Consider the following 56,739-nt stretch of genomic DNA (forward strand, 5'->3'; position numbering starts at 1 on the left):
ATTTCTGCATTCTATATTGTAAAGAATATAAACCTTAACTCAAGTTCGCAGAAAGTAATTTCTTTCATTTCAGATAAGTCGTTGGCAATATATGGTGTCCATGCAATTATTTTGGAGTATGTAAAATTTAAAAAACTTTATTTCTTTGACTCTCAGTTTGCTAATCTTATCGTTACTTTTGTAATTGTAATTATTTCTAGCACTGTTACCGCAACAATAATAAGAACTCTTGATAAGAGAAGATATGTTAGCTAGAAATAACTAGAATTATGATTTTTATGCTTAATTTCAACAAACATAAAAACCTTTGCTGGCGAGCTTGATCTGAGCTAACATAAACACTACTGTATATACATACAGTTTTGTGTTGGGGGTTCATCATGGGGTTTCCGTCGCCAGCTGCAGACTACGTTGAAGAGCGCATATCACTCGATAAGCGTCTTATCGCTCATCCATCAGCTACGTACATGATGGTAGCCGGCACGACATATCTGCGCGCCGGGATCATGAAGGGCGCTATGCTTATCGTCGACTCGTCGCTGACGCCGAAGGATGGTTCTCTGCTTGTCTGTGCTGTTGATGGTGAGTTCAGGATTATGCGCTACAGGACGCTACCGCATCCCTGCCTGGAAAACCCAGAAAATGGAAGGAGGGAGCCGTTACCGATGAAAGACGATGTGTCGGATACATCGCGGCCGGTGTTTGGGGTGATCACGTACATCATCAACGACGCGCGGTCTGGTGAGTTTGATGATTGTCCGGTGATGTTATGGGGCATATATGGGGCAAAAATTTAGCGCAAAACAACTCAAACACACAGAAGGTGATGATTCGTCTTGCGCTAACACTTTGCTTTTTACCTGCTTACTTTCTACATACTCATGCTTTCATTTTTTGCACCTTTAAATTATGGACTTTCAGCTTTACTCGCTGGGGGCTGCCCTGGTCTTTCACGAGATCTTCTTCCCGGAACAGTCAGCCGCGATGGCGCTGATCCTCGCGATGGGGACCTACGGCGCAGGCTATATCGCACGCATTGTCGGCGCCTTTATCTTTGGCAGAATGGGCGACAGCATTGGTCGTAAGAAGGTGCTGTTTATCACCATCACCATGATGGGGATCTGCACCACGCTGATTGGCGTCCTGCCGACCTACGCGCAGATCGGGATTTTTGCTCCCGTTCTGCTGGTAACGCTGCGTATCATCCAGGGCCTGGGGGCCGGGGCGGAGATTTCCGGGGCCGGGACCATGCTGGCGGAGTACGCGCCGAAAGGGAAACGCGGCATTATCTCCTCGCTGGTGGCGATGGGCACTAACTGCGGGACGCTGAGCGCCACGGCGATCTGGGCAGTGATGTTCTTAGCCCTCGACCGTGAAGAGCTGATTGCCTGGGGCTGGCGCGTGCCGTTCCTCGCCAGCGTCGTGGTGATGATTTTCGCCATCTGGCTGCGAATGAACCTGAAAGAGAGCCCGGTCTTTGAGAAAGTGAACGATGCCCAAACCGTACAGCCGGACACCTCGCTGGGTTCAATGGTGAAAAGTAAATCCTTCTGGCTTGCGACCGGGCTGCGTTTCGGTCAGGCGGGCAACTCGGGGCTGATCCAGACGTTCCTCGCCGGGTATCTGGTCCAGACGCTGCTGTTCGATAAAGCCATCCCGACCGATGCGCTGATGGTAAGCTCCATTCTCGGGTTTATCTCCATTCCGCTGCTGGGCTGGCTTTCCGATAAAGTAGGGCGCCGTCTGCCGTACATTATCCTCAATGTCTCCGCCATTCTTCTCGCCTACCCGATGCTGTCGATCATCGTCGATAAGAGCTATGCGCCGGGGACAATCATGCTCTCTATCATCGTTATCCATAACTTCGCCGTGCTGGGGCTGTTTGCGCTGGAAAATATCACCATGGCGGAGATGTTTGGCTCGCGAAATCGCTTTACCCGCATGGCTATCTCGAAAGAGGCGGGCGGTCTGGTGGCGGTGGGCTTTGGTCCGGTGCTGGCGGGGATCTTCTGCAACATGACCGGCTCCTGGTGGCCGATTGTCGCCATGCTGGTGGCCTATTCCGTGATTGGGCTGGTCTCGGCGATCCTGATGCCGGAAGTGCGCGACCGTGATTTGAGCGCGGCGCACGACGCAGCGGAATCCGCGCCAGAAGAGAGCGTGGGTTACGGCGCGTTCTCCTCGCGGCGCTAGTGGTTCATAACTTACGTGGCCTGTCACACAACTCTGACTTTATGTCACACCACATGAGCAAAAGTTAATATAAATCAAAATCTCAAACGGCAGTATCAGTATGGTTGATGGCAGTTATTTTTTTACCCCGGCTGCCATTCTAGTTGGTGTAGTCAGCAGGCGCCGCCGCTTCAGAGGAGCGGCAGCGGTCCACGACTTTCTAATTAACGAGTCTTAATCATGGAAAACACCTTATTACAGGCCAACGCGACGCTGCCTCAGTACGATCGCGACAGCCTTCAACCACGCATTGTTCATCTGGGTTTTGGCGCCTTTCACCGGGCGCACCAGGCGGTGTACGCCGACATTCTCGCCGCCGGGCACGGCAGCGACTGGGGCTACTGTGAGGTTAACCTGATTGGCGGCGAGCAGCAGATTGCCGATCTGAAGGCGCAGGATAACCTCTACACCGTGGCGGAGATGTCTGCCGACGCATGGACATCCCGCGTGGTTGGCGTGGTTAAAAAAGCGCTGCATGCGCAGGTTGACGGGCTGGAAAGCGTGCTGGCGGCGATGTGCGAACCGCAGGTGGCGATTGTCTCGCTGACCATCACCGAGAAAGGGTACTGCCATTCACCGGCGACCGGACAACTGATGCTCGATCACCCGTTTATCGTCGCCGACCTGCAAAACCCGCACCAGCCGAAATCCGCGCCGGGCGTGGTGGTGGAAGCGCTGGCGCGTCGCAAAGCGGCGGGTCTGCCCGCGTTTAGCGTGATGTCCTGCGACAACATGCCGGAGAACGGACACGTGATGCGCAATGTGACCTGCGCGTACGCCCGGGCCGTAGACGGCGAGCTGGCGGACTGGATCGAGGCTAACGTCACCTTCCCGTCAACCATGGTGGATCGTATCGTGCCGGCGGTCACGCCCGATACGCTGGATAAAATTGAGCAGCTGACCGGCGTGCGTGACCCGGCGGCAGTCGCCTGTGAACCGTTTCGCCAGTGGGTGATCGAAGATAACTTTGTGGCAGGACGTCCAGAGTGGGAAAAGGCCGGAGCCGAGCTGGTGTCAGACGTGATCCCGTTTGAAGAGATGAAGCTGCGCATGCTCAACGGCAGCCACTCGTTCCTGGCGTACCTGGGCTATCTGGCCGGCTACCCGCATATCAACGACTGTATGGAAGACGAGAACTACCTCCTCGCCGCGCACGCGCTGATGCTTAACGAGCAGGCGCCCACGCTGAAAGTGAAGGGCGTTGATTTAGGCCGCTATGCCGATCTCCTGATTGCCCGCTACAGCAACCCGGCCCTGCGCCATCGGACATGGCAAATCGCGATGGACGGCAGCCAGAAGCTCCCGCAGCGTATGCTGGACTCCGTGCGCTGGCACCTGGTGCACCAGACGCCTTTCCCGCTGCTGGCGCTGGGGGTGGCTGGCTGGATGCGTTATGTCGGCGGCATTGACGAGCAGGGTAACGCCATCGACGTGAGCGATCCGCAGCTGGCGGTTATTCAGGCGGCGGTGAACGAAAGTGCGGAAGGCGAAAGCCGGGTCAATGCGCTGCTCGGCATTGAGGCCATCTTTGGTAACGAGTTACCGCAGGAGCCGCGCTTTGTGGCTGCGGTGATGGCCGCGTACCGGTCGTTGCTGCAACAGGGCGCGAAAGCGACCGTCGCGCAGTACGCGTCTCAACGGTAGTTCAGCACATGCCGCCGTGCGCGGCGGCATGGCTGCGCACAGCTTAGTGCATCCCCAGGCGAATCAGCTCAATCGGTTCGAACTTACCTTCGCATCCTTCCACTTCAACCGTTTTGCTGCGGCGCACCTGCGCGGCATCCAGCCCGTCGCTGTGGATCGCTTTAATCACGCCAGTTTTGCCCGTGCCGCTAATCATGACGCGGCTGCCGGTGGTGATTGCATTGCGGTTACGGTCGTATGTCATCATGGTATTTTCTCCTCTCTAACCTGTTCGTTACGGCGCTATTTCGGGTTATGCCGTTCACGGGGCATATAAATACGCCTGTCCGCGCTTCATGTTTTTGTTTTTGATCAAACTCACACTTTTTTCTTTATTTCGTCGGGCGCTGACGGTTCAGGACGGTAATTTACAAAGTGGACCGTTATTTTCATTAATTGATAGTTTCGACAGGGAAGCGTTGAGGGTTGGTTTATATTCCTGATGTCATCCTGTGTGCAGGAAATAACCCTTTCATCGGAATAAGGAGTCAGGCTTATGTATAAGAACATTTTGATGCCTGTAGACGTGTTTGAAATGGATTTGAGCGACAAAGCGGTTCGCCACGCGGCAAGCCTTGCGAAGGCTGAGGGCGCGTCGATTACCCTGGTCAATATTCTGCCTGCCAGCAGCCGGTCTCTGCTGCGCGGTTTCAACGCCGATATAAAAAAGTTTGAAGAGTATATGACCGCAGAATCCGGGAAGAAAATGAACGAGTTAAAAAGACTGTTCGATATTGCCCCTGAGAATATTCACAGCATGGTGCGTTTTGGCAACGTCCGGGATGAAATTATCAAGCTGAGCAAGGAGGGGAAATATGATGCGATTGTCATCGGGTCGAAAAATCCGAGCATCTCCACGCATCTGCTGGGTTCAAATGCGGAATCTATTCTGCGCTACGCCACGATCCCGGTGTTAGTCGTTCGCTAATCACCTCGCCGCACCCGAAAGGGGCGGCGCATATTACTCTTCGCTAAACCACTCGCTATTTTCCTGACGAATAAGCTGCACGGATTCGCTAATTTCCTGCAGATGTAGCGTCATCGCTTTTTCCACACCGTCCGGGTCGCGTTTTTCCAGCGCGCTGAAAATATCATGATGCTGTCGGAGCAGCATTTCCGGCGGGGAGACGTGATCGAGGCTCATATAGCGCACGCGGTCAATGGTGGCCTTGATGTTCTCGATGGTGTCCCAGGCCAGCTGACAATCCGCGATCTGCGCCAGCTTCTGGTGGAATTCATCATCAAGCTGGAAGAAATCATTGAGCTGCTTACGGTCAATCGCAATACGCTGCTGGTGCAGGTTCTGCTCCAGCTGGTAACACTGGTTGTCGTTGATAAGCGTTGCGGCACGGCGCGCCACCGCGCATTCAATGGCCTGGCGAACGAAACAGCCGTTGCGTACCTGAGAGAGTGAAATTTTGTTCACGTAGCTGCCGCGCTGCGGGCGGATCTGAATCAGTCCGTTTTCAGCAAGCTTAATAAACGCTTCACGTACCGGCTGACGGGAAACGTCAAAACGCACGGACACCTCTTTTTCAGAAAGCGGCGTTCCCGGTGGGATCAGGCAATGGACAATATCACGTCGCAAAATGCGATAGATTTGCTGGTTAACGGGCTGGGTGGGATTGAGTTGCGATTCAGCGGCCATGAGTTGTCATTTCTCAGAGAGTTAGCCTGAACATACTACCATTCTTTTATAACCCGAAACAGACCCGGCCCGCAGGCCGGGAAGGGCAGAGTTAGCCACGATGGACGCTAAGTCCGGCAAAACTCTGGCTGACGGGCATCATTTCCACGGTATTGATGTTGACGTGTTTTGGCAGCGTCGCCACCCACCAGACCGTTTCGGTCACATCTTCCGGCGTCAGCGCGTTCGCATTTTCGTAGGTTTTGCCCGCTTTCGCGTCATCGCCTTTGAAACGCACGTTGGAAAACTCGGTGCCGCCCACCAGGCCCGGCTCGATATCGGTAACGCGAATGGCGGTGCCGTGCAGATCGGTACGCAGGTTAAGGCTGAACTGGCGCACAAACGCCTTCGTTGCGCCATAGACGTTGCCGCCCGCGTAAGGCCAGCTTCCTGCGGTGGAGCCGATGTTGATAATGTGGCCGCGGTTGCGCTCGACCATGCCCGGCAGCACCGCGCGGGTCATATAGACCAGCCCTTTGTTGTTGGTGTCGATCATGTTTTCCCAGTCTTCCACGCTGGCTTTGTGGGCGGGCTCCATGCCCAGCGCCAGACCGGCATTGTTAACCAGCACGTCGATGGCGCGCCACTCGGCGGGCAGGTTGGCAATCATCTCTTCAATGGCCGCGCGGTTACGCACGTCCAGCTGCGCGGTCAGGATGCTGTCGCCTGATTCGTCCTTCAGCTCCTGCAGGCGCTCCTGACGACGGCCCGTGGCAATAACCTTGTGCCCGTTGGCGACGAAGCGACGCGTGATGCTTTCACCAAAACCTGCCGTTGCCCCGGTAACTAAAATAATCATCTCACTGTTCCTCAACGCTTTTTGTGTTGTACTAACATAGCACGGCCGCAGAGGGTGCGTTAAGGCAACATTTGTATGACGGCGTTGCAGGGGATGGCGGCCTGACCTACTCTGGGAGGATACCCGTACTCAGGAGCGAAAGATGACGGCCACGAATCCCTTTTTTGACATCAGCCTGCTGCCTTACCAGGCCCCCCATTTTGATGAAATCAACGATAGCCACTATCGCCCGGCCTTCGATGAAGCGCTTCGCCAGAAGCGGGCGGACGTAGACGCCATTGTGTCCCAAACCGCTGCGCCGGACTTCACCAACACCGTGCTGGCGCTGGAGAAAAGCGGCGCTTTGCTCTCGCGCGTCAGCAGCGTGTTCTTCGCTATGACCTCCGCACACACCAATGCGTATCTGCAGGAGCTTGAGGAGCAGTTCTCCACCGAGCTTGCCGCGCTGGCAAACGACATCTGGCTGAATGACACCCTTTTCGCCCGCGCGGAGAGCGTCTGGCAGGACCGTGCCGCGCTGGACGCCGAATCCCGTCGGCTGGTCGAGGAGACGTATCAGCAGTTTATTCTGGCCGGCGCGCGTCTGAATGAAAAGGAAAAAGCCGAGCTGAAGGCGCTGAATACCGAGGCGGCGACCCTGACCAGCCAGTTTAATCAGCGTCTGCTGGCTGCCGATAAGACGGGCGGGCTGGTGGTGGATTACGCGCACCAGCTTGATGGGCTCAGCGCCAGCGAGATCGCCGACGCGGCGCAGGCTGCCGCGGAGCGAGGGTTAAACGACCGCTGGCTGATCCCGCTTCTGAACACGACTCAGCAGCCCGCGCTTTCCGCGCTGCGCAATCGTCAGACCCGCGAAAACCTGTTCAACGCAGGCTGGACGCGCACCCAGAAAGGGGATGAAAACGACACTCGCGAGCTGATCCTCCGCCTTACGGCGCTGCGCGCCCGGCAGGCCAGCCTGCTGGGCTTTGACGATTACGCCAGCTGGAGTATCGCCGACCAGATGGCGAAAACTCCGGACGCCGCGCTGGAATTTATGCGCGGCATTGTGCCCGCCGCCCGCGCCCGGGCAGAGCGCGAGCAGGACGATATTCAGAAAGTGATTGATGACGAGCAGGGCGGTTTCACCGCGCAGGCCTGGGACTGGGCCTTTTATGCCGAGCGCGTGCGTCAGGCAAAATATGCCCTCGATGAATCGCAAATCAAACCCTATTTTGCGCTCAATACCGTATTGCACGATGGCGTATTCTGGGCCGCAAGCCAGCTGTTTGGCATCCGCTTTGTGGAGCGCTTCGATATTCCGGTGTATCACCCGGACGTCCGCGTCTGGGAAATTTTCGACCACACCGGTGAGGGCATGGCGCTGTTTTACGGCGACTTTTTTGCCCGCGATTCCAAGCAGGGCGGGGCCTGGATGGGGAATTTCGTCGAGCAATCCTTCGAGCTTGCCGCCCGTCCGGTGATCTACAACGTCTGTAATTACCAAAAACCGGCTAACGGCGGCGTCGCGCTTCTCTCCTGGGATGACGTGATCACCCTGTTCCACGAGTTTGGCCATACGCTGCACGGTCTGTTTGCCAGCCAGCGTTTCGCCACGCTCTCCGGGACCAATACGCCGCGCGATTTCGTTGAATTCCCGTCGCAGATCAACGAACACTGGGCCAGCCATCCGCAGGTGTTTACCCACTACGCCCGCCATTACGAAACCGGTGAACCGATGCCGGACGCGCTGCGGGAAAGCATGCTCAACGCGACCCATTTCAACAAGGGTTATGACATGACGGAGCTGCTGGCTGCCGCGCTGCTGGACATGAACTGGCACGGGATTAGCGAAGCCGTTTCGAGCGTAGACGCGTTTGAAGCGGCAGCACTGAAAAAAGAGGGGCTGGATCTGCCCGCCGTACCGCCGCGCTATCGCAGCAGCTATTTTGCCCATATTTTCGGCGGCGGCTACGCGGCGGGATATTACGCCTACCTGTGGACGCAAATGCTGGCGGACGATGGCTATCAGTGGTTTGTCGAACAGGGCGGTCTGACTCGTGAAAACGGACAAAAATTCCGCGAGGCGATTTTGTCCCGTGGTAACAGCACGGATCTGGCTGAACTTTATCGGCAGTGGCGCGGGCATGATCCGAAGATTGAACCGATGCTGGAAAATCGCGGGTTGAGCGAATAGAGCCAGTCTCGTCAGAAAAAAGAACCGGGCTTTACGCCCGGTTTTTTTATAGGCTCCAACGTGCTTGTAACGTGTTCTGCAAAAACAGTTTTAATATGTTTTCTTTATAAATAAAACAGGTGAGATTAAAACTTACTTCGAACAGTATATTTAATTGGCCAAGATTAGGCTTTAAATGAATTAATGGTTAATAGTTTGTTCTGGATTGTAAAAATAAAAACCTTTAGCTTCGGATTTTTAGCTATAAATTTTTGTTATTTTGTGCCGATAAATGAAAGTGGCATAAAAATCGACGCAGTAGCAGTTAAGAAGGCGAAAGATGACCCTACCTCTGAACAATCCGAGCTTCACGGATACCGAGCCTTCTAAAGGCCTGATAAATAAAACCTTTACTTATATTGTAACGTTGTTGATAAGTATTTTTATTGCGGCAATAATTTCCCTGCTAATAATAAAAGATAATGTAAATGAAATCAGCGACAAGCACGATGAATTTTTGTTAAGGAAAGCCCTGGAGACCCGCCAGGAGAGCATGCAAAGTCATTTGAAAGACAATGCCGAGTGGGGAGATGCCTACAAACATCTTCATCTGAACAATGACGTTCACTGGGCATGGGATAAGCAGAACCTGGGTAAGTCCCTGTATGACAACTTTGGCTACGAAGGGGTGTTTGTTCTCTCTCCGGAAGGGAGCACGCGATACAGCGTGGTTGACGGGAAGCTGAAGCTTCAGGAGCTGGAGCGCTGGTTAGACAAATCAACCAAAGACCGTTTACTCCATGAGTTGAGTATAAAAAAGGGAGTGCCGGTTTCTGTGCTAGCGCTTATCGATTCCGTGCCGGCCATTGTTTCTGCGCAATGGATAACGACGGGCGATGATGCGAGCGTGCAAACCATGCCCGGAAAACCGTCGACAATGGTGTTTATAGACAAGTTAACGGCTAAAAAACTCCTCACGATTGGGCAGGATGACGGCATCCAGAACGTTCGTACTTCACCTGATACAGCCACTTCTCAAATAAAGAATCAGACGGAATTTACCTTAAGCACCCAAAATGGGGATGTGCAAATTATCTGGGACGGTGAAAATCCCGGCCAGGCGTTAATAATTTATTTTTTGCCATTGCTCATTCTTTCCGTCGTTCTGACGGTATCGATGACGGTGATATTAATGCGCCATATTATGCACAAGGCGAGAATGCTTGACGAAAATACGTTTCTCCTTGAGCAGGCGCGGTTGAATCTTATTACGAGTGAAAAACGATTCCGGGACGTCAGTGAAACAACCAGCGACTGGTTCTGGGAAACAGATTTATCGTTAAGGATAACGTGGCTATCGGGTCGTTTCTCTACAATAACGGGATATGAAAATAGCAAATGGATAGGCCGCAGGTTGGATGAACTCTTTCCGGCGACAGGCGAATTATCACATGACTGCGCCGGGCAGCGGGATTTAACCGAACGCTTTGAATTTAAAAACTGTCCTTATACTCACGCGCAAAAAAACACGTCATATTGCACGCTTCTGGCAAAGTTTTCTGCTCAGCCTGATGGAACGGTGGTGTTGCGAGGCGCGGCAACCGACGTCTCTCAGGAAGTTGAAGCAACAAAACGCGTGGAGTTCCTGTCACGCCATGATGAATTAACCGGTCTGCCGAACCGGTATCATATTAAGGAATTTCTGGCTGGCCAGTTGGCGAAAGAAGACCTCAACCGTTATCCGTTTGCCATGATTTGCCTTGATTTAGACAAGTTTAAACCCGTCAATGATATTTTCGGGCACTCCACCGGCGATGCCCTGCTTGGCGAGGTCGCTTCACGTCTTAAAAATTGCGTGCGTCGAGGTGATTTTGTCGCACGGCAGGGAGGGGATGAATTTATGCTTCTCCTCGGCAACACCAGCCAGCAAGACCAGATTGAGGAGGTGTGTCGTCGTATCGTGCAAGAACTTAACCGTCCTTTCGCCATTGAGGGCAATGATGTGGCGATAGGCGTAAGCATGGGCATTGCGCTGGCTCCCCGGGATAGCAGCAGCGCAAACGATCTTCTACGCTACGCGGATATTGCGCTGTATCAGGCGAAACAATCCGGCAGAAACCGATGGGTCTATTATCGCCCGGATATGTCGGAAAAGTTGACTGAACGCAGGAAACTGGAATTAGAACTCAAGACCGCGATTCGCGAAGAACAGCTCTACCTGGTTTACCAGCCGCGTTATAACCTCCGGTATTCTAAAATTGAGGCCGTCGAAGCGCTGGTACGCTGGCAGCACCCGGCTCGGGGGACCATAATGCCCGATCAGTTTATCCCGCTGGCAGAAGAAACCGGGCTGATTATTAGCCTGAGTAACTGGGTCATACGCAAAGCCTGTACGGAGACGAAAGACAAATTGCCGGGATTATCGGTCTCCGTTAATATTTCTGCTATCGAATTCCAGGCAAGCGATCTTGCCGAAAGAATAAAAGAGATCCTTCACGAAACGGGGCTTGGATCCAACCGGCTGGAAATTGAAGTCACTGAAAACGTTACGCTTTCCGACCCAGAAAAAACCTTGCAGACCATGAAGTCTCTCAAAAGAATGGGCGTCCGCATTCTGATTGACGATTTTGGTACCGGCTATGCCTCACTGAGCTATCTGCGGAAGTTTCAGTTTGACGGGCTTAAGCTCGACAAGAGCTTTATTTTTACCCTCGGTGACTCGCCGCAGAACCAGTCAGTCGTGGAGAAAATTATCGACCTGGGGAAAGCCTATTCCATGGCGGTAACCGCAGAAGGGGTGGAGACCGTCGAACAGCTGTCTTTTCTGAAAAAAAATAAATGTGATGAAGTTCAGGGCTACCTGCTTGGAAAACCGGCCGCCATTGCGGACTTAAATTTAAACGCCAACAGAGTAAATCTCTAAATCGCGTTTTCACTCAGGAAAGCGTAAATGAAAAACCGGGCTTCTCGCCCGGTTTTTGTTATCCGCTCTCCGTTCGTATCCACGATCGTAAACGCCGCTTTCTATCTTACGACCAGGACAGGGCATTTCGCATGCCGAACCACTGCCGCAGCGTTCGAACCTAACAGATACGTTGATATGTCAGGTTTGTGGGAAGCGATGATAATCAGGTCGGCATCGATCGTGTCAGCGAGCTTAAGGATTTGATCCTTTGGAGAGCCCGTCACGGCGTGAGTCTGTATCTTGTCTGGAGGAATTTTGAATTGCTTAACGATTTCATCCAGCTTCGCTAAGGCCGCGTGCTGGAACTCTTTCAGCTTCGGCATTTCAACCGAATAGGCCAAACCTAATGATGAATAATACGGAAGCGATGGAATGACGGTAAGAAAGTGAACTTTAGCTGTGTTAAGGGCTGTATGTGCCTGAACGAAGGGGATAACCATGTGCGTCAGGCTATCCTCCGAAATGTCAATTGGAACCAAAATTGAGTTATACATTTGTCCCTCCTGAGTGTTTTTCACACAATTCAGGGTAGACCGTTAATTTCAGGAAAACAGAGAGCAAGCTGTCATAACGGGGACAAATTTCGGTTATGTGATAGGCGTACAGTCGAACCTGCCCGTGATCTCGTCAACGTGGCGTGACAACGAACAGGGGCATTCGGGGATGAATCTCTCCGCGTCACGGTCCGTTTTCTGCAAAACGCCAAAGCCTCAACCGGGCGCAATGCCCGGTACCTTGTTCATATTGCGTGACAGCTGACGGACGCGATAATTTTATTCCCGCCCATATTCCCCATAATCAGATCGAGTAATTTTCGGTATTCCTCCCGGGTCATCACCTCCGCCCGAATTTCGGTTTTACCTTCTGCTTGCGCCGTAGCGGAATAAATCGCTTTCAGACTTAACGTCAACTCTTTCGCCATATTTACGACGCTCTGCCGCACCGCATCTTCATGCTCATCATTGCAGGTGATTTTAAGTACATAGCATTTTTCGCCTTCATGGAGCACGGGCAGTTGATTAATTCGCTGCGCGGCTTCGCGAAGCAATATGTTAGCGCAGAGAATAATTAGGCTGGCCATGGCGGCATTCCAGAACTGGCCTGATCCGCACAGTACGCCAATTCCGGCCGAGCACCACAGCGTTGCGGCGGTGTTCAAACCACGAATATTCATTCCTTCACGCATAATGACGCCAGCGCCAAGAAAGCCGATTCCGGAGACGATCTGCGCTGCGATACGCCCCGGGCTATCAGGAGAAGTCGATACCGAACTTAAAATGAACACTGCCGCACCCGTGGCAACCAGTGCATTGGTACGAAGTCCGGCCATACGCTGGCGCCACTGTCTTTCCGCGCCAATAATTGCGCCCAGCAGCATCGCTGCGAGCAGATGAGAGATATAAGGGAACATCAGCCTGTCGCCTGTTAACGTTATTAAATAATAAGCGTCAGTGCTTTGCTAAGCACATCATAACGCCGTTTAAATGCTAAACGTGTCAGGACGACGGTGGCGGAAAGAGTGAATGTGTAAACATGAACATGCGATGCCCCACAAATTGAGTGGTTTTACTATTTCGGGATACAATCGCTTAAAGAGGATTGCTGCCCACCGTTTCAGGTAAGCAGCGAGGAAATCGCGCTAGCTTACCTTCGTATCAACAATAAAATAACTTTCCAACGAAGGACTCCTGTGAAAATTTATTGCCAGTATAGTCAGGGTCGATAATGAGTAAAGCGAAAAAACAGCCTCCGTTATGAATTGTTTAAGTTCGCAAGGCATATTTTTTAAGACGTCATCTGATTTTAAAAAATACCCGCTATACTACATTTCCTTTTTTACAGGCGATAACAGACAAAGGCAGGAAGTATGTCTCTTCGTTCGCTGCGGGCATTATGCCTGACAAGTTTTTTCATCGCGGATGTCCGCGATGGCCTCGGTCCTTTTCTCGGTATTTTTCTGACCGAACGCCACTGGGCTCCCGATGATATCGGCATCCTGATGACGGCCGGTGGGCTGGCGGGACTACTGGCCACGCTGCCGGCGGGATTCATCACCGACACCTCGCGCAGCAAGCGGACCGTGCTGGCGCTGGTGTGCCTGCTCATCACTCTTAGCACGCTGCTGCTCTGGTTTAGCCAGCAGAGCGCTGTTGTCGCCGTTTCGCAAATTGTCTCCGGTATCTGTGCGGCGTTTGTCGGTCCGCTGATCGCCGGAATTACCCTGGGGCTGACCGGTCAGAGCGGATTCAGCGCGCAGATGGGCAAAAATGAGGCGTTCAATCACGGCGGCAACTTTGTTACCGCACTGATTGCAGGGGGCATTGCGTGGTACTGGGGCGTCGGCGGGATTTTCCTGCTGATGACCTGTACGACGCTGTTAACGCTCTGTGCGCTGCTTGCCATTCGCAACGGGGATATCGATAACGACGCGGCGAGGGGGCTCTCTTCTTCAGCGAGCCTGCCGGTTCCCGGCTTTGCCGTGCTGATTAAAAACCGGGCGCTGTTAGTGACCGGGCTGACGCTGCTGCTCTTTCACCTGGCGAACGCCGCGCTGCTGCCGATGCTGAGCATGAGGATGGCCGCCGCGCCCGCCTCGATCAACCCCGGTTTGTACGCGGCGGGCACCGTTATCATCTCCCAGGCCGTGATGATCCCCGTCGCCATCTGGGTCGCCCACCGAATAGACCGCTACGGCTACTGGCGCTTAATTATGCTGGCGCTGCTGGTGATGCCGGTGCGCGCCGCGCTGGCGGCGTCGACGGAGGCGCCGCTCATGATGGTCCCGGTACAAATTCTCGACGGGCTCGCCGCAGGGATCCTGGGCGTCGCGGTACCGTCGTTTATCGTGGTGCTGTTGCGCGGGAGCGGGCACGTCAATGCGGGGCAGAGTGTGGTGATGCTGATGCAGGGGGTAGGGGCATCCATGAGCCCGGCGTTAACCGGCACGATTGCGGGTCATTACTCGTTTGCCACGGCATTCAGCGTCCTGAGCGCGATTGCGCTGGTGGCCGTCCTGCTCTGGTGGTGCTTTGCGCACCGGATCTGGGAGACAGACAGTACGCCGGGTGGGGCATAGCCGCCACCCGGCGTCACGCTTACGCCAGTTCGTTAGGGCACGCTTCGCCCTTTTCCAGCTGCTGCAGATTACCCAGCGTGGTTTCTGAAATGCTGATCAGCGCTTCGGCAGTGAGAAACGCCTGGTGTCCGGTAAACAGCACGTTATGACAGGCTGACAGGCGGCGGAACACGTCGTCCTGGATCACATCATTCGACTTGTCTTCAAAGAACAGATCGCGTTCGTTCTCGTACACGTCCATTCCCAGCGCGCCAATTTTCTGGGTTTTCAGCGCTTCGATAGCGGCCTGAGAGTCAACCAGCCCGCCGCGGCTGGTGTTGATGATCATCACGCCATCTTTCATCTGGTCAAACGCCGCCTGGTTAAGCAGGTGGTAGTTCTCCGGCGTCAGCGGGCAGTGCAGGGAGATCACGTCAGACTGGGAGAACAGGGTCTGCAGGTCGACGTATTCCACGCCCAGCTCCAGCGCAGCGGCGCTCGGGTATGGATCGAACGCCAGCAGACGCATGCCGAAGCCTTTCAGAATGCGCAGGGCGGCGACGCCAATTTTACCGGTGCCGATCACGCCCGCGGTTTTGCCGTACATGGTAAAGCCGGTCAGCCCTTCCAGAGAGAAGTTGGCATCACGGGTGCGCTGATAAGCGCGGTGAATACGACGGTTGAGCGACATCATCATGCCAATTGCATGTTCCGCGACCGCTTCCGGGGAGTAAGCCGGGACGCGCACCACCCTCAGACCCAGCTCTTTCGCCGCGTCGAGGTCCACGTTATTAAAGCCCGCGCAGCGCAGGGCGATATATTTCACGCCCTGTTTTTTCAACTCTTCCAGCACCGGACGACTGCCGTCGTCGTTAACAAAAATGCAGACGCCTTCACAGCCGTGCGCCGTTTTGGCGGTTTTTTCGGACAGCAGAAAGTCGAAAAATTCAAGCTCAAACCCGTAAGCCTCGTTAACATGTTGCAGATACTTTTTGTCGTACTGCTTTGTGCTATATACCGCGAGTTTCATAAGACTTTCTCCAGTGATTTTGCATTCACGTTAGCATGATTAAAATTATCTTACAATTTCTAAAATATTATTGAATTCAATAAGTTCTATCAATTATTCTAGAGCATATGTACACCCTAACTCCATGATATTCTTACTACGAGAAATCTTCGGCGCGGATCTGAACAGGGCATGTAGCGGATAATGGAGTGGGTAGAGGATGTGAGAAACGCCTGTCTGGATTAGGTTAAAGAATGGCAAGAGGGCATGAAAACTGCAATGCCTACGTATGAGATGGAAAGATATTAGGAACCAGGTGAGTTTCTGACAAATATGGAGAATGATGCATGTCGCAACAATTGGAGTTGTCCTTATCTCCGCCGATGCTGCCCGCCTTGTACTATTTTGTTGTATCTATTGCGGTTTTATTCTTACTGTTGATGGGGAAACTCAAGGTCGACAGGCTGCGTAAATATCCTCTGTTCATTGCCTATACGCTATTTGTGATAGCCATCGCAGCCATTCAAATTAACGTTTTTGCCAACGGCTATGAGTTTGTTAGCGGTTTTTTACATATTGATTTTGATCCCTGGCGGTACGACTCGGTGTATTGGGGGTCATTGATATTCGCCATGCTTTACCTGCTGGCAATGCCACGGAACAGGCCCTAGTTTCGCAACTTAACGTTACAGCATCTATCCTTAAACCTGGCTTTGACTTCAACTGACTGGCTAAACATGCGACAATGATCGGCACTGCCGGCTTAATTCTTTCGCTAAATCAGGATATTAACTGCCCATGAAGGGTAAATACAAAGCCGCTCTTGCGCTTTTACTGCTGTTCATATTGTTGCCGCTGACGCTGCTGATGACGCTCGCCCAGTGGGTACCGACGCTCGCCGGGATCTGGCTGCCCGTCGGGACGCGCATCGCTTTTGAAGAGAGTCCGAAACTGACCCGCCACGCGCTGGTGATCCCCGATCTTCGCTATCTGGTTGAAGACTGCGAAATTGCCCGCATCGATAACGTGACGCTGTCACACCCGAGCCGCTGGAAGCTGGATATCGGCGCGCTGGATCTTAACTCCGTCTGTCTGAGCAAAATTCCCCAGTCTGCGCCCTCAACGGTCGCCCCCAAAACGCTGGCACAGTGGCAGGCGGTGTTACCCAATACCTGGATCACGGTTCACCGTCTGACGCTGTCGCCCTGGCAGGAGTGGCAGGGCGAGCTGCATGCGTCGCTGACGCCGTCCATTCAGGAGATCGCCTATAAAGGCGAGCAGGTCAGCATTAAAGGCACGCTTCGCGGTCAGACGCTCTCGGTCAGCCAGTTCGATGTCCAGCTCCCGGACCAGCCGCAGCCGATTAAGCTGGTGGGCGAGTTTACCTTGCCGCTGGTACCGGATGGCGTGCCGGTGAAGGGCCACGCGGTCGCGACCTTTAACGTGCCACAGTTGACGTCTCTGGTCGATGCCGATCTGGACTGGGAAGACAATCAGGGACAGCTGGTGGTGATGGCGCGGGATAATCCCGATCCGCTGCTCGACCTGCCGTGGCAGATCACCGCGCAGCAGCTGAACATCAGCGACGGGCGCTGGAACTGGGATCTCTCGGGTATGCCGCTGAGCGGGCGGGTATCCCTTCGCGCCGACAACTGGCAGCAGGGGCTGGATAACACCACCCTGACCGGACGGCTGAATGTGCTTACCCAGGGTGATGCGGGGAAAGGCAACGCGGTACTGAACATTGGGCCCGGCAGGCTCAGCATGGAAAACAGCGACATGCCCCTACATCTGAGCGGCGAGGCGAAGCAAAACGATCTCATTCTTTACGCAAAATTGCCCGCCACGCTGACCGGCAGCCTGTATGAACCGCAGCTGGCCTTTGAGCCGGGCGCGCTGCTCCGCTCGCGCGGGCGCATCATTGACTCACTCGATATCGATGAAATCCGCTGGCCGCTGGCGGGTGTGAAGCTGACGCAGAAGGGCGTGGACGGTCGTTTACAGGCGATTCTGCGCGCTCATGAAAACGAGATGGGCGATTTTGAACTCCATCTGGACGGCAAGGCCAACGACTTTTTACCTGATAACTGCCTGTGGCAGTGGCGCTACTGGGGGAAAGGCGGTTTTACGCCGATGCATGCCCGCTGGGATGTCGCCGGGAAAGGCGAGTGGCGCGACAATCTTATTGAGCTGACGGCGCTCTCCACCGGTTTTGACAAGCTCCAGTACGGCACGATGGAGGTCAGCAAGCCGCGTCTGGTGCTGGATCAACCGGTGCGCTGGCTGCGTGACCCCGAAAAACCGGCCTTCAGCGGCGCGCTGTCGCTCAACGCCGGGCAAACCCGTTTCTCCGGCGGCAGCGCGTTGCCGCCCTCGGTCCTGACCTTCAGCGTCGACGGCACCGACCCGACCATTTTTCAGTTCAAGGGCGACCTCCATGCGGACAAAATCGGCCCGGTACAGGTGAACGGACGCTGGGATGGCGTGCGCCTTCGCGGGCAGGCCTGGTGGCCAAAACAGTCGCTCACCGTCTTCCAGCCGCTGATCCCGCCGGACTGGAAAATGACGCTGCGCGACGGGGAGCTTTACGCGCAGGTCGCCTTCTCGGCGGCGGCCGATCAGGGCTTTGAGGCGGGCGGGCACGGCGTGCTGAAATCCGGCAGCGCCTGGATGCCGGATAACCAGATTAACGGCGTCGATTTTGTGCTGCCGTTCCGCTTCAGCGAGGGTACCTGGTCTCTCGGCACGCGCGGTCCGGTCACGTTGCGCATAGGCGAAGTGGAAAACCTGGTGACCGCGCGCAACATTACCGCCGATCTACAGGGGGATTATCCCTGGACGGAGGACAATCCGCTGCTCCTCACCAACGTGAAGGTGGAAACCCTCGGCGGGAAAATCACCATGCAGCAGCTGCGGATGCCGCAGCACGATCCGGCCCTGCTGCGCGTGGACAATATCTCTTCGAGCGAGCTGATTAGCGCCGTTAATCCGAAACAGTTTGCCATGTCAGGGCCGGTGAGCGGGGCGCTGCCGTTCTGGCTGGACAATGAAAAATGGATCATTAAAGATGGCTGGCTGACCAACCCGGGGCCAATGACGCTGCGCATCGACAAAGATACGGCAGACGCCATCGTGAAAGATAATATGGTGGCGGGCGCCGCGATTAACTGGCTCCGCTATATGGAAATTTCGCGTTCGTGGACGAGAATCAATTTAGATAATCTGGGTGAATTAACCATGCAGGCGACCATCAAGGGGACCAGCCGGGTGGATGGCAAAAGCAGCTCCGTCAACCTGAACTATACCCATGATGAGAATGTCTTTACCCTCTGGCGCAGCCTGCGCTTTGGGGACAATCTGCAAACCTGGTTTGAGCAACATGCGGCGATACCTGCTCCCCGCAGTTCGACTGGCAAGGAAAGTGAGGAACAACAATGAAAAAGATGGCTGGTGTGCTCACCGTTGCCGTTGCCGCGCTACTGACCGGCTGTACGCCGCGCATTGAAGTCGCTGCGCCAAAGGAGCCGATTACAATTAATATGAATGTCAAAATCGAACATGAGATCCACATTAAGGTCGATAAAGACGTTGAAACCCTGCTGAAATCGCGCAGCGATCTGTTCTGAGGATGCCATGAAACGATTAGCTCTCATTTTACTGGCGCTGGGGATGAACGTGCAGGCGGCTGCGCTGACCTTAAACGATGCCCGGGCGCAGGGGCGCGTGGGGGAAACCCTCAGCGGCTATCTTGCCCCGATTCAACAGGACGCGGAAACGCTGGCGCTGGTCAATCGTATCAATGCCGCGCGCGCGGAAAACTACCAGAAGCTGGCCGACAGCAATAATTTGCCGGTTGATGAAGTGGCTAAAATGGCCGGTCAGAAACTGGTTGCCCGCGCGCAGCCGGGCGAATACGTGAAGGGCATTAACGGAAAATGGCTCAAAAAGTAGTTAGCGGTAGCGCCTGCGGTATTCACCCGGCGAGACGCCAAAACGCTGCTTAAACGCCGTTGAAAAATGGCTATGGTCGGTAAAGCCCCAGCTGTAGCCAATGCCCGCCAGCTTTTCATCATCACCGGTAGATTGCAGTGCCTGCGCGCAGAGATCCAGACGACGGTTTTTGATGTACTGCGCCACCACCAGCCCCTTCTCGGCAAACATGCGGTAAAGGCTGCGCACGGACATGCCGCTCTCGGCGGCAATCCATTCCGGGCGCAGCGATTCAGACTGAATATGATCGTCAATCAGCGCCACCACATGCTGGAACTGGCGCTCCTTGCGCGGCTGAATGATTTCACGCTGCTGGAAAGCGGGGCGCAGCAGGCAGATCATCGCCTCGAGCGCCGCTTCGCTTTCACGGTCACTCAGGTCTGCATTGCTCATGCTCTCCATCAGCAGGCGATGGCTCAGCTGTACCGTGGGCAAGGTGCGGGAAAGGGCGGTCGCGCAGCTTATTTCCTGGAAGCGACACTGCTGCTCAATAATCTGACGGGGAACCAGCAGCGAAATCTGGCGGGATTTTTCCCGCCAGTTGATCGAGCAGGGACGCGACGCGTCAATCAGCGTGATATCACCGGTTCTGAGCAGCGCGCGACGGTCATCCTGCTCAATTTCCGCGCTGCCTTCGAGCTGGAACACGGTATAGAACCAGGCATCATTACTCTGAGCGATCTCCTGACGGGAGCGGAACAGGTTGACGCCGCCTGCGGTCACGGTGCTGAGCTTCAGGCTGCGCGCATAGCTGGTCTCCAGCTCGCCGAAGAATTTCCCCCCGGTGGGCTGCGCGTTAAAACGCCCGCAAACCTGGTTAATTTGCGCCAGCCACTGCTGATACTGTTCCTGCTCGCTTGCACACGCCATCGTTTCTCTCACTGCACCGTCAACGTTTTCGCATTGTTGCATTTGTGTTGCATTTTGTCAGAGCTATGAGGCTGACTATAGGAAAGAACACTCACCGGTAACAGCGATATAAGCGGCAATTATCGCGATTTGCGGAGCCTGTCACAGGTGGCAAAGCGAATGTCACAGAGACAAAAGCGCGAACGCAAAACCCCACTTAGACTGGATGGACACCCTGCGAAGAATAACGAAGGAGTATCCTATGTCTGAATCACAGGTGGCCATTCAGCCTGCCGTACAACAATTTTTAGACCGACAGCATGGCCTGTGGATTGAAGGGCGTCAGGCCGCGTCGGACAGTGAAAAACGGCTGAACGTCTTCAACCCGGCCACGGGCGAGGTCATTGCCTCAACTGCCGATGCCAGCGTCGACGACGTTGACCGTGCTGTTATGTCCGGCTGGCGCGCGTTTGTCGCCCGCAGCTGGGCCGGAAAACTGCCGGCGGAGCGCGAGCGGATCCTGCTTCATTTCGCCGATCTGGTCGAACAGCACAGCGAAGAGCTGGCCCAGCTTGAAACGCTGGAGCAGGGCAAATCCATCAATATTTCCCGTATGTTTGAAGTCGGCTGCACCCTGAACTGGATGCGCTATACCGCCGGGCTGACCACCAAAATTTCGGGTAAGACCCTCGACCTTTCCATCCCGCTGCCGCAGGGCGCCCGCTATCAGGCGTGGACGCGTAAGGAGCCGGTTGGCGTGGTGGCCGGGATTGTGCCCTGGAACTTCCCGCTGATGATCGGGATGTGGAAAGTGATGCCTGCGCTTGCCGCGGGCTGCTCTATTGTCATCAAGCCGTCAGAGACCACGCCGCTGACCATGCTGCGCGTGGCGGAACTGGCCAGCGAAGCGGGCATTCCGGACGGGGTGTTCAACGTGGTGACCGGGAGCGGCGCGGTATGCGGCGCAGCGCTGACCTCGCATCCGCATATTGCAAAGGTGAGCTTTACCGGCTCAACGGCGACGGGTAAGCAAATCGCCCGCGCGGCGGCGGACACGCTAACCGGGGTGACTCTGGAGCTGGGCGGGAAAAACCCGGCTATCGTACTAAAAGACGCAGACCCGGCGTGGGTGATCGAAGGCCTGATGACCGGCAGCTTCCTGAACCAGGGGCAGGTGTGCGCGGCGAGCTCGCGCATCTATATTGAAGCGCCGCTGTTTGACACGCTGGTCAGCGGGTTTGAGCAGGCGGTGAAATCCCTGAGCGTCGGGCCGGGCATGTCGCCGGAGGCGTTTATCAACCCGCTGGTGTCGCGCGCGCACTGCGACAAGGTGCAGACCTTCCTTGATGAAGCGAAGTCGCGCAACGCGGAGCTGATCGTCGGTAACCGGGGGCCGGAAGGCAAAGGCTATTACGTTTCGCCTACGCTGGTGGTGAACCCGGATGCCTCACTGCGCCTGACCCGTGAAGAGGTGTTTGGCCCGGTGGTCAACCTGGTACGCGTCGCCGACGGGGAAGAGGCGCTCCAGCTGGCAAACGACAGCGAGTATGGCCTGACGGCCAGCGTCTGGACGCAGAATATCAGCAAGGCGCTGGAATATACCGACCGGCTGCAGGCGGGCACCGTCTGGGTGAACAGCCATACGCTGATTGACGCCAACCTGCCGTTCGGCGGCATGAAGCAGTCCGGCACCGGACGTGACTTTGGTCCGGACTGGCTGGACGGCTGGTGCGAAACCAAGTCGGTTTGCGTGCGCTACTAGTAAAAGCAAAAGGCAACCTGGAGGTTGCCTTTTAGTGTTTGTTCCCTCTCCCGTGGGAGAGGGTCAGGGTGAGGGCATCAGGCTGCACCGGGCGAATTTTGTAGGTCGGATAAGCCGTAGCCGCCACCCGACATGTTTACAGCGACCACCGATCCCGCCCGGCCTCCTTCGCCCGATACAGCGCCGCATCGGCGCGGGCGATGATCTCGGTGCCCGCTAACCCCTCCGCCATGCTCGCAATCCCCATGCTCACGGTGACACGATCGCTAACGGTTGACGCACTGTGCGGTATAGCTTCTGTACGCAGGCCGTCCTGAATGCGTAAGGCCACCTTTTCTGCGATGTTTTCCGGGCAGTTAAACAGGATCACCACGAACTCCTCGCCGCCGTAGCGTGACACCACATCGTCAGGCGTGCGCACCGACTGCTTCAGCACCCGCGCCACGCGGGTCAGGCAGTCGTCACCTGCCTGGTGCCCGTAGGTGTCGTTGTAGCGTTTGAAATAGTCGATATCCAGCATAATCACCGAGAAGGTTTTTTTCTGCTCAACCGCGTTCTCCAGCACCACTTCCATTTTCCGGCGATTGGCGGTTTTGGTTAACGGATCCTGATGCGCCAGCGCATCCAGCCTGGAGATCAATAGCTGATTTTGCTGGTTACGTCGCCAGGCCTCGTCAAACCAGCTCAGCAGGATGAAACGCCCGCAAATCAGGATCAGCGAAAACACGCTCCAGATAACAATGAAGTGAAGGTTGAGGCCATCGTTCCGTATCCAGCTTGCTACCGGCAGGGTGATCCAGAGCGGGAGCACAAAGGCGAGCAATCCTTCAGGATAAAAATAGAGCGCCGTTAAGCCGGCGAGTAATAAAATGACGCACAGCGGCCAGACGTGCGGGAGCAGCAGCTGGGTGATAAACCAGAAGCAGGAGACCGACCAGATGGCGCTGCAGATAAACAGCACCACGCTGATGCCGGCGATGCGCCGCCAGGCCATCAGGATCAGCGCAGCGGAGAGGATGATAATGCCGAGCATGGAGGCATCAACTATTCTCGTCAGCTGCGGCGAATGGGGATACAGGGGATCGCTGGTATTAAGCAAAACGTGTCGCAGCAGAATCATCACCGCGAAGCTGATATTCACGAAGGCCAGCCACGGCAGGTTCATCGCCAGCCCGTGAATAACCATAGCATGGCGCGTTGGCCAGGTTGCCCGTTCAAGTGTCGGTTTTTTTCTTTTTTCCATTGACGCTTTTTACCCTTTCTGGCTAACACGTGAAGCAGGAAAGGGCGGACGAACCGCCCTTTTGCGTGCACCGTTACGGTGTCACAATGTTAAACCAGAAATCAAACTTGTCCATATAGCTAAGCATGGCATCAAGTTTCGCGCTGTCGCCAGTAATTTTAATATTTCCGCTGTCCTGGGCCTGTTTCAGCGTCACCTCCTTGAGGATGATTTTATTCAGGGTGTCACGGTTAAGCGTCAGCGTCGCGTCCGCCTCTTTTGCTTCCGCGTTCGCCGTGTGGTTCAGCACGCCGTTTTCCAGCTCGAGTTTGTACTTCCCGCCATCGCTGCCCAGATCGATGTTAAACACCGATTTGGCGTCACCCGCTTTTTGTCCGTTGATATGGACAGCCAGATAGTCAAAGAACATCTCTGGCGTCATCGCGCGCACCGTATCCGGGCTGGCGGTATTCGGCGTTGGCCCTTTCACCACGCCGTTACGCAGCTCCTGCGCACCGGTCAGGTAAAAGTTACGCCACGGACCGGATTCAGCCTGGTAGCCAAGCTGTTCCAGCGCATCCGCTTCCAGGTTGCGTGCCGCCTGGTTGTTCGGATCGGCAAAGACCACTTTGCTCACCACCTGCGCCACCCAGCGGTAGTTACCCTGGTCGAAGTCGGTTTTCGCCTTGCTCAGGATGGCATCCGCGCCACCCATATACTCCACGAATTTCTTCGCGCCTTCTTCAGGCGGCAGTTCATCCAGCGTCGCCGGGTTACCGTCAAACCAGCCCAGATACAGCACATAGGTGGCTTTTACGTCATGGCTCACCGAACCGTAATAGCCGCGGTTGGCCCAGGTATGCGCCAGTGAATCCGGGAGCTTGAAGTTCGCTGCGATTTCGTCGCGCGTCAGCCCTTCGTTCGCCATACGCAGCGTCTGGTCGTTGATGTAACGATAGAGATCGCGCTGGCTTTTCAGCAGCTTGACCACGTTTTCGTTGCCCCAGGTCGGCCAGTGGTGCTGCGCCATGATGATTTCAGCTTTGTCACCCCAGCGCACAATCGCCTGGTTGATGTATTTCGACCACGGCAGCGGCTCGCGGATTTTGGCCCCGCGCAGCGAGTAGGTGTTGTGCAGGGTATGGGTCACGTCCTCAGCGGATTCAATCAGTTTTTTCTCTTCGATATACCAGAGCATTTCCGATGGCGCTTCGGATCCCGGTGCGAGCATAAAATCATAGGTCAGGCCGTCGATAACCTCTTTTTGCCCGTCTTTCTCAATGATATTGGTCGGGGCAATCAGCGTCACCGTTCCGGCGGAGGTGGTCGTACCCAGGCCCGCGCCCACCTGGCCTTTGGCATCGGGCTTCAGCAGGTTGCCATACATATAGCTGGCGCGGCGGCTCATCACGTTGCCCGCCATGATATTCTCGGCAACGGCCGCTTCCATAAACCCGGCTGGCGCGTAGACCTTCACTTTGCCGGACTTCACGTCGGCTTCATCCACCACGCCGCGCACGCCGCCATAGTGGTCAACGTGGCTGTGGGTATAAATAATGGCGGCGACAGGCTTCTTGCCGCGATTTTTAAAATAGAGATCCATCCCGACCTTCGCCGTTTCTGCCGACACCAGCGGGTCAACCACGGTAATACCTTCTTTCCCTTCAATGATGGTCATATTTGACAGGTCAAGATTTCGGATCTGATATACGCCATCGGTCACTTCAAACAGGCCGCTAATATTAATCAGCTGAGATTGACGCCATAAGCTGGGATTAACGGAGTCCGGTGCTTTATCGCCTTCTTTAATAAATGAATATTGCTGTGGATCCCAGATGACATTCCCTTGTTCCCCTTTGATAATTTCCTGAGGAATCGGTGCGATAAAGCCTTTATGGGCGTTCGTAAAATCGGTGTTGTCGGAGAAAGGAAGCTGATTAAACAGGGCGTTATTGGCTTGTTGCGTTGCAGTCGTGGCATCCTTCGGGGCGTCTGCGGCATACGCGGAACTGACGGAAATAACAAGTCCAGCCAGAGCAAGACTCCTGACGATCAAATTGAATTTCATCCTAAACCTCTCAGTGATGTATTACGTCGTTCGTGGAAACTTCGTGTCCTGGCTGAAAGTGGTTCAAGAAATGCAATGGAAATATATGAGGTAGAAATAACTATAATCGGGGAGTGGTATTCAGCAAGTAAATGGATGAAAAACCGGGCATTGCGCCCGGTGCGTTATTTATTTCTTTTCGTCTTTCTTTTTCCCGAGCGTTGGCGTCTCGTCGAAGAAGTTCCACGGTTTAAGCAGGGTATGCACCCATTCCGTCGGCATAATCGGCCACTCTTCCGCGCGGGCGACGTGGGTGGTGCCGGTGGTCATCCAGACCACGTCATCCCGATCGTTGAGCGACTCGTTATCCTTGCTGTACTGTCCCAGGCCCGTGTCGTGTACGGAGCGGTTCGGGAATTTTCCTTCCGGGTAGAGCTCATCCGGATGGTAACGGGTCACCCACAGCTGTTTGTCCATAAAGCTCAGGCGATGATAAATCCACTCGTCCGGGGCAAATTTCGCGCCGGTCGCCACCGGGTGCGTCCCCCCCGCGTAAGGGATAATCTGGTACGAGACCGGGTTGCCCATGCGGTTCTCTTTACTGGTGTTGCTCAGCAGCCGAATGGTGCCCGGGTCGAATTTCTGCGCCGCCTGCTGCTCGGTATCAATATCATACTGATTGATCTGCATGGTGCTGGTGCGCGGGCCCCCGGCGGTATTCGGCTTCACTTCTGGATCCATCGCCACCAGCTTGTTGTTGATGCCGTCCACGTCCATATCGAGACGGAAGTTGTAGATGTGCTGGTGCGTGGTGCCCACGATGTTATGGTCGATCAGCGTGCCGTATTTGGTGTCGTCTTTGGCGGTGGCATCGTGCATGGTTTTCGCCTGAACGCCTTTCACCGCTTCGATACCCGTCGCGCCGGCATCAATGCCGATGGTGCCATTTTCATGGAACACCCAGTCGAAGATGTAATCGTAGTTGCCCACGGTACTCACCCAGCGCACCACCAGCTCGCGGCGCTCGGTGCTGACGTTTGGCTGACCCATCTCCTGGTGTTTATATTCCGGCCCGGCGTAGCGTTCGAAAATGGCGATCGCGCGCGGGATCTCCATCGGCGCGCCGGTGTAATCCGGAATGGTTTCATTGAGCATCACGGCGTTGGACGGCACGTCTTTACCGCGCACCAGCGGTGAGGTCAGGGTGCCCATACCGTAGTCGCCGGAGTCGAGGTAGGCTTTAAAGTACCAGCCCACGTCCGGATCGCCATAAGGGACGATCATGCCGCCGAGTGACCCCTGATACATCACCTGGCGCTTTTTGCCGTTGTCGTTATAGGTGACGGTTGAAATCATCGGGCCGACGCGGGAGTCCAGGCTCAGGTGGAAATCCCAGTTCTGCCAGTGCACCATATCCCCGGTGATGGTGTAGTTCTTGCCTTCCGGCTCGACGATCTCCAGGGGTTTCTTCACCGTTTCTACGCGGTCGCGGCCATCATAGGGACGCGGGGTCATGGGAACCGGAACAACGGCGCCTTCTTCAATCTTCTGGATCTTTTTCTGCTCAAGATCGACAACCGCGACCAGGTTTTCAATCGGGTGCGCCCAGTAGTTGCCGTCGCCCACGTCCAGATAGCTCACCACCTTCAGCAGGCGATCTTCCTGCTTCAGGCCGTCTTTACCGTCGAAATAGCCGACGGTCAGCGGCGTGGTAATCACTTTTTTCGGGTCGGTGATGCCGTGTTTTTTAAGCACCTCGGCGAACTCGGTACTTTCGTTGATGATCTGCTGAACCGCGGTGAAATCGTCCAGCAGCACCATGCCGTGCGCGTCTTTTACCGGTTCCCAGCGCAGGATTTTTTTATCCTTCAGGTCCACCACGCTTTCGATAACGTGCTTGCCATCAAGCATGACGATCTTCGCCTGACGCGGGGCATCCACTGCCGTACCGTTAAGCACAAAGTCCCACACTTTGGCTTTCTCGGGCTCTGCCAGGGCGATCTGGGTAAAGCGGGTATTCGGCTTAAAGTCCGCCGAGGCTTTTACAATCTCAACGGCCTGCTTAATTTCGTCCGCCGTTAGCGCGTTTAACGGGTGAGGGCGTTTTTCAACCTGGAAGGTCTGGTCAAGGCCGGACTGGAAAACATCGTTGATGAAGGTATCTGAAATAAAGGCTTTCTTGCCTTTCATCACCACCGGCACCTGAAGCCTGAGGGTTTTACCGTTGACGATGGCGGTTTTTGCGCCCGGCTTGACCTTCACAAAGGCACCGTCTTTCGCAATGGTGAACATCTGTGCGTAATCATCCCATTGAACGTCCGCACCAAAGTCCTGCAGCGTTTTGTCCATCGGGACCATATGCGCCTCACTGCCGTGGGCGAAAACAGGGGATTGCCAGGCGCAACACAGCGCAACGGCCATGGCCAGCGCCGTTCTACGGGCAGAAAAAGAAGAATTGCTTCCCATCGTAGACCTCATCTTGTTGTGTTTATACCCGTCATACTTCAAGTTGCAGGTGCGTTGGCTGCACTCACTCACCCCAGTCACGTACTTATGTACGCTCCGGGGGATTCGTTCCCTTGCCGCCTTCCTGCAACTCGAATTATTTAGGGGATATTGTGTTGTGACAGCCTTATCCTGACAGGCGCCCGAGAAAAGCGTTTGCCTGCATCTGCCAGATTATTTGTCAGCCTTGCCAGGTTAAAAAAAGAGCGGGGATAAATCACAGGCCGAGCCATTTCCTCTCCCCACAAATGATGTCAGCACAGACGGCCCCCTCTCCCTTGAGGGAGAGGGCTGGGGTGAGGGGGAACATACGGCTGTGGAGGTTATTCCGTTCACTTTATGTTGAGGGCCTTGCTGAAGGCCCCCAGTGAATCTGTAAGCAGCGTCAAATTACCGGGAGCCACCAGCCATTGTGGTAAAGGGGAAGGGACGTTAGCTGAATTCGCCCTGCTGGCGCGCCACCAGCGTCAGGATGGAGTAGAGCGCCACGGCCTGCTGGTGCTGGTTGAAGATCTCAACCGCCCATTCCACCACGCCGGTTGGTTTTTCCTCGGCGGTACGCTGTTTCTTCAGCGTTTTACGTTTGCAGGTCAGACGCACCTGAATGGTATCGCCCGGCTTAACCGGCTCGATAAAGCGCAGGTTTTCCATGCCGTAATTGGCAATAACCGGCCCGACGCCCGCATCAACAAACAGTCCCGCCGCGGCGGAGATCAGGAAGTAGCCGTGCACCACGCGCTCGCCAAAGATCGACTCTGCCGCGCCTATCTTGTCCATATGGGCGTAGAAATGGTCCCCGCTCAGGCAGGCAAAGTTCACGATGTCCGCTTCCGTGAGGGTGCGGCGCGGCGTCAGCAGGCTATCGCCCGGCTGCAGCTCCTCAAAGTATTTGCGGAACGGATGAACGCGATCTTCCTGCACCGTTGCGCCACGCACCCACTGTTTGCCAATGGCGGCCAGCATCGTCGGGCTGCCCTGAATCGCGGTGCGCTGCAGATAGTGCTTCACCGCGCGCAGGCCGCCCAGCTCTTCGCCGCCGCCCGCGCGGCCCGGGCCGCCGTGCACCAGCTGAGGCAGCGGGGAGCCGTGGCCGGTAGACTCTTTTGATGATTCCTCGTTAAGGATCTGAATGCGTCCGTGGGCGCGCGCCGCGCCGGCAATAAACTCGCGGGCAATGGCCTGGTCTGCGGTGACCAGCGTACCCGCCAGGCTGCCGCCGCCCGCGCGGGCAAGCTGCATCGCGTGGCGTGCGTTGCGATATGGCATCAGCGTCGCAACCGGGCCGAAGGCTTCGGTTGAGTGCACCGCCGGGGTTTCGTCCGGCTGCGGGCAGAACAGCAGGGTCGGTGGGAAGAACGCGCCCGCGGCCTGCAGATCCGCTTTGCCGCCCAGACGGATCTGGCAGCCAGCGGCGATCAGTTGCTCCACTTTCTCCTGCACGTCCGCGCGCTGTTCGGCGTTGACCAGCGCACCCATCTTCACCCCTTCCTGCGCCGGGTCGCCCACCACCACTTTTTCCAGGCGGGCAATCAGCGCCTTGCTCACCGCGTCAATCTGGTTTTGCGGGACGATAATCCGGCGAATGGCCGTACATTTTTGCCCGGCTTTAGCGGTCATCTCGCGGACCACTTCCCGGACGAACAGCGCAAACTCCGGCTGTTCCGGCGTGACGTCTTCCCCCAGCACGCAGCAGTTCAGGGAGTCGGCTTCCATGGTGAACGGAATCGAATTCGCCACAATATTCGGGTGCACGCGCAGGCTTTGCCCGGTGCTGGCGGAGCCGGTAAAGGTCACCACGTCCTGGCTGTCGAGCTGGTCGAGGAGATCCCCCGTGCCGCCGCAGATCAGGCTGATGGCGCCGTCCGGCACCAGTCCGCTGTCGACGATGGATTTCACCATCGCCTGCGTCACCTGCGCGGTCGCGGTAGCGGGTTTGATGATGGCGGGCATGCCGGCAAGCCAGGTCGGCGCCAGCTTTTCCAGCATCCCCCAGCAGGGGAAGTTAAAGGCGTTGATGTGCACCGCCACGCCGGATTTGGAGGTGAGGACGTGGCGCGCCGCAAAGCCGCCTTCTTTCGACAGTGGGATTAACTCGTCTTCCGGCCACAGCGTGTCATCCGGCAGCTCGCGGCTGCCCAGGCTGGCGTAAGTGAAGAGGGTGCCGATGCCGCCTTCAATATCCACCCAGCTGTCCGCCTTCGTTGCGCCCGTCTGAGCTGACAGGGCATAGAACGCCTCTTTTTCGCTGAGCAGGTGCTTTGCCACCGCCTTCAGCATGGCAGCACGTTCGATAAAGGTCATCTCGTGAAGCGCTTCCCCGCCGCGCTCAATCGCATAGCGACGGGCGGCCACCATGTCCAGCCCTTCGCTGGTCACGCTCCACAGGGCTTCGCCACTGATGGCGTGATGAATAGTGCGCTCGCGGCCCCGGCCAGACTGCCAGGTACCGGATAAGAAGCTGGCTAACTGCTGCATCGCTTATCTCCAAATGTTACGTGATTTACTCATTAATAGTTTGATCGTGAATCATAAAAATCAAGCTGAGTTTTTAATGAATTGTTAACGTTGTGATCTGGCTGGATGAATCGCATCGCTTGAAGACGCTTTCTGAAAGGCCTGATGCAAAAGCCTTGCGAGCAGCATCACAAAACCAGGAAACAATTCTTGGGGTTATATTTAACCTATGTGTAACTTCTAAAAAACAAAGTGATTCAACATTACGCCTTAATTTGCAAACTAACGAATCATAAAGGTGATGACGTGACGCAAGAACAACGGTTTGAGCAGCGCATAGCGCAGGAGACGGCGATTGAGCCTCAGGACTGGATGCCTGACGCCTACCGTAAGACGTTGATCCGTCAGATTGGTCAGCATGCGCACTCCGAAATTGTCGGCATGCTGCCGGAAGGGAACTGGATCGCCCGCGCGCCGACGCTGCGCCGAAAAGCGATCCTGCTGGCGAAAGTTCAGGACGAAGCCGGGCACGGACTCTATCTCTACAGCGCGGCGGAAACGCTGGGCTGCGCGCGGGAAGACATCTACCAGAAAATGCTCGACGGCAGGATGAAATACTCCTCCATCTTCAACTATCCGACCCTGAGCTGGGCCGATATCGGCGTGATCGGCTGGCTGGTGGACGGTGCCGCTATCGTCAACCAGGTGGCGCTGTGCCGGACCTCCTACGGTCCGTATGCCCGCGCGATGGTGAAAATCTGTAAAGAAGAGAGCTTCCACCAGCGCCAGGGCTTTGAGGCCTGCATGGCGCTGGCGCAGGGCAGCGAGGCCCAGCGTCAGATGCTGCAGGACGCCATCAACCGCTTCTGGTGGCCAGCGCTGATGATGTTCGGGCCGAACGACGACAACTCACCGAACAGCGCCCGCAGCCTGGCGTGGAAAATCAAACGCTTCGGCAATGACGAACTTCGCCAGCGCTTTGTCGACAACACGGTGCCGCAGGTGGAGATGCTGGGCATGACGGTGCCGGATCCCGACCTGCGTCTGGATGAAGAGAGCGGTCATTATCGCTTCGGCGAGATCGACTGGCATGAGTTTGACGAGGTCATCAGCGGGCGCGGCATCTGCAACCACGAGCGCCTGGCCGCCAAACGTAAAGCCTGGGAAGAGGGGGCGTGGGTGCGCGAAGCCGCACTGGCGCACGCGGAAAAACAGCGCGCCCGTCAGGCCGCATAAGAGGAAATAACCATGAGCAACGTCTACTGGCCGCTGTACGAAGTGTTCGTACGCAGCAAACAAGGGTTATCCCACCGTCACGTGGGCAGTCTGCATGCCGCCGACGATCGCATGGCGCTGGAAAATGCGCGTGATGCCTACACCCGCCGCAGCGAAGGGTTTTCTGTCTGGGTGGTTAAGGCGAGCGAGATTGTCGCCTCCCAGCCGGAAGAGAGCGGTGAGTTCTTCGACCCGGCGGAAAGCAAGGTTTACCGCCATCCGACGTTCTACACCATCCCCGACGGCATCGAGCATATGTGAGGCAAAGAATGAATTCAGTGACTGCCTATGCCCTGCGTCTGGGCGACAACGGTCTGGTGCTTTCCCAGCGTCTCGGCGCCTGGTGCGGCCACGCGCCGGAGCTGGAAATTGACCTCGCGCTCGCCAATATCGGTCTCGACCTGCTGGGCCAGGCGCGCAATTTCCTGACCTATGCCGCGGAGCGGGAAGGCCAGGGCGATGAAGACACGCTGGCGTTTGGCCGCGACGAGCGCCAGTTCCGCAACGTCCTGCTGGTGGAGCAGCCGAACGGCAGCTTCGCCGACACCATTGCCCGCCAGTACCTGATGGATGCCTGGAACGTGGCGCTGTACGAACGCCTGACCCGGAGCAGCGACGGCCAGCTTGCGGCCATCGCCGCCAAAGCGATTAAAGAGGCGCGCTACCACCTGCGCTTCAGCCGCGGCTGGCTGGTGCGTCTGGGCGACGGGACCGAAACGTCCGCGCAAAAAATGCAGCAGGCCATCGACAACCTGTGGCGTTTTACGGCGGAGCTGTTTGAAGCCGATGACGTCGAGCTGGCCCTGATTGACGCCGGCGTGGCGGTTGACCCGCGCGTCCTGCGCCAGCCGTGGGAAAGCGAAGTCTTTGCCGGTCTCAATGAAGGCTGCCTGCAGGTTCCCGCAGAGGTGGCGTACCGCACCGGGGGCAAGAGGGGGCTGCATACCGAACATCTGGGCCCGATGCTGGCGGAAATGCAGTATCTCCAGCGCGCGTATCCCGGTCAGCAGTGGTAAAGGAGAACGCTATGCAACGCCTCGTCGACATCGCGCCCGCGCAAATCCCGCAGATCTGGTCGCTGTTAAGCCAGATCCCCGATCCGGAAGTGCCGGTATTAACCATCACCGATTTAGGCATGGTGCGCAGCGTGAAGGCGCAGGGGGAAGGCTGGGTCATTGGCTTCACGCCAACCTACTCGGGCTGCCCGGCAACGGAGCACCTGCTGGGGGCGATCCGCGACGCGATGAGCGCGAACGGCTTTACCCCGGTACACATTGTGCTCCAGCTTGAACCCGCCTGGACCACCGACTGGATGACCGCCGACGCGCGCGAGCGCCTGCGGTCCTACGGCATCAGCCCGCCCGTGGGGCATAGCTGCCACGCGCACGCGCCTGTGGAGGTGAGCTGCCCGCGCTGCGCCAGCACCGACACCGCGCTTATCAGTGAATTTGGTTCGACGGCCTGCAAAGCGCTCTACCGCTGCAACACCTGCCGCGAGCCCTTCGACTATTTCAAATGTATTTGAGGCTGCCATGACAACGTTTCATTCATTAACAGTGGCAAAAGTGGAACCCGAAACCCGCGACGCGGTGACCATCACGTTCGCGGTGCCGCAGGCGTTGCAGGACGCCTACCGCTTCCGCCCCGGCCAGCACCTGACGTTAAAAACGAAGCTTGGCGGGGACGAGCTGCGCCGCTGCTACTCCATCTGCCGGAGTACCGCCCCGGGCGAAATCAGCGTGGCGGTCAAAGCCATCGACGGCGGGCGCTTTTCCCGCTATGCCCGTGATGAGATCAAAGCGGGCATGGCCCTGGAGGTGATGGTCCCTCAGGGGCAGTTTGGCTACCAGCCGCGGGCTGAACGTGAAGGCCACTATCTGGCGATTGCGGCAGGCTCCGGGATCACCCCGATGCTGGCGATTATCTCCGCGACGCTGGCAACCGAACCCAACAGCCAGTTCACCCTGATCTACGGCAACCGCAGCAGCCAGAGCATGATGTTCCGCCAGGCGCTGGCGGACCTGAAAGACAAGTACACGCAGCGGCTGCAGCTGGTCTCCATCTTCAGCCAGGAGCGGCTGGACAGCGATCTGCTCTTTGGCCGTATCGACGGGGAAAAGCTGCAGGCGCTGGCGAAAACCCTGATTAACTTCCGCCAGTACGACGAGGCGTTTATCTGCGGCCCGTCGGCGATGATGGACGACGCCGAAGCGACGCTGAAGGCGCTGGGGATGCCGGACAAATCCATTCACCTTGAGCGCTTTAACACCCCGGGGACCACCGCTAAACGCGCGGTGCACGTCCAGGCGGAAGGACAGAAAGTGACCGTGCGCCAGGACGGGCGCGATCGCGAAATCACCCTGACGGCGGACGACGAAAGCATCCTGGATGCCGCCCTGCGTCAGGGGGCGGATCTTCCGTATGCCTGCAAGGGCGGCGTGTGCGCCACCTGTAAATGCAAAGTGCTGCGTGGGAAGGTGGACATGGCGACCAATTACAGCCTGGAGCCGGACGAGCTGGCCGCCGGATACGTGCTGAGCTGCCAGTCGCTGCCGTTAACCGCCGACGTGATTGTCGACTTCGACGCGAAGGGGATGGCATGAGCGAACTGATTGTTACCCGTCATGGCCGCTTGCAGCAGCTGACGCTAAACCGTCCGGCGGCGCGCAACGCCCTCAATAACGCGCTGTTAACCCAGATTGCCGAGCAGCTTGAGGACGCCGCAGCAGATGCCGACATCGCCGTCTGCGTGATTTACGGCAGCGAGCGCTGCTTTGCCGCCGGGGCAGATCTCAACGAAATGGCCGAGAAAGATCTGCCCGCCACGCTGAACGATATCCGCCCGCAGCTGTGGGCGCGCATCAACGCTTTTCCTAAACCGCTGATTGCCGCCGTGAACGGCTTCGCGCTGGGCGCAGGCTGCGAGCTGGCGCTGCTGTGCGACGTAGTCATTGCTGGCGATAACGCCCGCTTTGGCCTGCCGGAAATTACGCTGGGCATTATGCCCGGCGCAGGTGGCACCCAGCGTCTTATCCGCAGCGTCGGTAAATCCCTTGCCAGCAAAATGGTGCTGACCGGCGAGAGTATCTCCGCGCAGCAGGCGCTGAGCGCCGGGCTGGTGAGCGACGTTTTCCCGGCAGCGCTGACGCTGGAGTATGCCCTGAAGCAGGCGGCGCTGATGGCGCGCCACTCTCCGCTGGCGCTGCAGGCGGCGAAACAGGCGCTGCGCCAGTCTCAGGAGGTACCGCTCCAGGCCGGACTCGCGCAGGAGCGCCAGCTGTTTACGCTGCTTTCTGCCACCGAAGACCGCCGGGAAGGCATCGACGCCTTCTTACAAAAACGCACCCCCGACTTTAAAGGACGCTAATTGTGGAATTTATTCTCAGTCATGTTGAGCAGGGCGTAATGACCATTACGCTGAACCGTCCGGAGCGTCTGAACAGCTTTAACGACGTGATGCACCAGCAGCTTGCCGAGTGCCTGAAACAGGCCGAGCGTGATGACACCGTTCGCTGCCTGCTGATCACCGGGGCGGGACGCGGCTTTTGCGCCGGTCAGGATCTGAACGACCGCAACGTCGACCCCAACGGTCCGGCGCCGGATCTGGGGATGTCCGTTGAAACCTTCTATAACCCGCTGGTGCGCCGCCTGGCAAAGCTGCCGAAACCGGTCATTTGTGCCGTTAACGGCGTGGCGGCCGGCGCGGGTGCCACGCTGGCGCTGGGGTGCGACATGGTCATTGCCGCCCGTTCCGCCAACTTTGTGATGGCCTTCAGCAAGCTCGGCCTGGTGCCGGACTGCGGCGGCACCTGGCTGCTGCCGCGCGTGGCCGGACGCGCCCGCGCCATGGGGCTGGCGCTGCTCGGCGACAAGCTCAGCGCCGAACAGGCGCAGGCCTGGGGGATGATCTGGCAGGTAGTGGATGACGAACAGCTCTCCGCTACGGCGCAGCAGATGGCGCTGCACTTTGCGTCTCAACCGACCTTCGGGCTGGGGCTGATCAAGCAGGCGATCAATGCCGCGGAAACCAACACCCTGGACGCCCAGCTCGATCTGGAGCGCGACTACCAGCGCCTGGCCGGGCGCAGCGACGACTACCGCGAGGGCGTCAGCGCCTTCCTGGCGAAGCGCGCGCCGAACTTTACGGGGAAATAAGATGCTGAACATACGGACTGTCGCCGTGATTGGCAGCGGCACGATGGGCGCAGGGATTGCCGAAGTCGCGGCCAGCCATGGGCATCAGGTGCTGATCTACGACATCTCCAGCGATGCGATATCGCGGGCCATCGACGGGATCCGCCAGCGTCTGGCCTCCCGGGTGACGCGCGGAAAACTCTCCGCCGATGCCGGGAGCCAGATCCTCGCCCGGCTGCTTCCGGTCACGGATATCGAGGCGCTCGCCGCGGCCGATCTGGTCATAGAAGCGGCCTCCGAGCGTCTGGAGGTGAAAAAGGCGCTGTTTGCTCGGCTGGCTGAGATCTGCCCGCCGCAGACGGTGCTGACCAGCAATACCTCTTCCATCTCCGTTACGGCGATTGCTGCGGACGTCCACCACCCGGAGCGCGTCGCAGGGCTGCACTTCTTCAACCCGGCGCCGGTGATGAAGCTGGTGGAGGTGGTCAGCGGGCTGGCGACCTCCCCGGAAGTGGCCGACGCGCTGTGCGAGCTGGCGCTGAACTGGGGCAAACAGCCCGTTCGCTGCCAGTCAACGCCGGGGTTCATCGTCAACCGCGTCGCGCGTCCGTTTTATTCCGAAGCCTGGCGCGCGCTGGAAGAACAGGTCGCGCCGCCGGAGGTGATTGATGCCGCCCTGCGCGACGGCGGCGGTTTCCCGATGGGGCCGCTGGAGCTGACCGACATGATTGGTCAGGACGTGAATTTCGCGGTGACCTGCTCGGTATTTAACGCCTTCTGGCAGGAGCGTCGTTTTCTGCCTTCTCTGGTGCAGCAGGAGCTGGTGCTGGCGGGAAGGCTGGGTAAAAAGAGCGGGAAGGGCGTCTACGACTGGCAGGGTGACAAACCCGCCGTGCAGTGGGTGCAGGCCGTGAACGACAGCTACAGTCCGATGCGCGTGGAAAGAAGACGTGACGGTGTCACCGAAATTGATGATGTGTACCTGATTGAAACGCAGGGCGAAACCGCTCAGGCACTGTCGCTGCGGCTCAACGGCCCGGTGGTGGTAGTGGACCGCATTGAGCGCGACGTGGCGGTGATTGCGGCGGCCGCCAGCAACCCGCACACCGCGACGCAAAAGGCCATCCGCTACCTGCAGCAGCAGGGTAACCGGGTGGTGCAAATTGCCGATTATCCCGGCCTGCTGGTCTGGCGCACGCTGGCGATGATTGCCAACGAAGCGCTGGATGCCCTGCAAAAAGGGGTCGCCAGCGAGAAGGACATCGATACCGCTATGCGCCTGGGCGTGAACTACCCGAGCGGGCCGATCGCCTGGGGCGAGCGGCTGGGCTGGCAGCGCCTGCTGACGCTGCTGGAGAACCTGCAGCGTCATTACGGCGAGGAGCGCTATCGCCCCTGTTCACTGCTGCGCCAGCGCGCGCTTCTGGAGAGTAGCTATGAGTCATAACGCCTGGCATAACGCCCGCGCGATGTACGAACGGGACGCCTGCGCGCAGGCGATGGGGATGGACATTGTCGACATGGACGAGGGCTACGCGGTGGTGACCATGACCATCACCCCGCAGATGCTGAACGGCCATGAAACCTGCCACGGCGGACAGCTTTTTTCGCTGGCAGACACCGCCTTTGCCTACGCCTGCAACAGCCAGGGGCTGGCGGCGGTAGCTTCAGGCTGCTCGATTGATTTTCTGCGTCCGGGCTTTGCCGGGGACACGCTCACCGCCACCGCGCGGGTGATGCATCAGGGCAAGCTGACCGGCGTGTATGACATTGAAATCCAGAACCAGCAACAGAAAACCGTCGCCCTTTTTCGCGGGAAATCTCACCGCATCGGCGGCAGCGTGACAGGAGAGGCCTGATGCGTGACGCATTTATTTGTGATGGCGTTCGAACCCCGGTGGGTCGCTACGGCGGCGCGCTTGCCGCAGTCCGGACCGACGATCTCGGTGCCGTGCCGCTGCGCGCGCTGCTGGCCCGCTATCCCCAACTCGACCTCGAGCGGATCGACGATGTGATTTTCGGCTGCGCTAACCAGGCGGGGGAAGATAACCGCAACGTAGCGCGCATGTCGTCCCTGCTGGCCGGGCTGCCGCAGACGGTGTCCGGAACCACCATTAACCGCCTGTGCGGGTCGGGTCTGGACGCGATTGGGTTTGCTGCCCGCGCCATTAAGGCGGGCGATGGCGAGCTGCTGATTGCGGGCGGCGTGGAGTCCATGTCCCGCGCGCCGTTTGTGATGGGTAAAGCCACCGCCGCGTTTCAGCGTCAGGCGGAAATCTTTGATACCACCATCGGCTGGCGATTTGTGAATCCGCTCATGCATCAGCAATTCGGAACTGACAGTATGCCGGAAACGGCAGAGAATGTAGCTGAATTGTTAAATATCAGCCGTGCCGATCAGGACGCATTCGCGCTGCGCAGCCAGCAGCGTACCGCGCAGGCTCAGCAGAACGGCATTCTGGCGCAGGAGATTGTGTCGGTACCGGTGCCGGGAAAAAAAGGGACGGTCACTGAGTTCAGCGTGGATGAACATCCGCGCGCGGACACCACGCTCGAACAGCTCGCCGGGCTAAAAACGCCGTTTCGTAAGAACGGGGTGGTCACGGCGGGGAATGCCTCCGGCGTCAACGACGGCGCTGCGGCGCTGATCGTCGCCAGCGAGAAGATGGCGCTGGCGCAGGGATTGGTCCCGCGCACGCGGATCGTGGCGATGGCGACGGCGGGCGTGGAGCCTCGTCTGATGGGGCTCGGCCCGGTCCCGGCCACCCGCAAGGCGCTGGAGCGCGCCGGACTCAGCATTAACGATATGGACGTTGTCGAGCTTAACGAAGCTTTCGCCTCGCAGGCGCTGGGCGTGCTGCGCCAGTTAGGCCTGCCGGATGATGCCGCGCACGTCAACCCGAACGGTGGCGCGATTGCGCTGGGCCACCCGCTGGGCATGAGCGGTGCCAGACTGGCGCTGGCCGCGAGCAACGAACTGCACCGACGCGGCGGGCGCTTCGCGCTGTGTACGATGTGCATCGGTGTGGGTCAGGGCATTGCCATGATCCTTGAGCGTGTTTGAGCATAAAAACAATGTGAGTACCCTACAATGACAAATACAACAAAGCTTGATCCGATTGAAACGGCCTCCCTTGACGAGCTACAGGCTCTGCAGACCGAGCGTCTGAAATGGACGCTGCATCACGCCTACAACAACGTGCCGATGTACAAACGCAAGTTTGACGCGGCGGGCGTTCACCCTGACGATTTCAACGAGCTGGCGGATATCCGTAAATTCCCGTGCACCACCAAGCAGGACCTGCGGGATAACTATCCGTTCGATACCTTTGCCGTGCCGATGGAGCAGGTGGTGCGTATTCACGCCTCATCCGGCACCACCGGCAAACCGACCGTTGTCGGCTACACGCAGGGCGACATCGACAACTGGGCCAATCTGGTGGCCCGCTCCCTGCGCGCCGCGGGCGGCAGCGCGAAGGACAAAATTCACGTGGCGTATGGCTACGGCCTGTTTACCGGCGGGCTGGGGGCGCACTACGGCGCCGAGCGTTTAGGCGCGACGGTGATCCCGATGTCCGGCGGCCAGACGGAGAAACAGGCGCAGCTGATCCGTGATTTCCAGCCGGATATGATCATGGTGACGCCGTCCTACTGCCTCAACCTGATTGAGGAGCTGGAGCGCCAGATGGGCGGCGATGCCAGCGGCTGTTCCCTGCGCGTGGGCGTCTTCGGCGCCGAGCCGTGGACGCAGGCCATGCGTCGCGAAATCGAAAAACGCTTGGGCATTACCGCGCTGGATATCTATGGCCTCTCCGAAGTGATGGGGCCGGGCGTGGCGATGGAGTGTATCGAAACCGTCGACGGCCCGACCATCTGGGAAGATCACTTCTACCCGGAGATCGTCAACCCGAACGACGGCACGCCGCTGGATGACGGCCAGCAGGGCGAACTGCTGTTCACCACGCTGACCAAAGAGGCGCTGCCGGTGATCCGCTACCGCACCCGCGATCTAACGCGTCTGCTCCCGGCCACCGCGCGCAGCATGCGCCGCATGGACCGCATCAGCGGGCGCAGTGACGATATGCTGATCATCCGCGGCGTCAACGTCTTCCCGTCGCAGCTGGAAGAGGAGATCGTCAAGTTCGAACACCTTTCTCCGCACTATCAGCTGGAGGTGAACCGTCGCGGGCATCTTGATTCACTTTCCGTGAAGGTCGAGCTGAAAGAGAGTAGCCTCACGCTGACCCATGAGCAGCGTTGCCAGGTGTGCCACCAGCTTCGCCACCGCATTAAGTCGATGGTGGGGATTTCCACCGACGTAATGATTGTTAACTGCGGCAGCATCCCGCGCTCGGAGGGCAAAGCCTGCCGGGTGTTTGACCTGCGTAAAGCTGCGGCCAACGGCTAAGTTTTCCCTCACCCCGGCCCTCTCCCAAAGGGAGAGGGTGTAAACAGTTCCTTCTCCCAAAAGGAGAGGGTGTAAACAGTTCCCTCTCCCAAAAGGAGAGGGTGTAAACAGTTCCCTCTCCCAAAAGGAGAGGGTGTAAAAGTTCCCTCTCCCTTTGGGAAAGGGTTAGGGTGAGGGGCTATCCCAGAATCCTATGCTATGATTCATCCAGGACAAAAATAACAACAGAATGAATCACATGAATAAACTCGACGCCTTTATCCAGCACGCGGTCAGCTCCGTTCCCGTCAGCGGGACCTCGCTTATCTCCTCGTTATACGGTGACGCGCTTTCCCATCGCGGCGGTGAGATTTGGCTCGGTAGCCTGGCCGCCCTGCTGGAAGGCATGGGGTTTGGCGAGCGCTTCGTGCGCACCGCGCTGTTTCGCCTCAACAAAGAGGGCTGGCTGGACGTTTCCCGCATCGGACGTCGCAGCTTTTACCGCCTGAGCGATAAGGGGCTTCGCCTGACGCGTCGCGCGGAGAATAAGATTTACCGTGCGGAACTGCCCGCATGGGACGGCAAATGGCTGTTGCTGCTCTCCGAAGGTCTGGATAAAACCACCCTTGCCGACGTCAAAAAACAGCTGATCTGGCAGGGGTTTGGCACGCTGGCGCCGAGCCTGATGGCCTCGCCGTCGCAGCATCTGGCGGACGTGCAGTCCCTGCTTCACGATGCCGGCGTGGCGGAAAACGTGATTTTCTTTGAAGCCCACTCGCCGCTGGCGCTCTCCCGTGCCGCGCTGCGTTCGCGGGTGGAGGAGTGCTGGCAGCTAACCGAGCAAAACGCGATGTACGAGACGTTCATCGATTCATTCCGCCCGCTGCTGCCGCTGTTGAAAGAGGCCGCGCCGGAGGAGCTGACGCCGGAACGCTGTTTCCAGATCCAGCTGCTGCTGATTCACTTTTATCGTCGCGTGGTGCTGAAAGATCCGCTGCTGCCGGAAGAGTTGCTGCCCGCGCACTGGGCGGGGCAAAGCGCCCGACAGCTCTGCATTAACATCTATCAGCGTGTCGCGCCGGGGGCGCTGGCGTTTGTCAGCGAGAAGGGCGAAACCTCCGTGGGCGAGCTGCCCGTGCCCGGCACGCTCTACTATCAACGCTTTGGTGGTCTTACAAGCGCATAAGGAGCGAAGATGCCAGTTTATCAAATTGACGGTCTGACGCCGGTCGTACCGGACGAGAGCTATGTTCACCCGACGGCGGTGCTGATTGGCGACGTGATTCTGGGCAAAGGCGTTTACGTCGGTCCTAACGCCAGCCTGCGCGGTGATTTTGGCCGTATCGTGGTGAAAGACGGTGCCAACATTCAGGATAACTGCGTGATGCACGGCTTCCCGGAGCAGGACACGGTGGTGGAAGAGGACGGGCATATCGGCCACAGCGCCATTCTCCACGGCTGCGTGATCCGCCGTAATGCGCTGGTGGGCATGAACGCGGTGGTGATGGACGGCGCGGTCATCGGTGAAAACAGCATCGTCGGCGCGGCGGCGTTCGTGAAGGCGAAAGCGGAGATGCCCGCCAACCATTTGATTATCGGCAGCCCGGCCAAAGCGATTCGCGAGCTGAGCGAGCAGGAGCTGGCGTGGAAGCAGCAGGGCACGCGGGAGTATCAGGTGCTGGTGGAGCGCTGCAAGCTCACTATGCACCAGGTGGAGCCGCTGCGCGAGGCTGAGCCTGACCGGAAACGGCTGACGTTTGATGAGAACTTAAGGCCGAAGTCGGCGGTGTAGGGGGAAGGTCCGCTTCATGGCAGGAGCGGCCATTGCCTTAGATCGATTATCGTTTTATAAACACTGACATGTAATGAGGGCAATCACTATGCTCCTTGAGAAGCTTATTAGACTTGAATGTTCTCTACATGGCGACATGCGAAAAGACAGGGAGTGGCTTGAACAAATACTTCATAAAGAATTTAGAGAAATAACACGTACAGGCGTGTTAGTCACTCGTACAGAGACAATAGAATGCCTTTCTGCTGAAATAAATGCGCCAACTATTCTCAGTCGCGATTATCAACTCATCAACGTAAGCGATAATTTCGCTATATTACATTACAGGACGTTTAATCCAGATGGCAGTCGTACTTCTCTTCGTTCTTCATGTTGGGAGCGTTTTGATAATGACCAGTGGAAACTGGTTTTTCATCAGGGGACTCCCGAGTCGAAAGAGAGTTAAATATAAAATCGGAGAATGGCGCAGTATAGATTATTAATCAAAGTTAAATTCAAGAATAAATAAACCATTATCCGAGTCCAGTAAACCAGGCGTTGGCAGCTTGTGCCGAAGAAAGAGGTAGCTAATTCTCTGGGGAAATATAAAAGACGCTCAAGCGCTCTTTCCCGCTGTAAATGGCACTAACGGGAAGATGTTACCCGCCTCATCATGCTATTAATTCTCGATACAGACTCATCACGACAGAGGACGCAGAGTTATGCTGAGGGGTAAAAGAGCTGTTATCACGGGTGGCGGCGGGGGATTTGGTCAGGCGCTGTGCGTCTGGCTTGCCCGAGAGGGCGTTGAAGTGGATTTTAGCGCCCGTCGGGCGGTGGATATTCAAAAAACCTGCAGCCTCATCGCGGCTGAAGGTGGTGAGGCGAAAGGGTATCTCTGTGATTTAGCCCTGCCGGAATCCATTTCTCAGTTTTCTTCGCAGGTCTTACATTCAGACAGGCCAATCGATATTTTAATTCTGAATGCTGCTCAGTGGTTGTCCGGGACAATAGACGAACATTCGAGCACAGAAATCTTCAATACCGTCAGTTCAGGCCTGACAGGTTCAATCCTGCTAACCCAGGCAATGCTTCCGGGTTTAAGACGCTCAGACAGTGCAGACATCATTGCAGTTATCTCTGCGTGCGGTATTCCGAACTTTACAGATTCGATTGCCCATCCCGCTTTTTTTGCCAGCAAACACGGGCTCAGCGGCTTTACAACGAAACTGTCAGAACACTTATCCAAAGAAAACATTCGGGTAACCGGATTATATCCGCCTGATTTTGAACTGACCGGTTTAGATGCGCATGTCGATAATCAATCAAGAATGGGGGAGCGTCTGGTGAATGGATGGTCAATCTGGGAAACGATTCGTTTTGTACTGACTCAGCCTCGAAGTTGCCATATTAGTACTATCTACTTTCAGGGGCCGACTCGCGAAGATCTTGCGCATCAGGCCTGAATCTGACGGCGGGCGTTCACTACTATTGCTGATAAACGCGTTTTGGAATCTCATTAATCGCAAAGCGGCTGCCAGGGCTCTGGCTGTCTTTTTTCGCCATATCCATTAATAGCGCGATGCCAATGTAATTACTCCAGTTAAAGGTATTTTGCAGCACCACCACCGCATTGCCTTTTTCTTTGTCATAGCCGATAAAGCTGGAGTAGCCGCCGATATAGCCGACCTGATAGGTGATTTTTTCCAGGCCGATAAAGTCGGTGGTCCAGGCAATACCCTGCACTCCGTCGGGACGTTGAATATCGGTATTTCTGACTTCGGCAAAGACATTGTCCAGCAGGGGATTGTGGGTCGTTGAGACGTGATAGCGGGCATAGGCCGCCAGATCTTCGGCGTTGCTGTACAAGCTCGCTGCCGCCACCATGTTGTTGGAAAAATGCCAGTCCGGGGTGAGCTGCCCGCGCGGGATGAATTTAGGCTGATCGCCCGCGTGGCCAAGCGCCCGCTGCGGGTAGCCTTTGAGCTGCTGGGGTATAAAGCTGCTGTTAGCCATTTGCAGCGGACGGAAAATATAGCGCGAGGCTAAACTCTGGATATCTTCGCCGGTCTTGTGCTTCAGGATATAGCCGATCAGGGCGTAGCCGGTATTGGAATATTGCGGCACTTTATTCTTTGGCGCCCGCCAGTCGGCGAGGTAGCGCAGCACGTTATCGCTGTCCAGCTCGCTATAGAAATTTTCGCCCGTGCTTAAATAGCCGATGAATTTCCCAAGCATCGGAACATCCATATTCTGACGCGGCAGGCCGGAGGTGTGGGTTACCAGTTCAAGCAGGGTGATTTTTTGTGCATCCGCGCTAAGCGGCGTCCCCGGCGGTAGCAATGTCGCCAGGTTATCGTTCCAGTTCAGTTGCCCTTCATTCACCAGACAAGCCACCACTTCCGCCGTGATCCCTTTGCTGAGCGAGCCGAGCGCAAACAGGGTGTCGGACCTGACCGGATAGCGATTGACCGCATCGGTTACGCCCCATGTGTAAAACTGCGGCGAGCCGTGATTATGGATCACCGCGACCGTCATCCCGGGAACGGATTTTTGCGCCATATAGTGACGCACCACGCTGTCAACGTCGCCATCCAGCGAATCATGGGTGAGAAGTTCCTGAGTACCTTCCGGGGAGGACATCTGTGAGAGCGTGCCACAACCGCTGAGGAGTGGGAGAGTAAGCAGAAGCCAGCGAATTTTTTTTGTTATGTTCTGCATACCTGATAGCGAGTGTGGTGGTCATTGGCGCGCCAGGAATGTATCACAAATAGCCTGCCTGAATGTAAACTTTCTAAACGGCGGCGGCCCTGTTGATGGTCACCGTGACTTTTCGGCCAGCCTTGAGGGATTTCAGTATGACTCGCTTTTATCAACTTACCGCCACCCGCCTGGATGGCCGCCTTATCTCAATGGCCGACTATGCGGGAAAGGTGGTTTTGGTCGTCAATACCGCCAGCCAGTGTGGCTTTACGCCGCAATATGCTGGCCTTGAAGCGCTATACAAGAAATACGCCGATCGAGGACTAGTAGTGCTGGGCTTCCCCTGCAACCAGTTCGGTAAACAGGAACCCGGCGGCGCCGACGAAATCTCGAAAACCTGTTACATCAACTACGGCGTGAGCTTCCCGATGTTTGAGAAGGTAGAAGTTAACGGTAACGCAGCGCACCCGCTGTTTCGTTATCTGAAAAACGAATTGCCCGGCGTGCTGGGAGGGCGGATCAAGTGGAACTTTACTAAGTTTCTGATCGGCCGCGACGGTAAACCACTCAAGCGTTTTGCTCCGGTGACCACGCCAGAGAAAATGGAGAGGGTGATTGTCGAGGCTTTGGGGAGGTGAGAGTTTTGGTGAATGGAATTAACCATGAGTCGGGCACTTCCGGAATACCCGATGTCCGCTTTGTGCCAGGAGCGGACTTTTAGTTCGCTGTAGTACCCTTTTATAAGCGTATGAGATGGAAAATAAAGAAGCCGCCAACTGGCGGCTTTTGTGCAGGAAGGTAAATTTAGCAGTATTCGATAATATCAAACCCTTCATCAGCCGTTGGCTCTTCGAAATAGCGCGTTATGATGTCAAATTGTTGGTCTGAGGCAGAAAATTCATGCACGCCTTCTGCATTACGGGCGCGCAAGCGGGATTTACATACTTCATCAGAAACTTTCAGATAGTGCAGCTGATTACTGGCACCTGACTCCTTAATAATGCTCATCATCCATTCACGATTTGTTTGTGTGTTTGCCGGGAAATCAAGAACTACTGATAAACCAGCTTTGAGTAGTGAAACCCGATGAGGCTTCATGGCATTTCTTAGTCTTAATGAATACTGTACATAATCAGATATGGATTGCATTTCATTGGTAAAGAGGGCAGCCAGCCAGCGATCCTCGCTGACAATTACAGTCCCAGGTGATGATCCTAATTTTGCTGACAATGTGGATTTTCCGGATGCAATTTTTCCACATAACAAGTGCAAGACAGGTTTTTCAGGCGTCGTTACTGCATTTGAGTCCATTCTTTACCTCACTGAATTGTTACCGGTAAGGCCCGCCTTACCGGCGGGAAAATGGCGAACGTTATCCCACCTGAGTCAGACAGGTGATAATAATCATTGAATAGGTTAGGACTGAGTGTGTTTTCATCGTCATTCAACTTAACAGAAAAAGACTCACACCGTTGGTGTAAATAGCATAAGGGTACGCCCACTGTTCGCTCAAAGCAGGCGTTTCCCCCTACTATGCTGCTTTCCAAAAACCATTTATCCCCGCAGCCACGGCGTAATCGTCAGCCCGGTAAGCAAGCCTTCCGGGCTGAGCAGGCGAGTGACGGTTTGCCCCCACGGTTCCAAACGGTTAGCTACCAGCAGCCGATAGCCTTTTTCACTTAGAACGCGGGTAGCCGAGTCCAGATCCTGAACCTCATACTCAACCCATCCCTGCGGTATCGGGTGCTCAACTGGCCACTTTTCCTCTCCAAAACAGGATGCAGCCGCCTGTGCGAGCGGCCAGACGGCGAAATGCTTCACGCCTTCCAGCTGATCCTCCTCAGTGAGCAGATAATCGGTATTCCCCTCCATCGGCTTCAGCGGAAGGCCGAGTGTCTGAACATAAAACGCGCTGCTGGACTCCGTATCCCGCGAAATGGGTCCGAACCCGGCGACGAACAAGACATCAATTTCCGGTAACGTCTGCGGCATATCCACTCCTGAATGAGGTGAAATTCACCCTGAATTTATCTTACGAACGGCGGAAATACGACCCTTAATTCTGGTATCGCATTCACCGTGCCTGCACGTCCACGACGGGTTTAAAATTCAGCGCGATAACGATCAGCAGCACGACTCCCGCACTCATGATCAGCCATGCGCTGGTCAGCGAGACCGAACTGTCGCGAACGATCCCCGCAATTAACGGCATAAGCGCGGCGATCGTGTATCCGCCTCCCTGAACTTTAGACAGCAACTTCCCGGCCTGCGCGGGCGTTCGCGCATGATCGAACGTGACGATGAGCGACAGCGGGAAGAGGGCGCCGATCCCGGTGCCAAGCAGCAACGTGGATAATACAGGCGTCGTACCCGGCGCAAAGACCAGACACAGTAATCCTGCCAGCAGCAACAGCAAAACGGCAATCAGCGGTACGCGACGATCGGGGAATTTACCGATCAGCGCGGAGACGGCAAACCCGGCGACAACCTCGGTCAACGTCAGCCAGGCCAGCATGTAGCCGCTGCTGCGTGCGGACCATCCCGCCTGAATATAGAGCGGGGGCAGCCAGGCCAATACCAGCGTGTAGGCGCCCGTTCCCACGCCGAAAAAGAGCAACAGTAGCCCTGTGCGAGAGGACGAGAGCGTAACGGTTTCGCGTGCTGTTTTTTCCCCTTGAGGATGCTTAACCAGGGTTAACCACAGTATCAGCGCCAGCAGCGCTAACAGCCCGGCCATTGCCAGCATGGGCTTCAGCGTCAGCCATGAAAATAACGGCTCGGCGCTGGCGGCGGCGACTGCCGCACCGGCCATAATGCCCGTGCTGAAAAGCGACATTACCGTGCTGGACGTTTGCGTATATTCCTTTTTAATCAGGGCAGGCATTAACGCCTGGATCGTGCCTATGCTGGCCCCGCCCAGTAGCGCGGTGCCCATAAGACTCTCCGGCGAGGCGCTAAAACCGCGCAGCAAACAGGCCGCAAGCAGGATAAAGAGCCCAAACATAATTCCCCGTACGGCGCCGACTCGGGCTAAAAGCCCGGGGCCACACAGGGCGGCAAGCCCCATCATCGCGACCGGCAGGGTGGTTAGCAGGCTGAATTGCGTAGCGGTCAGCCCTGCTTCGCGCTGCAGCACGGAAAACAGCGGTCCGACAGAAGCCAGAATGGGGCGCAGGTTCAGCCCGACGATAAAAGCGATAACGGCGAAGAGTAAAGGCGACGTGCGTTTCAACATGGAGTCCTTTTCGGTTGTGAATGGCCCGGACAAATTGCCACGAGCATTTATCTTAACGTTAAGATAAAATATGTTTTTGCGTAAGATGTACCGCACAACAGGATAAATTCGCACGCCATCAGGGGTGAAAATGCAAGATCACGTAGACTTCGTTGTCGGCCAGTGGAGCCGCGCCATGCCGGAGCTGGACGCCTCGTCGATGAAAATTTTTGGCCGAATGCTCCGGCTGATGAAGCATCTGGGAAAAGAATGGGCGCAGGCGATGGCGCAGTTTGGCTTTCGCGAGGGCGAGTTTGACGTGCTCGCCACGCTGCGTCGCGCCGGTGAGCCGTACTGCCTTTCCCCCACGCAGCTCTATAAATCGCTGTTGGTAACCTCAGGGGCGATGACGAACCGGCTCAGCCATCTCGAACAGCTTGGGCTTATCAGGCGAATTGCCGATCCGGATGACAAGCGCAGCACCCTCGTAAGCCTGACACCGCACGGGCAGGAGCGCATCGAACAGGCGCTGATCGTCCATACACAAACGCAAAATGCGCTGCTGAGCAACTTATCTGACGCGCAGCGCGCGCAGCTTGAGTCCCTGCTCAGGGAGCTGCTGATGACGTTCCCGTCTGAGGACCTGAGCGACAAGTCACCGAGTGCCGATAATACAAAAACTGCATAGCTAAACCTCACAGAAAGGGAATGTATGTCTTTACCACCACTGTATGCGCTGCGCGCTTTTGAAGTTGCCGCGCGGCTGAACTCCTTCAGCAAAGCGGCTGAAGCACTGAATATCACGCCGGGCGCGGTCAGCAGGCATGTCCGGACGCTTGAACAGTGGTTCGACTGTGAGCTCTTTAAACGCCAGGGGCCGAGAGTGGAGGTCAGTGATGCCGGACGTATTCTGGCCGGACAGCTCAGCGAAAGTTTCTCGAATATTGAGTGGGCCTGTCGCGCATTCAGAAGCGAAAACCACCTTCTGCGCCTCAAAGCCCCCAGCACCCTGACGATGCGGTGGCTGCTGAATGTGCTTAAATCCTTTCGCGAGAACCACGCTAAGCCAAAAATTGAAATTGCCAGCGTCTGGATGGACTTCGACACCGTTGACTTCAGCCGTGAGCCCTACGATTGTGCGATCCTGCTCGGTAATGGCTATTTCGGCGAGTCTACGGAAAGCCGGCTGCTCTTCAGTGAATGGCTCATTCCGGTTTGTACCCCGTCGCTGCTTGAGTCTGCCCGGCATCAGCTCCCAGAGTGCGATCTTATCCATCCCTCTCCGGACAGACGGGACTGGAAGCGATGGCTGAAAAGAACCGGGTCATTCCCCGGGCTCGACGTGAGTCGTGGAATAGTGTTCGACACCCTGGAGCAGGGAAGCCTGGCCGCCATGCACGGTCACGGCGTGGCGATGGCCGACCTCCGCCTCACGCTCGACGCGCTGAAAAGCGGCCTGCTCGCGCTGCCCTTCAGGGAAGCTATCGCAACCGGCGATGGCTACTACCTCGTCTGGCCGAAAAATTCGCTCAGAAGACAGAGTATTGAACGGTTGCTGGCGTGGCTTAACCTTAATGCGCCGGTACTGCCTTCGTTGGATATCGTCTGTCTTGATTACAACGAAAAGCGGGTTTAGTAAATAGCGGAATATTTAGTGAAGGATATTCCGCATATAGAACATATTTATGCGTAGGGAATATTTGCCATATCTTTATATCGCTCCGGCAGGGCGCTGTTCAGGTTGAGTAATTTATCCAGAATATAAAGCGCAGGCGTTCCCTTTGCTCGCTCGGCGTCGATCAGCGCAGTGCGTAACAGATTGGCAGCCGAGGTCATGTCACGGAAATACTCCTGCGATTCACGCGTCTGAGCTTCGCCTGACGTGGCGTAACGCACCTTTGGCCAGTCCGCAAAGTCCAGCAGCGGAAGGATCCCACCCTCTTTTGGTAAATGCGCTGAGAGCAACTCTTCGGCGTTACCCGGATTGCCTTGGGCGAAAGCCAAAAGATGCAGTCGATGGATGAAGGGCGATAGCGCTTCTGAGCTTTCCTTTTCTGCTGAAAGTAACATTATCAACTCATGCACATTTGTTTGGGGGCTAAATTTATGAGGCGAGATAATATTCAATACAGGGAATAAAACATCGAGTGTCATAGGTGCTCCATACAGGCTTAGTATTATTTATTTTTCTATCCCAGGGGTGAATGGATGGTATTTCAGGTGCGTCACTTTTTAAAAACGATAAATAGTGGGCATCAATGTGAGTTTTACTCAACGTTGCGCTTTGGGGGCGATCGCGCGCATCCTCACGCTGCAGCGATTTGTTTCACAAATGCCATCGCTCATCGACCGTCCAGAATGGTATAACGTCGTGCGGCTAAAGGGTTGCCGTCCGCTGACTCCATTCACAAAGGTGTATATGAAACAAATTACGTTCAGTGACCTGCAGCAACAAAGCGAGCAGGCTGCCAATTCTCCTCGCTTACGCGCGCACCGCAATTTACATCCCGAGCTTAGCGACCCGGTGCAGCGCCTGGCTATCGCGATGGAGCCTGGGACCTATGTTCGCCCTCATCGCCACCCGCACACGTTTGAACTGCTGACGGCTCTGAGCGGTCGCTTTCTGGTGTTGAATTTTGATGACGGCGGTAACGTGACCCAGCGCGTGGTGTTAGGTGAAGACTGCAAAGTGCTGGAGATGGATGCCGGTACCTGGCATGCCGTGCTGTCGCTGGATAAAGGCGGCGTCATTTTCGAGGTAAAACACGGCGGCTATCAGCCTGTTCCGGAGCACGATACCGCCCAATGGTCACCGGCTGAGAACGCACCCGGTTGCGCGGAGCTGATGAAATGGTACGCCCAGGCGCAGGTGGGTGACGGGGGTTTTACCCTGTAAACCGGTGAATTTTGATAAAATAATCACAAAAAGGATGTGCGTATGTTGAAAAGATTAGTCGCGGGGCAGATGAGCTTACCAATGACTTTCTGGGGATGGGGATTCTGCGGAGGTTTTCTGCTGGGTCTCATTGGGCTTGCTGGAGTGCATACCGGTCACCCGGCAATGGTTCCGCTTTCCTATATCCTTAAAGCCATTCTGTTCAGTGCTGTACTTTCCGGCATTACTTTCATTCTGCGTCGAAAAATCACAGTCTTGGGTGGGGTCGCTTTTTTTATTATTCTGATTCAGGTGATTATGAGCGTAGTGATGGCGATTGGCCTTTTCTCGTTATTTTTTGAATAATCGCTGGAAAGAGAGTTCCGGTTAGCCAGCAGGATTAAAAGATCGCCCCTGCCGGTGGTAGGTGATAACGAGACACGCGCTTCCTTCTGGCGAAGGAGGCGCGCCTTTGCTGTGACTGGATAGCCGGGATTATTTAAGACTCTCTAGCCCCTGCAGGAAATCCTCAACCTGCTCAGGCGCCGCCGTGTCTGCCTGGTAAAGGATATCGAGCTTAACGTTCTTCAACCCGCAGAAGCCAAACACGCCTTCGATTATCTGCGTCTGAATCGCCGTCGAATAGCCGTGTTTGTCGAATCCGGTGAGATCGCTGCCGCCGGTGGCAATCAGGCGGACGGGAACGTCGCGTAAGCTGCCCACAATCCGGCCATCGTCGGCCACCTTATACGCCCAGTTCAGGGTTAATACGCGATCGAACCAGCCTTTCAGCAGCGCGGGGACCGACCACCAGTACACGGGGAAGACAAACACCAGCATATCCGCTCGCTCGACGCGCTGCTGCTCGCGCAGAATATCGTCGGGAAGGGCGCTCGGATCGCCGTGATACAAATCGAGATCGGCGCGGGTCATCGCCGGATTAAACCCTTCAGCATGCAGATCGGCAATCTCAACCTGCGTACCTTGCTCGCGTAATTTTCCGGCAATACGGGCTGCCAGCGAATGGGATAACGAATTGTCGACAGGATGAGCCGTCACGATCAGTGCGTTATTAATGGCATTTGTAGCAGACATAGCGACCTCGAATGGGTGAGAACTGACGCCTATATTACTATTGGTAACTTAGGTGTCAATCCGCCCCCAGCGATCATTTTGTGCTATTCACGTAGGTCTCCAGCACGCCGGTCATGGCGCCGCTGAGCGTATCTTCCGCCACGTTCCGGGCGAGCACGCCGTTGCCCGCGGCGGTGCTGAGCGCGTCCGCCGCGCCAATGATGGCCGTCAGTACCGCTTCTCCCTGAACGCCTTTCAGCGCGACGAACGGGGAAAGCGCGGTACGCAGGCAGTCGGCGCATTCGGCCACGCATGCCTCACGAAACGTCTGCAGCGCGTGGGATCCGGACAGCGCGGCAGCGATTGGCCCGGTTTCAGGCCCGGCACTAATGGCGCAGTCGATATAGGCGGCGCTGAAAAAGCGGATCGTCTTTTCCAGCGTTTTGCTGTCGACGGCAAGCGTCTCGCGGAACTTCGCCAGCTGCCGGTCGCTATAATCCTGATACAGCGCCATCAGCAGACCTTCACGATCGCCAAAGTGATCGTAGGGGATAGGCTTGGTCACGTTGGCCCGCTCGGCCAGGTAACCAAGGGTCAGCGCCTCCGTGCCTTGCTGACGAACGATTCCGCGCGCAACCTCCAGCAGCTGCACGCGGCGGTCCTCTTTTCTTAAGCGCTTAACAACCATGCTTTCCTCAGAAGTGTTATCTACTCATGGTAGTTTACACGTTTTCTGCAGGGTGCTGCACCCGTTGTTCCGCAGGGCGGATCCGGAACCAGATCGCATACATCGCGGGCAGGAAGACGAGCGTGACGATCGTCCCGCCCAGCGTTCCGCCTATCAGCGTGTAAGCCAGCGTGCCCCAGAACACCGAATGCGTCAGGGGAATAAACGCCAGCACGGCGGCCATGGCGGTTAGCAAGACCGGGCGTGCGCGCTGGACCGTCGCTTCAACCACCGCCTGGAACGGCTCGAGGCCCTCCTCCTGGTTATGATCGATTTGACCGATCAGGATCAGCGTATTGCGCATAAGAATGCCGGAAAGGGCGATCAAGCCGACCAGCGCGTTGATGCCAAACGGCTGATTGAAAATCAACAGCACGGGCACTACGCCAATCAGCCCCAGCGGCGCGGTTAAGAACACCATCACCATCGCCGAGATTGAGCGCACCTGCAAAATGATGATCAGCAGCGTCAGGGCAATCATGATCGGAAACAGCGGGATCATGGCCTGCGTGGCTTTGCCCGATTCCTCAATCGAACCCGCCATGTCGATACGGTACCCGGCCGGCAGCGCATCAACAATCGGCTGGAGCTGCTTCATGATAGCGACCGACACATCCGGTGGCTGAAGATGGTTAGCGATATCGCCCCGCACGGTAATCGTCGGGGTGCGATCGCGGCGGCGCAGGATCGGATCTTCCATACCGATCTCGATCTTGCCGATTTGAGACAGCGGAACGCGCTGTCCCGCATTGCCGACAAGGGTGAAACCCTCGATTTTGGCCGGGTTAAGACGGATATCTCCCGCCGCGCGGCCAATGACCTCAACCGAGCGAATATCTTCCCGCACGGACGTGACGGGCACGCCTGAGAGCAGAAACTGAAGCTGATCGGCAACGGCACTGGAGGTTAAGCCGGTCGCCTGCAGGCGGTTTTGATCGAGAGTGAAATGCAGGACGGGAACGCGCGACCCCCAGTCGGTGTTGACGGTTCTCATCATCGGGCTCGCCTGAAGCACGGCTTTCACCCGGTCAGCGATGTCATGCACCTGTTCGACATCCGGCCCCGACACGCGCCAGGCAACCGGGAAGGGCGAGTACGGGCCAAACACCAGCTGCGTTACCCGCACGCGCGCTTCGGGGGCAAGGCCGTTGGCGACAGCGTCTCTCAGCCGGAGCTTGAGCGCCTCGCGTGACGTCTCGCTGTCCGTCAGGATCACTATTTTCGCAAAAGACGGGTCGGGCAGTTCTGGCGCCATCGCCAGATAAAAACGGGGTGAACCCTGACCAATATAGGCCGTGACAATTTTGGCTTCGGGCTGCTGGCCCAGCCACGCTTCTATTTTTGCTGTGGCGGCGCTGGTTTGCTCAATCGAGGTACCGTAGGGCATCTGCACCTCAACCAGTACTTCCGGGCGATCGGAGGTCGGGAAGAATTGTTTTTTAACCAGCCCCATACCGAGCACGGCCAGGATGAAAATGGCGACCACCAACCCGGCCACCCGCCATTTTCTGGCGATAACGCGGGCAAGCAGCCGGCGAAAACGGTTATAGCGAGGCGTGTTATAGATGGCGGCATGACCCCCTTCCACTTTAGGGATCGCCGGCAGGATCTTCACCCCAAGATAGGGCGTGAACACCACCGCGACAAACCACGATGCAATCAGGGCGAGGCCGACGATCCAGAACATATTGCTGGTGTATTCCCCTGCGGTCGACTGGGCAAAGCCATTCGGCATAAAGCCAATGGCCGTCACCAGGGTACCGGCCAGCATGGGCGCGGCGGTATGGCTCCAGGCGAAGGCCGAGGCTTTGATTCTGTCGTAACCTTCCTCCATTTTCACCACCATCATTTCGATGGCGATGATGGCATCATCAACCAGCAGGCCGAGGGCGAGGATCAGGGAGCCCAGCGTCACGCGGTCAAAGTTTATTCCCGCGGCTTCCATCACCACGAAAACGACCGCCAGCGTCAGCGGTACCGCCGCCGCAACGACAACACCCACGCGCCAGCCCATGCTGACAAAACACACCACCATGACCACAAGCAGGGCGACGAAGAATTTGATCATGAACTCATCGACCGACGAGCGAATATTCACGGACTGGTCGGTGACCTTGGTCAGGGACATGCCCAGCGGCAGGCTATCATTTATTTTCGCCGTTTCCGCATCCAGCGCTTTCCCCAGCGCCAGACCGTTCCAGCCTTCACGCATCACGATGCCCAGCAGAAGGGCGGGCTCATGCTGATTGCGTATCAGCATCGTCGGGGGATCTTCGTAGCCTCGCTCAACCGTTGCCACATCGGACAGCTTGAGCGTTTTGCCCTGAGCAATAAAAGGCGTATCGCGGATTTTCTGCAGTTCATCGAACGCGCCGTCCAGGCGGATAAAAATCTGCGCGCCTCGGGTCTCAATGGAGCCCGCCGCGGCTAAAGCGTTCTGGCTGTTGAGGGCGTTGAAAATGTCCTGGGGTGAGAGCCCTATCGTCGCCAGACGGTCGTGGGAGAAGGAGATGTAAATCCGCTCGGCCTGTTCGCCGATAATGTTCACTTTCTTCACGCCGGGAACGTGCAGGAGCTGCTGGCGCAGGCCTTCGGCATCGCGTACCAGCTGCCGCTGCGGTTCGCCTTTCGCTTTCAGCGCAAAGAGGGCAAAGGTGACATCCGAGAATTCGTCATTGATCATCGGGCCGATGACGCCCGCCGGAAGACGCTGAGATTCATCTCCGAGCTTCTTACGCGCCTGATAGAACTCCTCCTGCACTTCGGCTGGCGGGGTCTTGTCCTGCAATGACAACGTGATAAACGCCATGCCGGGACGGGTATAGGTTTCGGTACGGTCATACCATTTGAGTTCCTGCAGGCGCTTTTCCAGCGGCTCGGCGACCTGATCCTGAATTTCCTGCGCGGTCGCGCCCGGCCAGACGGTTATCACCGTCATTTGCTTTACCGTGAAGGGCGGATCTTCCGCGCGCCCGAGCCCAAAGAAGGCGTAAATTCCGGCAATCGTGACCAGAACGATCAGAAACAGCGTGATGGAACGTTCGCGGACGGCCAGCGCCGACAGGTTGAAGCGGCTTCCGCTCATGGCGTGTTCTCCGCCAGGGCGGCATTGCGCTGCTTAGCAAGCCTGACGACCTCACCTTCGTGCAGAAGATGGGCGCCTAACGCAACAATCTTCTCACCGGGCTTCACGCCGCCCGTGACCTGCGCCGCATCTTCACCCACGCTCAGCACCCTGACGGGCGTCCATGCAACCTTTGCCGGCTGGGCGGAAATACGCCAGACGCCGGGACCTTTTCCTGCATCATAGAGTGAAGCCAGCGGGACCTGCATGACCTGACCTTCCGCTTTGTTGTCCTGAACGTTCAGCGTGACGGTCGCCCCCAGCGGCGCGTTCGCCAGCAGGCCATCCAGCACGTAGCGGGCTTCATACGTGCGGGTCGCGGCATCGGCCGAATCAGACAGCAGGCGCAGCGTTGCGGTGACCGGATGTTTTTCATTGCCATACAGCGTGGCCTGCGCTTCGCTGCCGACGGCAGGGCGCAGCGTTTCCGGAAGCTGGACGAGCGCTTCACGCTGTCCCGCTCTGGCGAGCCTGATCGCCACCTGTCCGGCGCTGACGACCTGACCCGGCTCGGCGAGCGTCTCCATGACCACGCCGTCCGAATCCGCCAGCAGCACGGCATAGCCCGTGGCGTTTTGCGCCACGCTGGCCTGCGCCCGGGCGGCGCTGAGATCGGCCCTGGCCGTATCGGCCGCCGCTTTGATCTGGTCATACTCCGAGGCAGACACCGCGCCGGACGCCACAAGACCGCGATAGCGCGCCTCATCGCTGGTGGCTTTTCGCGCGCGCGCCTGGGCCGCATCTACCGCGCGCTGCTGCGCCTGAGCCTGTAACTTCAGGTCAAGCGGATCCAGGCGCAGCAGGGGCTGGCCCTGTTTGACGGTCTGGCCCGTATCGACCAGCCGCTCAAGGATTTTTCCCTGAACCCTGAAACCTAAATCGCTTTGCGTTCTTGCGACCACCACGCCCGTGAAGGCGCGGGCGTTATTGTTCGCAAGCTCGACGGAGGCGGATCTGACGAGCGGTGGCTTGGTGCGCGGATCGTCACTCGCGGAAATATCGCCGCACGCCACCAGGGCAAACGGCAGGAGACAAACGGCA

52 protein-coding genes and 1 pseudogene (2 of these 53 cut by a window edge) are annotated in these 56,739 nt (G+C 56.8%); 33 read left to right on the forward strand and 20 right to left on the reverse strand.

Annotated elements, in window-relative coordinates:
* The 4 genes and pseudogenes from LBF07_RS22380 to LBF07_RS22395 form a co-directional block, all read left to right on the forward strand.
* A protein-coding gene (locus LBF07_RS22380) for an acyltransferase (RefSeq protein ID WP_127341072.1) crosses the window boundary here: on the forward strand, window positions 1–255 show its 3' portion. Its footprint begins 741 nt before the window's first position; only the last 255 of its 996 coding nucleotides appear in the window; its start codon lies beyond the left edge, outside the window; it ends in the stop codon at window positions 253–255.
* 125 nt (window positions 256–380) lie between these two features.
* Window positions 381–797 (forward strand): S24 family peptidase, encoded by a 417-nt coding sequence (locus tag LBF07_RS22385; RefSeq protein WP_094935861.1) that lies wholly within the window; start codon window positions 381–383, stop codon window positions 795–797.
* 112 nt (window positions 798–909) lie between these two features.
* A pseudogene (locus LBF07_RS22390) lies at window positions 910–2,193 on the forward strand (MFS transporter); the annotation flags it as partial.
* A gap of 219 nt (window positions 2,194–2,412) precedes the next feature.
* Entirely contained in the window at window positions 2,413–3,876 is a 1,464-nt protein-coding gene (locus LBF07_RS22395) for a mannitol dehydrogenase family protein (RefSeq protein ID WP_094935859.1), read from the forward strand.
* 43 nt (window positions 3,877–3,919) lie between these two features.
* On the opposite strand, the gene ydfZ is transcribed toward LBF07_RS22395, so the two are convergent.
* Entirely contained in the window at window positions 3,920–4,123 is a 204-nt protein-coding gene (gene ydfZ / locus LBF07_RS22400) for a putative selenium delivery protein YdfZ (protein WP_014883679.1), read from the reverse strand.
* Window positions 4,124–4,411: 288 nt separating this feature from the next.
* On the opposite strand from ydfZ, the gene LBF07_RS22405 reads away from it, so the two are divergent.
* Complete coding sequence (locus LBF07_RS22405) at window positions 4,412–4,843, forward strand: universal stress protein (protein ID WP_033145406.1); 432 nt, start codon at window positions 4,412–4,414, stop codon at window positions 4,841–4,843.
* A gap of 33 nt (window positions 4,844–4,876) precedes the next feature.
* Here LBF07_RS22405 and LBF07_RS22410 read toward each other — a convergent pair whose 3' ends face one another.
* Together LBF07_RS22410 and ydfG are read right to left on the reverse strand one after the other, a co-directional pair.
* Window positions 4,877–5,563 carry a GntR family transcriptional regulator gene (locus tag LBF07_RS22410; RefSeq protein WP_023311557.1) on the reverse strand — a complete coding sequence of 229 codons (687 nt, stop codon included), beginning with the start codon at window positions 5,561–5,563 and terminating at the stop codon, window positions 4,877–4,879.
* 91 nt (window positions 5,564–5,654) lie between these two features.
* Window positions 5,655–6,401 (reverse strand): bifunctional NADP-dependent 3-hydroxy acid dehydrogenase/3-hydroxypropionate dehydrogenase YdfG, encoded by a 747-nt coding sequence (ydfG, locus tag LBF07_RS22415; RefSeq protein WP_094935858.1) that lies wholly within the window; start codon window positions 6,399–6,401, stop codon window positions 5,655–5,657.
* 142 nt (window positions 6,402–6,543) lie between these two features.
* Between ydfG and dcp the strand changes: the two genes are divergently transcribed.
* Window positions 6,544–8,577, forward strand: coding sequence for a peptidyl-dipeptidase Dcp (dcp, locus tag LBF07_RS22420; RefSeq protein WP_094935857.1), 2,034 nt, complete (start codon window positions 6,544–6,546; stop codon window positions 8,575–8,577).
* A gap of 319 nt (window positions 8,578–8,896) precedes the next feature.
* Window positions 8,897–11,479, forward strand: coding sequence for an EAL domain-containing protein (locus LBF07_RS22425; RefSeq protein WP_126327644.1), 2,583 nt, complete (start codon window positions 8,897–8,899; stop codon window positions 11,477–11,479).
* Window positions 11,480–11,580: 101 nt separating this feature from the next.
* Here the strand turns inward: LBF07_RS22425 and uspF are convergent, their stop codons facing one another.
* Window positions 11,581–12,015 carry a universal stress protein UspF gene (gene uspF / locus LBF07_RS22430; RefSeq protein ID WP_023292544.1) on the reverse strand — a complete coding sequence of 145 codons (435 nt, stop codon included), beginning with the start codon at window positions 12,013–12,015 and terminating at the stop codon, window positions 11,581–11,583.
* A gap of 245 nt (window positions 12,016–12,260) precedes the next feature.
* Window positions 12,261–12,932, reverse strand: a complete 672-nt coding sequence (locus tag LBF07_RS22435) for an MgtC family protein (protein WP_094935208.1) — start codon at window positions 12,930–12,932, stop codon at window positions 12,261–12,263.
* Between the two features lie 456 nt (window positions 12,933–13,388).
* Between LBF07_RS22435 and LBF07_RS22440 the strand changes: the two genes are divergently transcribed.
* On the forward strand, window positions 13,389–14,597 hold the full coding sequence (locus LBF07_RS22440) for an MFS transporter (RefSeq protein WP_094935209.1): 1,209 nt from the start codon (window positions 13,389–13,391) through the stop codon (window positions 14,595–14,597).
* Between the two features lie 19 nt (window positions 14,598–14,616).
* On the opposite strand, the gene LBF07_RS22445 is transcribed toward LBF07_RS22440, so the two are convergent.
* On the reverse strand, window positions 14,617–15,606 hold the full coding sequence (locus LBF07_RS22445) for a 2-hydroxyacid dehydrogenase (RefSeq protein WP_033145411.1): 990 nt from the start codon (window positions 15,604–15,606) through the stop codon (window positions 14,617–14,619).
* 326 nt (window positions 15,607–15,932) lie between these two features.
* Here LBF07_RS22445 and LBF07_RS22450 point away from each other — a divergent pair, with 326 nt between their 5' ends.
* From LBF07_RS22450 to LBF07_RS22465, 4 genes are all read left to right on the forward strand, one after another.
* A complete protein-coding gene (locus tag LBF07_RS22450) occupies window positions 15,933–16,256 on the forward strand; it encodes a hypothetical protein (protein ID WP_094935210.1) in 324 nt (107 codons plus the stop codon).
* A gap of 127 nt (window positions 16,257–16,383) precedes the next feature.
* Window positions 16,384–19,023, forward strand: coding sequence for a YdbH family protein (locus LBF07_RS22455; protein ID WP_094935211.1), 2,640 nt, complete (start codon window positions 16,384–16,386; stop codon window positions 19,021–19,023).
* Window positions 19,020–19,211, forward strand: a complete 192-nt coding sequence (locus tag LBF07_RS22460; RefSeq protein WP_014169918.1) for a YnbE family lipoprotein — start codon at window positions 19,020–19,022, stop codon at window positions 19,209–19,211. The genes LBF07_RS22455 and LBF07_RS22460 overlap by 4 nt, the downstream gene beginning before the upstream one ends.
* Window positions 19,212–19,218: 7 nt before the next feature.
* On the forward strand, window positions 19,219–19,536 hold the full coding sequence (locus LBF07_RS22465) for a YdbL family protein (protein WP_023311566.1): 318 nt from the start codon (window positions 19,219–19,221) through the stop codon (window positions 19,534–19,536).
* On the opposite strand, the gene feaR is transcribed toward LBF07_RS22465, so the two are convergent.
* A complete protein-coding gene (feaR, locus tag LBF07_RS22470) occupies window positions 19,537–20,445 on the reverse strand; it encodes a transcriptional regulator FeaR (protein ID WP_033145415.1) in 909 nt (302 codons plus the stop codon).
* A 241-nt stretch (window positions 20,446–20,686) separates the two neighbouring features.
* Between feaR and LBF07_RS22475 the strand changes: the two genes are divergently transcribed.
* Complete coding sequence (locus LBF07_RS22475; protein ID WP_033145416.1) at window positions 20,687–22,186, forward strand: aldehyde dehydrogenase family protein; 1,500 nt, start codon at window positions 20,687–20,689, stop codon at window positions 22,184–22,186.
* 136 nt (window positions 22,187–22,322) lie between these two features.
* On the opposite strand, the gene LBF07_RS22480 is transcribed toward LBF07_RS22475, so the two are convergent.
* The 4 genes from LBF07_RS22480 to paaZ form a co-directional block, all read right to left on the reverse strand.
* Entirely contained in the window at window positions 22,323–23,429 is a 1,107-nt protein-coding gene (locus LBF07_RS22480; protein WP_094935212.1) for a GGDEF domain-containing protein, read from the reverse strand.
* 73 nt (window positions 23,430–23,502) lie between these two features.
* Window positions 23,503–25,476, reverse strand: a complete 1,974-nt coding sequence (locus LBF07_RS22485) for an alkyl/aryl-sulfatase (RefSeq protein ID WP_094935213.1) — start codon at window positions 25,474–25,476, stop codon at window positions 23,503–23,505.
* A 168-nt stretch (window positions 25,477–25,644) separates the two neighbouring features.
* On the reverse strand, window positions 25,645–27,921 hold the full coding sequence (tynA, locus tag LBF07_RS22490) for a primary-amine oxidase (RefSeq protein WP_094935214.1): 2,277 nt from the start codon (window positions 27,919–27,921) through the stop codon (window positions 25,645–25,647).
* A 471-nt stretch (window positions 27,922–28,392) separates the two neighbouring features.
* On the reverse strand, window positions 28,393–30,435 hold the full coding sequence (gene paaZ / locus LBF07_RS22495) for a phenylacetic acid degradation bifunctional protein PaaZ (RefSeq protein ID WP_094935215.1): 2,043 nt from the start codon (window positions 30,433–30,435) through the stop codon (window positions 28,393–28,395).
* Window positions 30,436–30,720: 285 nt separating this feature from the next.
* Here paaZ and paaA point away from each other — a divergent pair, with 285 nt between their 5' ends.
* From paaA to LBF07_RS22570, 15 genes are all read left to right on the forward strand, one after another.
* Window positions 30,721–31,650, forward strand: coding sequence for a 1,2-phenylacetyl-CoA epoxidase subunit PaaA (gene paaA / locus LBF07_RS22500; RefSeq protein WP_232926339.1), 930 nt, complete (start codon window positions 30,721–30,723; stop codon window positions 31,648–31,650).
* A 12-nt stretch (window positions 31,651–31,662) separates the two neighbouring features.
* Window positions 31,663–31,950, forward strand: coding sequence for a 1,2-phenylacetyl-CoA epoxidase subunit PaaB (gene paaB / locus LBF07_RS22505; protein WP_206462024.1), 288 nt, complete (start codon window positions 31,663–31,665; stop codon window positions 31,948–31,950).
* An 8-nt stretch (window positions 31,951–31,958) separates the two neighbouring features.
* On the forward strand, window positions 31,959–32,705 hold the full coding sequence (gene paaC, locus LBF07_RS22510) for a 1,2-phenylacetyl-CoA epoxidase subunit PaaC (RefSeq protein ID WP_094935216.1): 747 nt from the start codon (window positions 31,959–31,961) through the stop codon (window positions 32,703–32,705).
* A gap of 11 nt (window positions 32,706–32,716) precedes the next feature.
* A complete protein-coding gene (gene paaD, locus LBF07_RS22515) occupies window positions 32,717–33,214 on the forward strand; it encodes a 1,2-phenylacetyl-CoA epoxidase subunit PaaD (protein ID WP_094935217.1) in 498 nt (165 codons plus the stop codon).
* Between the two features lie 7 nt (window positions 33,215–33,221).
* Complete coding sequence (paaE, locus tag LBF07_RS22520) at window positions 33,222–34,292, forward strand: 1,2-phenylacetyl-CoA epoxidase subunit PaaE (RefSeq protein WP_094935218.1); 1,071 nt, start codon at window positions 33,222–33,224, stop codon at window positions 34,290–34,292.
* The gene (paaF, locus tag LBF07_RS22525; RefSeq protein WP_094935219.1) at window positions 34,289–35,056 is read left to right on the forward strand and encodes a 2,3-dehydroadipyl-CoA hydratase PaaF; all 768 of its coding nucleotides are present in this window, start codon (window positions 34,289–34,291) and stop codon (window positions 35,054–35,056) included. Before paaE ends, paaF begins: the two co-directional genes overlap by 4 nt.
* The gene (gene paaG / locus LBF07_RS22530) at window positions 35,056–35,844 is read left to right on the forward strand and encodes a 2-(1,2-epoxy-1,2-dihydrophenyl)acetyl-CoA isomerase PaaG (protein ID WP_094935220.1); all 789 of its coding nucleotides are present in this window, start codon (window positions 35,056–35,058) and stop codon (window positions 35,842–35,844) included. The genes paaF and paaG overlap by 1 nt, the downstream gene beginning before the upstream one ends.
* Window position 35,845: 1 nt before the next feature.
* Window positions 35,846–37,270 (forward strand): 3-hydroxyacyl-CoA dehydrogenase PaaH, encoded by a 1,425-nt coding sequence (gene paaH / locus LBF07_RS22535; RefSeq protein ID WP_094935221.1) that lies wholly within the window; start codon window positions 35,846–35,848, stop codon window positions 37,268–37,270.
* Complete coding sequence (gene paaI, locus LBF07_RS22540) at window positions 37,260–37,682, forward strand: hydroxyphenylacetyl-CoA thioesterase PaaI (RefSeq protein WP_047061748.1); 423 nt, start codon at window positions 37,260–37,262, stop codon at window positions 37,680–37,682. Before paaH ends, paaI begins: the two co-directional genes overlap by 11 nt.
* The gene (gene pcaF / locus LBF07_RS22545) at window positions 37,682–38,887 is read left to right on the forward strand and encodes a 3-oxoadipyl-CoA thiolase (RefSeq protein WP_094935222.1); all 1,206 of its coding nucleotides are present in this window, start codon (window positions 37,682–37,684) and stop codon (window positions 38,885–38,887) included. The genes paaI and pcaF overlap by 1 nt, the downstream gene beginning before the upstream one ends.
* A 27-nt stretch (window positions 38,888–38,914) precedes the next feature.
* Window positions 38,915–40,231, forward strand: a complete 1,317-nt coding sequence (gene paaK / locus LBF07_RS22550) for a phenylacetate--CoA ligase PaaK (RefSeq protein ID WP_045888536.1) — start codon at window positions 38,915–38,917, stop codon at window positions 40,229–40,231.
* Between the two features lie 229 nt (window positions 40,232–40,460).
* Complete coding sequence (paaX, locus tag LBF07_RS22555) at window positions 40,461–41,396, forward strand: phenylacetic acid degradation operon negative regulatory protein PaaX (RefSeq protein ID WP_033145431.1); 936 nt, start codon at window positions 40,461–40,463, stop codon at window positions 41,394–41,396.
* Window positions 41,397–41,405: 9 nt separating this feature from the next.
* Window positions 41,406–42,002: a phenylacetic acid degradation protein PaaY gene (paaY, locus tag LBF07_RS22560; RefSeq protein ID WP_023619119.1), complete on the forward strand. Its 597-nt coding sequence runs from the start codon at window positions 41,406–41,408 to the stop codon at window positions 42,000–42,002.
* A gap of 136 nt (window positions 42,003–42,138) precedes the next feature.
* Window positions 42,139–42,447 (forward strand): nuclear transport factor 2 family protein, encoded by a 309-nt coding sequence (locus LBF07_RS22565; protein ID WP_308462722.1) that lies wholly within the window; start codon window positions 42,139–42,141, stop codon window positions 42,445–42,447.
* 256 nt (window positions 42,448–42,703) lie between these two features.
* Window positions 42,704–43,447, forward strand: a complete 744-nt coding sequence (locus LBF07_RS22570) for an SDR family oxidoreductase (protein WP_087822507.1) — start codon at window positions 42,704–42,706, stop codon at window positions 43,445–43,447.
* A gap of 22 nt (window positions 43,448–43,469) precedes the next feature.
* Here the strand turns inward: LBF07_RS22570 and LBF07_RS22575 are convergent, their stop codons facing one another.
* Window positions 43,470–44,702: a serine hydrolase gene (locus tag LBF07_RS22575; RefSeq protein ID WP_094935223.1), complete on the reverse strand. Its 1,233-nt coding sequence runs from the start codon at window positions 44,700–44,702 to the stop codon at window positions 43,470–43,472.
* Between the two features lie 137 nt (window positions 44,703–44,839).
* On the opposite strand from LBF07_RS22575, the gene LBF07_RS22580 reads away from it, so the two are divergent.
* Window positions 44,840–45,322: a glutathione peroxidase gene (locus tag LBF07_RS22580; RefSeq protein ID WP_094935224.1), complete on the forward strand. Its 483-nt coding sequence runs from the start codon at window positions 44,840–44,842 to the stop codon at window positions 45,320–45,322.
* 166 nt (window positions 45,323–45,488) lie between these two features.
* Here LBF07_RS22580 and LBF07_RS22585 read toward each other — a convergent pair whose 3' ends face one another.
* The 3 genes from LBF07_RS22585 to LBF07_RS22595 form a co-directional block, all read right to left on the reverse strand.
* Entirely contained in the window at window positions 45,489–45,995 is a 507-nt protein-coding gene (locus tag LBF07_RS22585; RefSeq protein WP_094935225.1) for an ATP-binding protein, read from the reverse strand.
* A 243-nt stretch (window positions 45,996–46,238) separates the two neighbouring features.
* Window positions 46,239–46,676, reverse strand: coding sequence for a VOC family protein (locus tag LBF07_RS22590; RefSeq protein ID WP_112778035.1), 438 nt, complete (start codon window positions 46,674–46,676; stop codon window positions 46,239–46,241).
* A gap of 82 nt (window positions 46,677–46,758) precedes the next feature.
* Window positions 46,759–47,919 (reverse strand): MFS transporter, encoded by a 1,161-nt coding sequence (locus tag LBF07_RS22595; RefSeq protein ID WP_224435096.1) that lies wholly within the window; start codon window positions 47,917–47,919, stop codon window positions 46,759–46,761.
* Window positions 47,920–48,049: 130 nt separating this feature from the next.
* Here LBF07_RS22595 and LBF07_RS22600 point away from each other — a divergent pair, with 130 nt between their 5' ends.
* Together LBF07_RS22600 and LBF07_RS22605 are read left to right on the forward strand one after the other, a co-directional pair.
* A complete protein-coding gene (locus LBF07_RS22600) occupies window positions 48,050–48,586 on the forward strand; it encodes a MarR family winged helix-turn-helix transcriptional regulator (protein ID WP_033145438.1) in 537 nt (178 codons plus the stop codon).
* Window positions 48,587–48,610: 24 nt separating this feature from the next.
* Complete coding sequence (locus LBF07_RS22605; RefSeq protein WP_033145439.1) at window positions 48,611–49,534, forward strand: LysR substrate-binding domain-containing protein; 924 nt, start codon at window positions 48,611–48,613, stop codon at window positions 49,532–49,534.
* A gap of 47 nt (window positions 49,535–49,581) precedes the next feature.
* On the opposite strand, the gene LBF07_RS22610 is transcribed toward LBF07_RS22605, so the two are convergent.
* A complete protein-coding gene (locus tag LBF07_RS22610; RefSeq protein ID WP_094935228.1) occupies window positions 49,582–50,052 on the reverse strand; it encodes a hypothetical protein in 471 nt (156 codons plus the stop codon).
* Between the two features lie 265 nt (window positions 50,053–50,317).
* On the opposite strand from LBF07_RS22610, the gene LBF07_RS22615 reads away from it, so the two are divergent.
* Window positions 50,318–50,794, forward strand: coding sequence for a WbuC family cupin fold metalloprotein (locus LBF07_RS22615; RefSeq protein ID WP_033145441.1), 477 nt, complete (start codon window positions 50,318–50,320; stop codon window positions 50,792–50,794).
* A gap of 42 nt (window positions 50,795–50,836) precedes the next feature.
* Complete coding sequence (locus tag LBF07_RS22620; protein WP_033145442.1) at window positions 50,837–51,139, forward strand: hypothetical protein; 303 nt, start codon at window positions 50,837–50,839, stop codon at window positions 51,137–51,139.
* Window positions 51,140–51,268: 129 nt separating this feature from the next.
* On the opposite strand, the gene LBF07_RS22625 is transcribed toward LBF07_RS22620, so the two are convergent.
* The 4 genes from LBF07_RS22625 to LBF07_RS22640 all read right to left on the reverse strand — a co-directional run.
* Window positions 51,269–51,868 carry an NAD(P)H-dependent oxidoreductase gene (locus tag LBF07_RS22625; protein ID WP_094935229.1) on the reverse strand — a complete coding sequence of 200 codons (600 nt, stop codon included), beginning with the start codon at window positions 51,866–51,868 and terminating at the stop codon, window positions 51,269–51,271.
* A gap of 73 nt (window positions 51,869–51,941) precedes the next feature.
* A complete protein-coding gene (locus LBF07_RS22630) occupies window positions 51,942–52,535 on the reverse strand; it encodes a TetR/AcrR family transcriptional regulator (protein ID WP_023335591.1) in 594 nt (197 codons plus the stop codon).
* Between the two features lie 34 nt (window positions 52,536–52,569).
* Window positions 52,570–55,659 (reverse strand): efflux RND transporter permease subunit, encoded by a 3,090-nt coding sequence (locus LBF07_RS22635; RefSeq protein WP_094935230.1) that lies wholly within the window; start codon window positions 55,657–55,659, stop codon window positions 52,570–52,572.
* Window positions 55,656–56,739 carry the 3' portion of an efflux RND transporter periplasmic adaptor subunit gene (locus LBF07_RS22640; protein ID WP_094935231.1) on the reverse strand. The gene runs 26 nt beyond the window's last position, so only the last 1,084 of its 1,110 coding nucleotides appear in the window; its start codon lies off the right edge, out of view — the gene reads right to left on this strand; the stop codon is at window positions 55,656–55,658. The genes LBF07_RS22635 and LBF07_RS22640 overlap by 4 nt, the downstream gene beginning before the upstream one ends.

Source organism: Enterobacter cloacae complex sp. ECL352 (genome assembly GCF_020149545.1).
Taxonomy (GTDB): domain Bacteria; phylum Pseudomonadota; class Gammaproteobacteria; order Enterobacterales; family Enterobacteriaceae; genus Enterobacter; species Enterobacter asburiae_B.

Bases quoted from the DNA above. Each gene is read 5' to 3' on its own strand.
- LBF07_RS22385 (WP_094935861.1), top strand. From the start codon at position 381: ATGGGGTTTCCGTCGCCAGCTGCAGACTACGTTGAAGAGCGCATATCA.
- LBF07_RS22395 (WP_094935859.1), top strand. From the start codon at position 2,413: ATGGAAAACACCTTATTACAGGCCAACGCGACGCTGCCTCAGTACGAT.
- ydfZ (WP_014883679.1), bottom strand. From the start codon at position 4,123: ATGATGACATACGACCGTAACCGCAATGCAATCACCACCGGCAGCCGC.
- LBF07_RS22405 (WP_033145406.1), top strand. From the start codon at position 4,412: ATGTATAAGAACATTTTGATGCCTGTAGACGTGTTTGAAATGGATTTG.
- LBF07_RS22410 (WP_023311557.1), bottom strand. From the start codon at position 5,563: ATGGCCGCTGAATCGCAACTCAATCCCACCCAGCCCGTTAACCAGCAA.
- ydfG (WP_094935858.1), bottom strand. From the start codon at position 6,401: ATGATTATTTTAGTTACCGGGGCAACGGCAGGTTTTGGTGAAAGCATC.
- dcp (WP_094935857.1), top strand. From the start codon at position 6,544: ATGACGGCCACGAATCCCTTTTTTGACATCAGCCTGCTGCCTTACCAG.
- LBF07_RS22425 (WP_126327644.1), top strand. From the start codon at position 8,897: ATGACCCTACCTCTGAACAATCCGAGCTTCACGGATACCGAGCCTTCT.
- uspF (WP_023292544.1), bottom strand. From the start codon at position 12,015: ATGTATAACTCAATTTTGGTTCCAATTGACATTTCGGAGGATAGCCTG.
- LBF07_RS22435 (WP_094935208.1), bottom strand. From the start codon at position 12,932: ATGTTCCCTTATATCTCTCATCTGCTCGCAGCGATGCTGCTGGGCGCA.
- LBF07_RS22440 (WP_094935209.1), top strand. From the start codon at position 13,389: ATGTCTCTTCGTTCGCTGCGGGCATTATGCCTGACAAGTTTTTTCATC.
- LBF07_RS22445 (WP_033145411.1), bottom strand. From the start codon at position 15,606: ATGAAACTCGCGGTATATAGCACAAAGCAGTACGACAAAAAGTATCTG.
- LBF07_RS22450 (WP_094935210.1), top strand. From the start codon at position 15,933: ATGTCGCAACAATTGGAGTTGTCCTTATCTCCGCCGATGCTGCCCGCC.
- LBF07_RS22455 (WP_094935211.1), top strand. From the start codon at position 16,384: ATGAAGGGTAAATACAAAGCCGCTCTTGCGCTTTTACTGCTGTTCATA.
- LBF07_RS22460 (WP_014169918.1), top strand. From the start codon at position 19,020: ATGAAAAAGATGGCTGGTGTGCTCACCGTTGCCGTTGCCGCGCTACTG.
- LBF07_RS22465 (WP_023311566.1), top strand. From the start codon at position 19,219: ATGAAACGATTAGCTCTCATTTTACTGGCGCTGGGGATGAACGTGCAG.
- feaR (WP_033145415.1), bottom strand. From the start codon at position 20,445: ATGGCGTGTGCAAGCGAGCAGGAACAGTATCAGCAGTGGCTGGCGCAA.
- LBF07_RS22475 (WP_033145416.1), top strand. From the start codon at position 20,687: ATGTCTGAATCACAGGTGGCCATTCAGCCTGCCGTACAACAATTTTTA.
- LBF07_RS22480 (WP_094935212.1), bottom strand. From the start codon at position 23,429: ATGGAAAAAAGAAAAAAACCGACACTTGAACGGGCAACCTGGCCAACG.
- LBF07_RS22485 (WP_094935213.1), bottom strand. From the start codon at position 25,476: ATGAAATTCAATTTGATCGTCAGGAGTCTTGCTCTGGCTGGACTTGTT.
- tynA (WP_094935214.1), bottom strand. From the start codon at position 27,921: ATGGGAAGCAATTCTTCTTTTTCTGCCCGTAGAACGGCGCTGGCCATG.
- paaZ (WP_094935215.1), bottom strand. From the start codon at position 30,435: ATGCAGCAGTTAGCCAGCTTCTTATCCGGTACCTGGCAGTCTGGCCGG.
- paaB (WP_206462024.1), top strand. From the start codon at position 31,663: ATGAGCAACGTCTACTGGCCGCTGTACGAAGTGTTCGTACGCAGCAAA.
- paaC (WP_094935216.1), top strand. From the start codon at position 31,959: ATGAATTCAGTGACTGCCTATGCCCTGCGTCTGGGCGACAACGGTCTG.
- paaD (WP_094935217.1), top strand. From the start codon at position 32,717: ATGCAACGCCTCGTCGACATCGCGCCCGCGCAAATCCCGCAGATCTGG.
- paaE (WP_094935218.1), top strand. From the start codon at position 33,222: ATGACAACGTTTCATTCATTAACAGTGGCAAAAGTGGAACCCGAAACC.
- paaF (WP_094935219.1), top strand. From the start codon at position 34,289: ATGAGCGAACTGATTGTTACCCGTCATGGCCGCTTGCAGCAGCTGACG.
- paaH (WP_094935221.1), top strand. From the start codon at position 35,846: ATGCTGAACATACGGACTGTCGCCGTGATTGGCAGCGGCACGATGGGC.
- paaI (WP_047061748.1), top strand. From the start codon at position 37,260: ATGAGTCATAACGCCTGGCATAACGCCCGCGCGATGTACGAACGGGAC.
- pcaF (WP_094935222.1), top strand. From the start codon at position 37,682: ATGCGTGACGCATTTATTTGTGATGGCGTTCGAACCCCGGTGGGTCGC.
- paaK (WP_045888536.1), top strand. From the start codon at position 38,915: ATGACAAATACAACAAAGCTTGATCCGATTGAAACGGCCTCCCTTGAC.
- paaX (WP_033145431.1), top strand. From the start codon at position 40,461: ATGAATCACATGAATAAACTCGACGCCTTTATCCAGCACGCGGTCAGC.
- paaY (WP_023619119.1), top strand. From the start codon at position 41,406: ATGCCAGTTTATCAAATTGACGGTCTGACGCCGGTCGTACCGGACGAG.
- LBF07_RS22565 (WP_308462722.1), top strand. From the start codon at position 42,139: ATGCGAAAAGACAGGGAGTGGCTTGAACAAATACTTCATAAAGAATTT.
- LBF07_RS22570 (WP_087822507.1), top strand. From the start codon at position 42,704: ATGCTGAGGGGTAAAAGAGCTGTTATCACGGGTGGCGGCGGGGGATTT.
- LBF07_RS22575 (WP_094935223.1), bottom strand. From the start codon at position 44,702: ATGCAGAACATAACAAAAAAAATTCGCTGGCTTCTGCTTACTCTCCCA.
- LBF07_RS22580 (WP_094935224.1), top strand. From the start codon at position 44,840: ATGACTCGCTTTTATCAACTTACCGCCACCCGCCTGGATGGCCGCCTT.
- LBF07_RS22585 (WP_094935225.1), bottom strand. From the start codon at position 45,995: ATGGACTCAAATGCAGTAACGACGCCTGAAAAACCTGTCTTGCACTTG.
- LBF07_RS22590 (WP_112778035.1), bottom strand. From the start codon at position 46,676: ATGCCGCAGACGTTACCGGAAATTGATGTCTTGTTCGTCGCCGGGTTC.
- LBF07_RS22595 (WP_224435096.1), bottom strand. From the start codon at position 47,919: ATGTTGAAACGCACGTCGCCTTTACTCTTCGCCGTTATCGCTTTTATC.
- LBF07_RS22600 (WP_033145438.1), top strand. From the start codon at position 48,050: ATGCAAGATCACGTAGACTTCGTTGTCGGCCAGTGGAGCCGCGCCATG.
- LBF07_RS22605 (WP_033145439.1), top strand. From the start codon at position 48,611: ATGTCTTTACCACCACTGTATGCGCTGCGCGCTTTTGAAGTTGCCGCG.
- LBF07_RS22610 (WP_094935228.1), bottom strand. From the start codon at position 50,052: ATGACACTCGATGTTTTATTCCCTGTATTGAATATTATCTCGCCTCAT.
- LBF07_RS22615 (WP_033145441.1), top strand. From the start codon at position 50,318: ATGAAACAAATTACGTTCAGTGACCTGCAGCAACAAAGCGAGCAGGCT.
- LBF07_RS22620 (WP_033145442.1), top strand. From the start codon at position 50,837: ATGTTGAAAAGATTAGTCGCGGGGCAGATGAGCTTACCAATGACTTTC.
- LBF07_RS22625 (WP_094935229.1), bottom strand. From the start codon at position 51,868: ATGTCTGCTACAAATGCCATTAATAACGCACTGATCGTGACGGCTCAT.
- LBF07_RS22630 (WP_023335591.1), bottom strand. From the start codon at position 52,535: ATGGTTGTTAAGCGCTTAAGAAAAGAGGACCGCCGCGTGCAGCTGCTG.
- LBF07_RS22635 (WP_094935230.1), bottom strand. From the start codon at position 55,659: ATGAGCGGAAGCCGCTTCAACCTGTCGGCGCTGGCCGTCCGCGAACGT.